This is a genomic window from Methylomonas koyamae (assembly GCF_006483455.1).
Lineage (GTDB): Bacteria > Pseudomonadota > Gammaproteobacteria > Methylococcales > Methylomonadaceae > Methylomonas > Methylomonas koyamae_B.
This window is the reverse complement of the sequence record NZ_PPPU01000025.1, coordinates 1-57,517: the sequence shown is the minus strand read 5'-3', so window position 1 is coordinate 57,517 and position 57,517 is coordinate 1. Positions and strand designations below refer to the sequence as shown.

Here is a 57,517-nt window from a genome sequence, read left to right as displayed (position 1 = left end):
GTCCTTGAGTTTTTGGCGAGCCTGGTAAGCCGCCAATTGTTCAGGGGTAGCTTCAAGCTGGTATTTTTCCTTCCATTCGGCATACGGCATGCCGTAGACGATCTCCCGAGCCTGTTCGTAATCGACGGCGACACCGCGTTCCGCTGCCGCAGCCGCATACCATTTGGCCAGACAGTTGCGGCAGAAATCGGCGAGGATCATCAATTCGATATTTTGTACTTCGGTGTGCTTTTGCAAGTGGGCAAGCAGTTGTCGGAAAGCAGCGGCCTCCAACTCGGTGCTATGGGTATCTGACATGAAATCCTCCTTTAAATTCGGCATTTTAGCAGCAAAGCCGCCCGGCTCATGTACAATTGCAAACAAAGATTCTACAATGAAGCATCGTTACTTCGGCCCCTAACGTCACTCCAGTGAGCACCATACACAGTTCGTCATTGGCCTACTATCCGGTCGGCTATAAATATCCGCAGGCCGGACCGTCAGACGCCAAACGCGAACAACCGCCGATAGCGATTACCGAAGCGGAGCTGACAAACCGGCAACCGCAAAGCCAACGCCAACCTTCGTCCACCGCGCAAATCCAGGCAGCCTTGGCCGAAACCGAATTGATGCTTGAACCCCGTAACGTACCGACCAATTCGCGCACTTTGAAAGCCCTGAACGCTTATACCGAAAACCGCAACCAACTCGTTCAAGAACAGCTCAACCAAACAATTTCCGGTATCGATCTTTACGCCTAACTATTCTGCTTAACCATCCATCATGAAACCGCTTTTAGAGTTCTTTCCTATCGTTTTGTTTTTTGTCGCCTACAAGCTCTACGACATCTACGTTGCCACCGGCGTCGTGATTGCCGCAACCGTCGTTCAGGTCTGCCTGTACTGGCTGCTCTACCGCAAAGTCGAAACGATGCAATGGATTACGCTGGGATTGATCCTGGTCATGGGCGGCGCCACACTGTATTTGCAAGACGAACAATTCATCAAATGGAAACTGACCATCATCGAATGGCTGTTCGGTGGCGCGTTCTTGGCCAGCCAATTCGTCGGCAATAAAACCTTCATCGAACGTATGATGGGCGCCAATCTGGAGTTGCCGGCCCGTATCTGGAAACGACTGAACCTAAGCTGGGCCTTGTTTTTCATCGGCGTCGGCTTTTTGAATTTATACGTGATGCACCATTACAGCACCGACGACTGGGTCAGCTTCAAGACCTTTGGCGTACCGGGCCTGATGGTGTTGTTTATTGGCGTACAAATGGCATTTCTCTATAAACATGTGCCGACTCCGGAAGCGAAGGAATGATGCTTTACGCCATTATTGCTGAAGACGCGGCCGACAGCCTGAGCAAACGCCTGGCGACACGTCCCGCCCACTTGGCGAGACTACAGACTTTGCAAGACCAGGGCCGATTGGTGCTGGCCGGGCCGCATCCGGCAATCGACGCCGAAAACCCCGGCGAAGCCGGCTTTAGCGGCAGCCTGATCGTTGCCGAGTTTCCCGATCTGCAGAGCGCCAAAACCTGGGCCGATGCCGATCCCTATTTTGCCGCCGGCGTTTACGCCGGCGTTACCGTCAAACCATTTAAACAAGTATTTCCCCAATGACTGCCGATATCATCAGACACAAGCTGGAAGACGCTTTCCAGCCGGAATTAATCGAAATTATCGACCATAGCGCCGCGCATGCAGGACATGCCGGAAACCAGGGCGGCGGCCATTACCACGTCACCCTGGTTTCAGCGCAGTTCGAAAACAAATCGTTGGTGCAACGCCACCAATTGGTCTACCAAGCCTTGGGCGATATGATGAAGGCCGAGATTCACGCCTTGAGCATTAACGCTTTAACTCCCTCTGAAAACAGCAAAGGAAATTCTTGATATGAAATTGAAACTTGTCCCTCTGGTTCTGGCCGGCGCAGCTCTGTTGCCGGGCTGCTTCGAAGAAAAAGCCAAAGAGGCTGCCCCCGCAACCCCGACAGTCAGCAAGGAAGATGCGGTCGCTTCGGTCAACGGCACCTACATCAGTAAAAAAACCCTGGAAACGTTGGAAAAAGAGATTTCCGAACGTAGCCAAGGCCAAACCTTTCCGAAGGAACAATTATTGGAAGAGTTGATTCAACGCGAATTGTTGATTCAACAGGCGCTGCAGAAGCAGTTGGATAAAACGCCGGAAGTGATCGAGCGGATGGCAACCGTCAGAAATTCCTTGCTGTCGCAAGCAGCGTTGCAGGATTACCTGAAAGCCAACCCGGTCACCGATGAAGAGATCAAAGCCGAATACGATTCGAAAATGGCCAATATGGGCAGCGAATACAAGGCGCGCCATATTCTGGTCAAAACCGAAGACGAAGCCAAAAAATTGATCGCCGAGCTGGATAAAGGCGGCAACTTTAACGAACTGGCTAAAAAACATTCGATCGACCCGATGGGATCGGAAGGTGGCGATTTAGGCTGGTTTACCGCCGACCGGATGGTGCCGCCATTCTCCGAAGCAGTGGTAGCGCTGGAGAACGGCAAATACAGCAAACAACCGGTGCAAACCCAGTTCGGCTGGCATGTGATTTTGCGCGAAGAATCCAGAGCTTTGACCCCGCCGCCGCTGGACGCCGTCAAAGAACAAATCCGGCCGATGTTGCAACGGCAAAAAGCTCAAGCAATGATCGAAAACCTGCGCAAGAACGCAAAAGTGGAAGTGATGTTGCCGCCGACACCGGCTAAACCAGAAGAAGCGCAACCTGCAGCTCCAGCCGAACAACCTGCCGCGGCACCGGCCGAGCAGCCAGCCGCCGCCCCATCCGAACCGGCTGCCCCGGCAACGGAAACCAAACCCGCGGACCCGGCAGCCGCAAAATAACCAAACAGCCTGCGTGGCAATACAGGGCGGACACCCGCCCTGTTCCTCTAAATCCTATAGCAGCGGACTAAGCTGCCTGCGCCCTCAACGCCTGATTTTGGCACTTCTCATCCAACATCGCCTTGATACTGGCGGAACATTTACCGCAAACGCCGCCAGCCCCGGTACACTCCATGACCTGTCTACGACTGCAAACACCCTGGCTGATCGCTTGAGCAACCTGCTTATCGGTAACCGCTTTGCACACGCACACATACATACAAAAATCTCCAGATCATTTTGAATTAATGATAACAATTATCATTTAAAAGTAAAGTGATGCCGGCGGCATTTTTTTCTGATACCGAACTAAGCCAAACGCTCTTAGTCGAAACGCCGGATTACCTTGCGATGCTTAGGAAATTCGCGGGATTGAGCCATGAATCCCAATTGCGTTGGCGGGTTTTTTCGTGCTTAAATACTCTGATAACCTTTTCGTCATTTACAAGAGCCAATGATGCAAGACTATCAAACCCAACAAGCCACTGTGCTGGAAATACTGGACGCTCACCGAACGATGCCGGGCAGCTTATTACCGATTCTGCACGGCATTCAGGACACCCTGGGCTACATTCCTCCGGCTGCCGTGGCAGACATCGCAAGTTCTCTGAATTTGTCGCAAGCCGAAGTACACGGGGTTATTAGTTTTTATCATTACTTCCGCGACACTCCGCCAGGCAAACACACCGTGCGCATCTGCCGTGCCGAATCCTGCCAATCGATGAACAGCACCGCCCTGGAAAACCACGCCAAACAGGTGCTCGGCATCGATTATCACGAAACTACCGCAGACCAAGCCTTCTCGCTGGAACCGGTCTATTGCCTGGGCAATTGCGCCTGCTCGCCATCCATTACGATAGACGACCAAGTATTCGGCCGCGTCACGCCGGATAAATTCGACAGTCTGCTTGCAAAATTCAAAGGTGCTTAACATGACCCGCCTGTTTATTTCCCGCGACTCCACCGCGCTGTCACTGGGCGCCGAACAAGTCGCCAACGCCTTCGCTCAACATACGGCCGACCGCGGCCAATCGGTACAAATCGTTCGTAACGGCTCGCGCGGCTTGTTCTGGCTGGAACCTCTGGTAGAAGTCGAAACACCGAATGGCCGCATCGCTTACGGCCCGGTGCAGGAAGAAGATGTCGCTTCGCTGCTCGACGCCGGATTACTAGAAGGAAAATCACATCCGCTTTACCTGGGCAATATCGAAGAACTCCCCTATTTCAAAAACCAAAACCGGCTGACTTTCGCCCGTGTCGGCATCACCGACCCGATCAGTCTCGAAGACTATCTGGCCAACGACGGCTACAAAGGCCTGAAAAACGCTTTAGCGCTGCAACCGGCCGAAATCGTCAAACATGTTACCGACTCCGGCCTACGCGGCCGCGGCGGCGCAGCATTCCCCACCGGCATCAAATGGAATACCGTGCTGAACGCCACCGGCGACCAGAAATATATCGTTTGCAACGCCGACGAAGGCGACTCCGGTACCTTTTCCGACCGGATGATCATGGAAGGCGACCCGTTCGTACTGATCGAAGGCATGACCATTGCCGGCGTTGCGGTCGGCGCCACCCAAGGTTACATCTATCTGCGCGTCGAATACCCGCACGCCAAAGTCGCTTTGAACCAAGCCATCGAAGCCGCCTACAAAAACGGCTATCTGGGCGAAAACATTCAGGGCAGCGGCAAGACTTTCCACTTGGAAGTCCGCAGCGGCGCCGGCGCTTACGTCTGCGGCGAAGAGACATCATTGCTGGAAAGCCTGGAGGGCAAGCGCGGCCTGGTGCGATTCAAACCGCCGCTTCCCGCCATCGTCGGCCTGTTCGGCAAACCGACCATCGTCAACAACGTGATTTCGCTGGCGTCCGTGCCGATCATTCTGGACAAGGGCGGCGAGTACTACAAAAATTACGGCATGGGCCGCTCGCGCGGCACGCTGCCGTTGCAACTGGCCGGCAACATCAAACATCCCGGTCTGTTCGAAGCCGCATTCGGTATGACATTACGCGAACTACTCTACGACTACGGCGGCGGTTCCGCCAGCGGTCGACCGATCCGCGCCGTGCAGGTCGGAGGCCCGTTGGGCGCCTACATGCCGGAAAGCCAATTCGATACACCGCTGGATTACGAAGCCTTCGCCGCCATCGGCGCGGTTTTGGGCCACGGCGGTTTGGTCGTTCACGACGACACCACCAATCTGGCAGACATGGCCCGTTACGCGATGGAATTCTGCGTCGAGGAATCCTGCGGCAAATGCACGCCGTGCCGGATCGGCTCGACCCGCGGCGTCGAAGTCATCGACCGCATCGTCGCCAACGTCGACAAGGCCAAAAACACCGAATTGCTGCGCGACCTGTGCGACACGATGTTGTGCGGCTCGCTGTGCGCGATGGGCGGCATGACACCGTATCCGGTGTTGAGCGCATTGAACCATTTCCCCGAAGACTTTGGCTTACACCCCGCCAAAGCCTGATCTATCCTCCCGGAGGTAGCTATGTCATTAAACAACGAAATCGACTACGGCACGCCGGCCAGCGCGTCGGCTGAACAAGTCTCCCTGGAAATCGACGGCCACAAAGTGACCGTCAATGCCGGCACTTCGGTAATGCGTGCGGCCGCCGAGGCCGGCATCAGCATTCCGAAATTGTGCGCCACCGACCGTTTGGACCCGTTCGGCTCTTGCCGAATGTGTCTGGTACAAATCGAAGGCGCGCGCGGCTACCCCGCCTCCTGCACCACACCGGTCGCCGCCGGCATGAAGGTGACCACACAAAATGAAAAGTTGGCGAAGCTGCGCAAAGGCATCGCCGAACTGTATATCTCCGACCATCCGCTGGATTGCTTGACCTGCTCCGCCAACGGCAATTGCGAACTGCAAGATACGGTCGGCGCGGTCGGTCTGCGCGAAGTGCGTTACGGTTTCGAAGGCGAAAACCATCTACAAGCCGAAAAAGACGAAAGCAACCCCTATTTCTCGTTCGACCCTTCGAAATGCATCGTCTGTTCGCGTTGCGTCAGAGCCTGCGAAGAAGTGCAAGGTACTTTTGCGTTGACGATCGATGGCCGCGGCTTCGAGTCGAAAGTCTCTCCGGGCCAAAACCAGCCGTTTATGGAGTCGGAGTGCGTGTCTTGCGGCGCCTGCGTCCAAGCTTGCCCGACGGCAACGCTGATGGAAAAAGCCGTGATCGACCACGGCCAGCCCGAACATAGCGCGATTACCACCTGCGCCTATTGCGGCGTCGGCTGCTCGTTCAAAGCCGAGATGAAAGGCGAACAACTGGTGCGCATGGTTCCGGACAAAAACGGCCAAGCCAACCACGGTCACTCCTGCGTGAAAGGCCGCTTCGCCTTCGGTTACGCCACCCATAAAGACCGCATCACCAAACCAATGGTGCGCGATAAAATCACCGACCCATGGCGCGAAGTGAGCTGGGAAGAAGCGATCGAAACTGCAGCCAGCCGGTTGAAAGGGATTCAAGCCAAATACGGCAAAGACGCGGTCGGTGGCATTACCTCTTCCCGCTGCACCAACGAAGAGACCTATCTGGTACAAAAACTGATCCGCGCCGGTTTCGGCAACAACAACGTCGACACCTGCGCCCGCGTTTGCCACTCGCCGACCGGTTACGGCTTGAAAACCACCTTCGGCGAATCGTCCGGCACCCAAACCTTTGACTCGGTGTTGCAATCCGACGTAATCCTGGTCATCGGCGCCAACCCGACCGACGGCCATCCGGTATTCGGTTCGTTGATGAAACGCCGCCTGCGCCAAGGCGCCAAATTGATCGTGGTCGACCCGCGCGAAATCGACTTGGTGCGCAATAGCCCGCACATCAGAGCCGATTACCACCTGAAACTGCGTCCCGGCACCAACGTCGCCGTGGTCACCGCGCTGGCTCATGTCATCGTCACTGAAGGCTTGGTCGACGAAGCGTTCGTCAACGAACGTTGCGACGTCGAATCCTTCGGCAAATGGCGCACCTTCGTCGCCAAACCGGAAAATTCTCCGGAAGCCATGGCCGAATTGACCGGCGTACCCGCTGAGTTGTTGCGCGGCGCGGCGCGTTTATATGCCACCGGCGGCAACGGCGCGATCTACTACGGCTTGGGCGTGACCGAACACAGCCAAGGCTCGACCACCGTGATCGGCATTGCCAACCTGGCGATGGCCACCGGCAACATCGGTCGCGAAGGCGTCGGCGTCAACCCACTACGCGGCCAAAACAACGTGCAAGGTTCTTGCGACATGGGCTCCTTCCCGCACGAATTCGTCGGCTACCGTCACGTTTCCGATGGCGCCACCCGCGCCCAGTTCGAAGCGGAATGGGGCGTCAACCTGGCTTCCGAACCCGGCCTGCGGATTCCGAACATGTTCGCCGCCGCGATCGAAGGTAGCTTCAAAGGCCTGTACGTACAAGGCGAGGACATCGCCCAATCCGACCCGGACATTAACCATGTTCACCACGCCCTACGTGAACTGGAATGCCTGATCGTGCAAGATATCTTCCTGAACGAAACCGCCAAGTTCGCTCACGTGTTCCTGCCTGGCTCTTCCTTCCTGGAGAAAAACGGTACCTTCACCAATGCCGAACGGCGGATCTCACCGGTGCGTAAAGTCATGAAGCCCCTAGCCGGTAAAGAAGATTGGGAAGTGACCCAAGATCTGTCCAACGCGCTAGGCTATCCGATGAATTATGCACATCCGTCGGAAATCATGGACGAGATCGCTCGGCTGACCCCGCAATTTGCCGGTGTCAGCTACGCGAAAATCGACGAAATGGGCAGCATCCAATGGCCTTGCAACGAGGAACACCCGGACGGCACGCCAATCATGCACGCCGATCAGTTCGTACGCGGCAAGGGCCGTTTCCTGTTGACCGAGTATGTAGCGACCAGTGAACGCACCAACAGCAAATATCCGCTGATTCTGACTACCGGTCGCATTTTGTCGCAATACAACGTCGGCGCCCAAACCCGTCGTACTGAAAACGTGGCATGGCATCAGGAGGATCGTCTGGAAATCCATCCGCACGATGCTGAAGTTCTGGGTATCGCGGACGGCGACTGGTGCGGCGTAAAAAGCCGGTCGGGCGAGACCGTGCTACGGGCACTGGTTACTGACCGGATGCAGCCGGGCGTGGTCTACACCACTTTCCACTTCCCGCATTCCGGCGCGAACGTGATCACCACCGACAACTCGGACTGGGCCACCAATTGCCCGGAATACAAGGTTACGGCGGTACACGTCGCGAAAGTGGCGCAACCGTCCGAATGGCAGAAGGAATACCAGGCCTTCTCCGACGACCAGCAGTCCTTGCTGGATAACCGTATCGTCACCGCCGGCTAAATCCAAGCAAAACCTAGCATGGATCCAGTACCCGCGGAACTAGGCTGGACCAGCTATCGGACCGGAACGTTCGATAGCTGGCGCGGCCCGGAGCATAGCCGCAAACAGGACTACGTCGCCGAAGAGGTGCCGGTAGTCCTGGTCTACAACACGATACCTCACGTGGTCATGCTGACCACACCGCTCAATCTCGAGGATTTCGGCCTTGGCTTCAGCTTGACCGAAGACATCGTCCGTCATCCGTCCGAGATCCAGTCAATCAAGGTCGTACAGCGCTCCAAGGGCATCGAAGTCCGCATGCAAATTCCCGAGGAACGTTTCGACAAACTGCACGGCAAAGGCAAAAACCTGACCGGCCGCACCGGCTGCGGCTTGTGCGGGGCTACGACGTTGGAACAAGCCATCCGTCCGCCACGCACGGTTGGCAAAGGCTTGGTTCTGGACGCACCGCTACTGCGCGACGCTTTTGAAACGATGCGTCAGCAACAAGCGTTGAATTTATTGACCGGGGCCGTACACGCCGCCGCCTGGCTAGATTCCGAAAAAGGCATAACCGCGGTGCGCGAAGACGTCGGCCGCCACAATGCGCTGGACAAGCTGATCGGTGCCCTCGCCAAAAGCGGCTGCGATTTTTCCGCCGGCTGGCTGTTGGTCACCAGCCGCGCCAGTTACGAAATGGTACAAAAAGCCGCCAGCGTCGGCATCACCTTGCTGGCCGCCATTTCGGCGCCGACCGCTCTCGCGATCCGTTTGGCGGACGAGTGCGGATTAACCCTGGTCGGCTTTACCCGCAACGATAACCACACGATTTATACTCATCCTTTTCGCCTACAACATTTACAAACATCCGTCGCATAGCATCATGGACAATCACAGCAATTTGATCAAAATGGCTAACAACATTGGCGCCTTTTTTAAATCCGAACCGGAGCACGATGTGGCCGTAGCCGGCGTCGAACAGCACATCCGCAATTTCTGGGAGCCCAGAATGCGCAAGCAAATCGTCGAATACATCCAGCACGGCGGCAACGAATTGCTCGACATCGTCGCCGAAGCCGTCAAACGCATCGCCCAAAAGCCCTGAGCCAAGGCAACCGTTTTTTCCGATCAAAGGATAGGTCTCGGCTTACGCCCCTATCCTCCAACCTCCAACGACTTCAGAACCTGCCGGAAACGCTAGGCTTATTCCAGCCTACATCGCTTTTGCTGGGCAACCAATTCCAACGCTGTATGGATTCTCCCACGGAGGACCGCTCATCGTTATACACAAGTGCCGTCATGCCCGCAGGACGCGGGCATCCAGTGCCATGGATGGTAGCTTCAAGCTATCCTTGCAGCCTGGATTCCGGCAATCCCTGCCGGAATGACGGTTACAAACAAAGATTTGTAGACGGCTAGCGGTGGACCGAGGGAACCAGGAACACCGGGAAGTCGGGACGGTTTTCCTCCCCTGATGACGCGCCGAGCACCGGAGGATTTGGCGAGAAATTGCCCGTAGGGGAGCAGCAGGGATGCCGCTCGTTTTCGGAGGGCTAGGACAGCCCTTCCGAAAACCCTCGCCAAATCCGCAGGAGCGCAGGACCAACGCGGCATGGGCTGGCTTGCTGACTCACGTCATCCGGACGCTCGCACTTCGTGCGCCGATGGCGGTTGTCGGTCCGCGAACCGACATTCAAAGCGACCGTCGCGTTAGCGACACAAGACACGAAGACCTATTTACCGCGTGGGCACAAAATGCCGTATCTACCCTACTCGGCTGTTGTTAGGGCACCAAAGCCGCAAGGGCCGGAAGATAAGGGGCCACTACCGGACCAAAAACCTGTATATGATCTGCCAGCACTGACATGAACGACTGATAGTGCTGCTTAAAGTGCCCCGTCCCTTGGCTCGCGCGCATTTCTTCAACAGCGTACGTCAACTTCTCAATTACGTATTCGTCAGCGCCAGCATTCGCAAGGGTGTCCAATAGCTCCCGAAATAACTCGTCGCTTGCCCCTGAGCTGACGGCCTTTTGCCTGACGTTCGTACTTCCTGTTGCGACGTTCTGGACGTTGCCAGTTATGTATGTATTGAAGATCTGATGCACTCGTTCTTGGGGCACGGGACTCGAATTCACAGGAGCCTCACCAGCATCAGGCGATTCAGCCTCAATTTCTAGTACAAAGTTCAGAATTCGGTTTCGAATTGCATCAAGTGCCGCCACAATCGCAGGTGCCGGAATGACCTTCCAGGCCTGCATGCAGTTCATATTCTCGTAAATCTCTTGACCCACATATGCAACTATGTCTGGATTCCAAGGTTCTTGAAGAGTACCGGTTTTCGCGCTTTTCACCAGCGATTCCATTGACGCTACCGGCTGACTTAGGCAGGAATATGACAATTTCTCGCGCAGCTCTTTTGGGATGCATGACATCGGAATATCCGCATTTCGCAACCCAGACTGGAATGGCCCGGAGAAATGCCCTTTCGAATTGACGTGAACGACCCTGTAATCGGGCAAGCTGTTTAAGTCATCGTATCCACTAAGTTCCCGCTCAACCCACGCCTTAAACTCGGGATTACCAAGACGGGCGGCCAAAACTTTGCATTTCCTTAGTAACACAGCCAACTCGACATTGGAGTCGATTGCTGCTTCTTGAATCTCTCTCAGCAAGGACATCACTCGCTCCTTCTTGCCCTAACGCCCATCTCAGCCGACCAAAACCGCACAGAGGTTTTTGGTCGGGTGGAGCGCCGTGTTAGGGCTTTAGTGATTGTCAAAGTCATTGTGCGGTGTACCCAAGCTAACTGAGACGTACATTTCTAATAGCGCCTGACGCATTGGGTCTGGCTCAGATACATAACGAACACTCATATTACGAACCCTTGCCCTTTGCTCAATAAATACTGGCCCAAACTCAGGGTGACTTTGCAGGTACTCACGAGAGCCTTTTTCAGTGTATGTTGCAGTTATCTTGCCTGTTATTTGCCGTGCAAGTCTAAATGCAAACGTTGCTGAGTTGTGCCCAGAGCTTGGGCGGCAATGATTTTGTAACCTTTTGCGAATGGTGTTAGTTCTACCTACATATAGATGCTCGTCACCTTCTGAAAAAAGGTAAATACCTGAAGTTGGCATATCTTTTGGTAACGTGGCTACTGTGACGGGTTCCATTTTCATTAGCCTTTGGTACGAAGGTTCTAATGATTCAATGAAGTCTCGGAATATCTTATTCATTTTTTGATAGCCCTAACAAGCTAGTAAGCAGTTAACCGCATATCTATGAGCAACCGCTCCTCGAACATGTATATCATTGATCCAAAAATAACTTTCATTTCCGTATAGCACTACTTTCCTAACATATCCCCGATTAAACTCTAATTGGCAGGAACTTCAAATGCCCGGACTAGGCGGCCACTTTGCGATCAGAAAGCCTGCCACCCGAAGGCCGGATGGCAGGCAATTCCCAAACGGCCAGATAACGCCCCTAATCCGCCAAACTCACCGGCTGCACCTCAGCCGGCAATTGGGTACCCAGATACTTGTTCAACTGGCCTTTGCTCGCCAGAATCCGGTATTGCGAGAACAACTCGTCGTACTTGGCGTTGATTAGCGAACTTTTGGCGATATACATTTCGTTGAAGGTATCGAGCAAGTCCAACAAGGTGCGCTGGCCTATGTTGAATTGCTGCTGGTAGGCGGTAATGGTTTTTTCAGCAGACTCGGCATGCTGTTTGAAAAAATCCATCTGGCTTTTCACGGTCTCGTACGCCACCCACGACAAGCGCATGCTCTCCACCACTTGCCGATGGGTGTTATCGCGGATGTCCTTGGCCTGATTGATTAATTGCGCGGTTTGTTCGCGGCGGGCGATGTCCTTGCCGCCGTTGAAGATGTTGTAGCGCATGCGCAGCATTGCCGTCATGTCGGAGTTGGTACCGCGGATGCCGTCCAGATTGTAGTTATGGCTGACGCCGGTCTCGATATCGAAGCGCGGGAAATACGGCGCCATCGCGGTATTGTGTTGGGCAAACGCCGATTCGATATCGGAGTTGGCCGATTTCAGAATCGGATGTTCGGCCAGGGCTTCGTCGATGGCTTGATCCATCGTCGCCGGCAACGCCGCGGTCGGCGCGGCCACCGGCTCGACCGCATCCGGCAGGATGCCGATCACCCGTTGAAAGCCGGTTTCGGCGTCTCTCAGATTACCGGTTTCGGACCAGACATTCTTTTCGGCCAATGCCACCCGGCCCATGGATTGGTCGACGTCGGCGCGTTTACCGACGCCGCGCTCGCTCCGCAATTTGATCTGCTCGTTGGTGCGCAAATGCAATTGCAGGTTGTCCTTGGCCAGATTCAGTAGTTCCTGGCGGCGCAATACTTTCAAATAAGCTTCGACGCCTTCCAGAGCGGTGATTTCGGATTGGCCGAATACGGTATAAGCACGCGAATCGGTGCGCTTTTCCTGGCGTTCGACTTCGTTCGGCGTCGCCAAGCCGTCGAACAGCATTTGCCTGACTTGAATCGCGCCTTCTTCGCGATGGTAAAACACGGAGCCGTCGCCGCGGCCGCGGGTGGTCGGATTGTTGGACTCCTCCCAGCCGATGCCGGCTGTCACATCGACGGTGGGAAAGTAGCCAGCCCTGGCCTGGTCGATTTCCTCTTCGACCGCACGCCGTTCCGACTTGGCAGCCTGGATTTTCGGGTTATCGTCCAGAACTTTTTGTATCGATTGCTGCAAGCTCAATGCGTGACTCGCAGTTACACAGCCCATCTGCATGGCTACGCCGATGCCAATTCCCAAAGCAAATTTCATGACGTTCCTCTCTGATATTGATCGATCTCTTTCAACAATATGGCCAAGCGCAATCTATCGTCGACTTCCAGTTTCCTAAAAATCGAAGATAAATGGGCTTTCACCGTCCGTTCCGATATATTCAACGCCAACGCGATGCGTTTATTGCTTTCGCCCTGGCGTATCATATTTGCCACTTCCAACTCGCGGGCCGACAACGCGGCCAGCATCTGCAGTTTTCGATCGCAATCCACCGTACTGGCGGGTGCCGACTGCATTCGCCGCGCCCCGGTCAGAGCGCCGATCACTTTCGGTACCAGCGCCCGGCGGATCCAGATGTCGCCAGCCAGGATGCTGGCAACCGCCCGCGCCAACAGAGCAGGCGCCTCCGCCTGCTCGCAATAACCGGCGGCACCGTTGATCAAAATGTTGATTTGCTTCTCTTCCGGCCAATCGGCGCCGATCACCAAGAAGCGGGTCCGTTTATTGGCAAAAACCGTCAGCAGGCTGGCGTCCTCGTCCAGCTTTTTGGCATCGAAGATGACGGCGTCGGCTTGAAAATCGCTGCGAATGCTGTGGAGCATACTGACACTGTACTCAGCCAGTAACGCATGCGTCCATTGCGCGGTCAACTGAGGGTTATTGGAATAAATCAGTATGTTAGCCACAGTGAGTAGTATGAATATCGTCTAAAGTTATCGTTCTCTGAAGGCCCGATCTCTGGCTTTCAATATCGGTTTCAACAGGTAGTCCAGTACGGTTTTCTTGCCGGTCAAAATATCGACTTCCGCCGTCATCCCGGCAATGATATCAAGACGTTGGCCGTTTTTTTCCAGATAATTCCTTGCCGTACGCAAGCGGATCAAGTAATAGTTTTCCTCGTCCTTGCGCTCACCCGGAATACTGTCGGCGCTGATATGCTCCAACGTCGCATCCAGACCGCCGTATATCGAAAAATCGTACGCGCTTAGTTTTACCACAGCTGGTTGTCCGGGGTGAAGAAAAGCAATATCGGCCGGGCGGATTTTGGCTTCGATCAGGAGTTGGTCTTCCACCGGCACGATTTCCAGCAAATCCATGCCGGGCTGGATCACGCCACCGACCGTCGCCACTTTGATGCGCTTGACGGTGCCCTTCACCGGCGACAACACCCGGGTGCGGCTGACGCGGTCTTCCAGCGCCACTGCCGATTCCGACGTGCGATCCAGTTCGGCCTTGACTTCGTTCAACTCCTTCAAGGCTTCGGTGCGGTAGCGGATTTTGATTTCCGCCAGTTTATTGCGCGCTTCGTCCAACGACGAACGCAAGCGCGGTATCGCCAGATTGGCCGAATTCAAATCGCCCTTCAAATCGTTGGCGGCGCGCTGCAGCCTGAGCAATTCCACTTGCGACATGGCGCCGTCGGCCACTAACGGCTCCGACATTTTTACCTCGTCCTGCAATAAGTGGTAGCTGCGAGCCAATTGCTCGCTCTTCGATTGCAGCTCGACAATTTCCTGTTCTTTTTGCCGGACTTGTTCGGCAAGGATATCGCTGTTGGATTTGAGTTCGTTCTGCCGCGACAGCAGCAATTGCTTGGCGTTCTCGACAATCTGCGGCGCATGCTTTGCCACGTCGGCCGGAATCTGCAGCGGCGTGCCGTTGATTTCGGCATTCAGCCGCGCGGTGGCGGCCAGCAGCTCGTAATATTTCAGTTTGGTTTCCTTGAACGACGAGGCGAATCTGACTTCGTCCAATTGCAGCAGCACCTGGTCTTTTTCCACCAGTTGTCCTTCCTGCACCAGAATGTCGGAAACGATGCCGCCCTCCAGATTCTGCACCACCTGAACCTGGCTGGAAGGAATGGTTTTTCCCTGGCCGCGGGTCACTTCGTCGATAGGAGCAAACCCGGCCCAGATTAAGGCGATGGTCACAAAAGCCAGCGTCAGCCACAGAATCAGGTGACCTTGCAGCGGCACTTCGTACAGATTGGCCGCGTTGACGTCGTTCAGAAAATTCTGATCTTCGGCGCGGTAACGCTTGGCAGCCCGCCATGCGGCGATCTTCTGCAACAGCGTCATGCCGCAACCTTGATCTGGCCCTGGCGCAAGGCTTCCAGCACATGATCTTTCGGACCGTCAGCCACGATATGGCCGCCATCCATTACGATCAGCCGGTCGACCAAGCTCAACAGCGACATGCGATGGGTGACCAAAATCAGCGTCTGGCCTTGGAGCTCGGCGGCAAAACGCTGTTTGAAACCTTCCTCGCTACTGTTGTCCATCGCATTGGTCGGTTCGTCCAATACGAAAATCGGCGGAGACAACACCAGCGCTCTGGCCAATGCGATGCTCTGGCGCTGGCCGCCGGATAAATTGGCGCCGCCTTCGCCGACCTGCAAATCGAAACCGGCCGGATGTTTGTTCACGAACGCGTCGACGCCGGCAATCCGCGCCGCTCGCAACACTTGTTGGTCGTCGGCGAAACCGGAACCGAGCGTGATATTGTCTTTGACGCTGCCGTAGAGTAACGAAATATCCTGCGGCACATAACCGATCTGGCGGCGCAAGTCGGCCGGATCGAGTTGGCGAATATCGGTGCCGTCGATCAATACCGCCCCCTGCCGGACCTGGTAAAGGCCTAGGATCAGGCGCTCCAGCGTACTCTTGCCGGAGCCGATGCGGCCGATGACGCCGACCCGTTCGCCGGCTTTAATTTTGAACGAGACGCCTTCCAGTGCGTTGACCGGCTGCTGCGGATAATTGAACACCACGTTTTTGAATTCGATATCGCCGGCAAAGCGCGGCCGATGCAAATAGTCGCGCCCGGCTTCACGTTCGACCGGCAAGGCCATCATCCGGGTCAAGGAATCCAGCGCCGCACGCGCCTGATGATAGCGGGTCAATAGTGCCGCGACCTGGCCGACCGGCGCCAAAGCGCGCGAGGTCAACATCGTGCAAGCCACCAGCCCGCCGGTGGTCAAATCGCCGTCGGCAATCAGGTAAACGCCGGCCACAACCATCATCACCGAGGCCAATTGCTGAAAGAATGCGGTTAAGTTGACCGCCAATCCGGAGTAGAACCGCGACTTCAAACCCAAGCGTGCGATCTCGCCGATGCCTTTTTCCCAACGCGCCTGCAACTGACCTTCGGCGCCGGCGGCTTTGATCGTCTCCAGATTGGTAAGCGCTTCGACCAGCGTGGCGTTTTTCTCGGCGCCGGCTTTAAACAGGGCTTGAATCGTAGCCTTCAACGGTGCTTGCAAGCTGACGCCGATCAACACCGCCAGCGGCAATATGCCGAACGGAATCCAAGCCAGATGGCCGCCGATGCTGGAGATAATCAACAAAAACAGTACCAGAAACGGCAGATCGATCAGGGTTGCGAGGGTCGCCGAGGTTAAAAATTCGCGAAACGACTCGAATTCGCTCAGATTATTGGCAAAACCGCCGACCGAGGCCGGCTTGGCCTCCATCCGTAACCCCATCAGTTTCTCGAAAATAGTCGCGGACAGGATGATATCGGCCCGCTTGCCGGCCGAATCTATAAAGTAGCTGCGGAGCAATTTCATCGCCAATTCGAAGCCGAATACAATCAAAATACCGATCGCCAGCACCCACAGAGTCTCCAAGGCGCGATTCGGTACCACCCGATCGTAAACGTTCATAAAAAACAGCGGCGTCGCTAACGCGAACAGATTCACCAATAACGACGCAGCCACCACTTCAGCGTAAATCGGCCAGGACTTGGCGATAACATCCCAAAACCAATGCGTGGCCTTTGGCAGCGCGGATTCCTCGCTTCTGGCATCGAAGCGGTGGTTAAGTTGCACGAAGAACGCCATACCGCTGTACAAGGCCTCCAGTTCGCCGGCATCGACGATTTTTTCGCCGCTTTCGGTTTCCGGCACGACGACGCTACAGCGATCGCCTTCCCTGCCAACCAGAACGCAGGTGTTGCCGTCCTTCAGCAACAGTACGACCGGCAATACCAGATTGGAAATCCGCGCCAAAGGTCTACGCAGCAGGCTGCTGCGCAAGCCGGCGCGCTCGGCGGCACGTTGGAACAATTCCGGAGTGAGTTTATGATTCTGCAACGGCAAACCCGCCACCAGCGCAGTCTCGGTTTGCGGAATATGCAGAATTTTGCAGACCGAGAGCAGTGCCAGCAATAGCGGATCGTCAAACTTGGGATTGGCAGGTCCTACACTCTGCAGGCTATCGGGCATCGGGTTATTGGGTCGGTAGTGATTATTTTTATAGTGGAACCGGTCCGGCTTCGGCTCCAGATTATAAATTGATTAAGATCACATTCCTACCAACACTTGTACCCAAGTCCAATTTACTTTGAAATTTACAGATCTCCAGCGTTGTCGCAGCCGATCAACTCCCTCACTAACGCCGTAGCATAACTGCCGGCCGGCAGCGAAAAAACTAACCGCAGGCCCTGGCTTTCCCAGTTCCAGCGCAGTTCGCCCGGTATCGCCCGCAATGCCCGACGGTCGGCGGCATCCGCATGATCTCGCAAGCCCTCGACCAATAGCGGATTATTGTTTAAAACCGATTGTTCTATTTCGCCGGCATCGGCCACGGCAAACAGGCCGGATTTGCCGTACATAACGGCGGTCGGATGAATCTCGCCGGCCACCACCCGCGCTGACAGGCCGGCATCCGCCGCTTCGTCGGCAAACACGCTATTGCTTGCCGCCAGCTTGAACACATCACCGGCTAAAGCGCGGTTCCAGCAGCCTTGGCGGACGCGCTCGGCCAGGATCAGATTGAACAAATAGGAACGGGCAGCAGACAGATAAATCGATGCTTGCTCGCGTTTAATTTTGGCGCCGCCGAACAGCGCCAGAGCTTTCTCGAGGTTGCGCCCTTGGTGGCCGAAGCGTTGCGGGCCGAAGTAATTGGGGAAGCCATGCGCTTGGATTTGCCGCAGTTGGGAATCGGTTTGCGTGCGGTCGCCCTGCCAGTTGCGGAGCAGAATTTCGAAACGGTTGCCGACCAACACACCGCGCTTCAGTTTGCGCGGATGGCGAACCGCTTGCAGGACTTTTAGCGTTTCCGATTCGACCGCCGACCAATCGGGATCGTCTTTGCCCGGCAGCCAGACGCTGAACCATTGCCGGGTGCGGCCATGGCGGTCTTTCAGGCCGGCATAGCCGATATCGCGCTGACGGACGCCGGCATGGCGGGCCAGCAAGCGCGCGACATATTCGGTGTTTTCGCCGATTTTTTCGATGAATAGAAAGACATGTTCGCCGTAGCCTTCCGGTTCGAAGCCAAGGATTTCTTCGACGATGAAGTCGTCGGGAGTGGTTTTGATTTCGCCAATGCCGGATGGGCCGCCGTGGGCGTATGGCCCGCAAATTAAATCAAAACCGCTTGATTCCAAATTTAACGGCAAGCGGCTCAGAAAAAACGTTCCTTATAGTCAAAAAGAGGCTGGACGGGATGACCGATAATTTGGTCAGCAAGAGAATGATTGTTATCCGACGGTGCCAACAATACGCGCAGTGACGCCGCATCGATAATGCCAAAGTTGTCCAAATCATGGCATCCGGAACCGCCGCAATAATTTTGGAAAACGATGTACGAACGTTGATCTTTTCCTTTTAGACAAGCGGCAAAAAAGTACTCGGCTGCTTTTGGACCGTCGACCGTGTTGTCAAAAACCAAACGAATTGATTCTTTCCCGGAGCTGGCGGAGAGGACTATTTTAGATAAGGCTAACTTGGCATCCGGAAATCTCTCTGCGCTTACTTCGACAGAAGCCCCACCACATAACGTTTTGGCGAATTTTTCGTCTGCCAACGCTGAATATGAGAGGCAGATTGCCGTCAATCCAACAAAAGCCAATTTCAAATTAGGGAGACAAATCCGGTTCCGCATCAAATTCCGCCAAGCTTATTTCTCAATCAACACCACCGCCTGCACCGCGATGCCTTCCTTACGGCCCTCGAAGCCCAGTTTCTCGGTGGTGGTGGCTTTGACGTTGATGAAGTCGATGTCGGTTTCCAAGTCAGCGGCGATGTTGGCGCGCATGGCCGGCACGTGCGGCAGCATTTTCGGCGCCTGGGCGATGATGGTGACGTCGGCGTTGACCAGCTGATAGCCTTTTTCCTTGACGATGTTGTAGACGTGACGCAACAACACTCGACTGTCGGCACCTTTGAAGTTGGGGTCGGTATCCGGAAAATGCTTGCCGATGTCGCCCAGCGCCGCCGCGCCCAGGATCGCATCCGCCAGCGCGTGCAATACCACGTCGCCGTCGGAATGGGCTTCCAGGCCTTTTTCATAAGGAATGGTGACGCCGCCGAGAATGATGTGGTCGCCGTCGTTGAAGCGGTGGACGTCGTAGCCCATGCCGACTCGAATCATGCTTGTTGCTCCATATAGAATTGCGCCAGCGCCAGGTCTTCCGGGCGGGTGATTTTGATGTTGTCCGGGCGGCCTTCGACGATCTTGGGCTGGAAGCCCAGGATTTCCAGCGCACTGGCCTCGTCGGTCACGGCCGGATTGCCTTCGGTCTGTTGCAGCGCGTCGCGCAGCATGCCGTATTTGAACATCTGCGGCGTCAGTGCCCGCCAGACGTGCTTTCTGTCGATGGTCGCAGTGATGGTATCGCCGTCGACGTGTTTCAGTGTGTCGTGCGAACTCAAGGCCAGGATGCCACCTACGGCGTCATCTTTCAGGCTGTCGATTTGCAGATGAATATCGGCGGCGGTCAAACACGGCCTCGCGGCATCGTGGACCAACACCCAATCGCCTTCCTCAGCTAAGCCTTGCAACGCTTTCAAAGCCGACAACACCGAATCGGCGCGTTCCTTGCCGCCGGGAGCGGTAATCACGTCCGGATGTTTGGAGATTTCCAGCTCCGGCCAGTACGGATCTTCAATCGAAATCGCCACCGCGACTTTTTGAAACGCGCCGGATGCCAGCAAGCGACTCAAGGTGTGCTCGATGACGGTCTTGCCGGCCAGCGGCAGATATTGTTTGGGGCGATCGGCTTGCATGCGTTTGCCGACGCCGGCTGCAGGCACCACGGCCCAACATTGGGGAATTTGGTTCATGCGCTATTCCAGCACTTGAAAGAAAGTTTCGTTTTCCTTGATCATGCCCAGTTCGTAGCGGGCGCGTTCTTCGATGGTTTCCAGACCCTTGCGCAAGTCTTTAACCTCGGCATACAAAGTATCGTTACGCTCTTTTTTCTCTTGAGCTTCCTTGGTCAATTCCTCCAGCCGCGCACGGTACTCGCGAATCTGCGCCAGACTGGCATCGCCGAACCACAACCGGTACTGGAAGTGCAGCGTCAGGACAATGATGACAAGGATCAGAGTTTTGATGGCGTTATCTCGAAAATGTAGGTTGGGTTAACCCTGAGCGGTAGCGAAGGGTGTAACCCAACTTAAAAGCCGACGTGTTGGGTTACGGCTAGCGCGTTATATGCCCTTTGGTAAACCCAACCTACGCTTTTATTTCAGCATTTTAAATGCGCTACGGCCGGCATAGCGGGCTTTCGCACCCAACTCGTCTTCGATTTTCATCAGACGGTTGTACTTGGCGACGCGGTCGGAGCGGCTCAAGGAACCGGTTTTGATTTGGCCGGTGCCGGTGGCGACGACCAAGTCGGCAATGGTGGTGTCTTCGGTTTCGCCGGAGCGATGAGAAACCACGGCGCTGTAGCCAGCCGCGCCAGCCATGTTGATTGCTTCCAGGGTCTCGGTCAGGGTGCCGATTTGGTTGACTTTGATCAAAATCGAGTTGGCGATACCTTTTTCGATGCCTTCTTTCAAAATGGCCGGGTTGGTCACAAACAAGTCGTCACCGACCAATTGAATGCGATTGCCCAGTTTTTCGGTTTGATATTTCCAACCGTCCCAGTCGTTTTCGTCCAGACCGTCTTCAATCGAAATAATCGGATATTTATCAACCCAGGCGGCTAGGAAATCGACCATCTCGGTGGAAGTGAAGCTGCGGTTTTCGGCGGACAGGAAGTATTTGTCGTTTTCGAAATACTCGGAAGCGGCCGCGTCCATACCCAGGTAGATGTCTTGGCCCGCTTTGTAACCGGCTTTTTCGATCGCTTCCAGGATGACTTCGATGGCTTCTTCGTTGGAACGCAGATTAGGTGCGAAACCGCCTTCGTCGCCGACGGTGGTGGCCAAGCCTTTGCCTTTCAACACTTTGGCCAGGTTATGAAACACTTCGGCGCCGTAACGGATCGCTTCGCGGAAAGTTGGCGCGCCGACCGGCAGAATCATGAATTCTTGCAGGTCGACACTGTTGTCGGCGTGCGAACCGCCGTTGATGATGTTCATCATCGGCACCGGCAGGATGAATTCGCCGGATTTGTTCATGAACTGGTACAACGGTTTGCCGGCTTCTTGCGCAGCGGCACGGGCAGCGGCCATCGATACGCCCAAGATGGCGTTGGCACCCAGGTTGCTTTTCGCATTGGTGCCGTCCAGATCGATCATTTTTTGATCCAGCGCCGCTTGATCGTCGGCTTGCATGCCCACGACAGCGTCCTTTAATGCCGTATTAACGTTATTGACGGCTTTCAACACGCCTTTGCCCAGGTAGCGGTTTTTGTCGCCGTCGCGCAATTCGATGGCTTCGCGTTCGCCGGTGGAGGCGCCTGACGGCACCATCGCGCTGCCGACGACGCCGGAATCCAAATACACTTCGGCTTCGACGCTGGGGTTGCCGCGCGAGTCCAGAACTTCTCTAGCTTTTACATCAACGATTCTCATGATCTTTGCTTGCTCCGTGGTAAGGATGGATTAGTTATTAATTATTTCAGCCTAAGGTGGTTTCGATGAAGGCCTGAGCTTTAACGGCGCGGTCTATGGTCATCAAGGTTTCCAGCAATTCTTGCATCCGGTGCAGCGGCCAGGAGTTGGGGCCGTCGCTCAGGGCTTCTTCCGGCTTCGGATGGGTCTCCATGAACAGGCCGGCAACGCCGACCGCCACTGCCGCCCGCGCCAATACCGGCACATGCTCGCGCTGGCCGCCGGAACAACTGCCCTGCCCACCCGGTAACTGCACCGAGTGGGTGGCGTCGAACACGACCGGACAATCAGTGTCGCGCATCACTGCCAGCGAACGCATATCGGACACCAGATTGTTGTAACCGAACGAGACACCGCGCTCGCAGACCATGATCTTGTCGTTACCGGTAGCCTTGGCCTTGGCAACCACATTGCCCATGTCCCAGGGCGCCATGAACTGGCCTTTCTTGATATTGACCGGTATGCCTTGGGCGGCGACACTTTGGATGAAATTGGTTTGCCGGCACAGGAAAGCCGGAGTTTGCATCACGTCGACGACGGCGGCAACTTCGGCCAGCGGCGTGTCCTCATGCACGTCGGTCAATACCGGCACATTCAGTTGTTGCTTGACCTTTTCCAGAATCTGCAAGCCGGTTTCCAGGCCCAGGCCGCGGAAACTGCTCATCGACGAGCGATTGGCTTTGTCGAACGAGGATTTGTAAATAAACGGGATGCCGAGCTCGTCGGTGATTTCCTTGAGTTTACCGGCGGTATCCAGCGTCATTTGTTCGCTTTCGATGACGCAAGTGCCGGCGATCAGAAATAACGGTTTGTCGAGTCCGGCTTCGAAATTGCAAAGTTGCATGCTTGACCTTGATTACTTGGATGCGGATGAATGCTGTTTGTGCTTGGCGGCCGCTTCGACGAAACCGGAAAACAACGGATGGCCGTTGCGCGGCGTCGAGGTGAATTCGGGATGGAACTGGCAAGCCAGGAACCAAGGGTGGTCGGCCAATTCGACGATCTCGACCAAACGGCCGTCCAGCGATTTGCCGGAAAAACGCATGCCGGCTGCTTCCAGTTGCTTCAAATACTGGTTGTTGAATTCGTAACGGTGGCGATGGCGCTCGGTGATCACATCCTTCTGATACACATCGAAGGCCAACGAATCGGACTTCAACCGGCATTTCTGCGCGCCCAGGCGCATGGTGCCGCCGATGTCGGAATCTTCGTCGCGGGTCACCAGTTCGCCGGCTTCGTCCATCCATTCGGTAATCAAACCAATCACCGGATGCGGGCTTTTCGGCAAAAATTCGGTACTGTGCGCGCCTTCCAAACCAACCACGTTTCTGGCGAACTCGATCACCGCCGATTGCATGCCCAGGCAGATGCCGAGGTAAGGGATTTTGTGCTCGCGGGCGAAACGCACGGTGGAAATTTTGCCTTCGACGCCACGCTCGCCAAAACCGCCCGGCACCAGAATCGCGTCGACGTCTTTCAATTGCGCCGTGCCTTCCTGCTCGATGGTTTCCGAGTCGATGTATTTGATTTCGACCTTATGCCGGGTATGGATACCGGCGTGGAGCAAGGCTTCGTTCAGCGATTTATAGGCGTCGGTGTGGTCGACGTATTTACCGACGATGGCGATTTGCACCTCGTCGGTCGGATGGGTCAGGCCGTCGACGACTTTTTCCCAAGCGGTCAAATCGGCCGGCGGCACATCGAGACGCAACTGATGCACCACCAGGTCGTCCAGGCCTTGTTCGCGCAATAACAGCGGGATGCGATAAATAGTGTCGGCGTCGATCGCCGAAATCACGGCTTTTTCGCTGACGTTGGTGAACAGAGCGATCTTGCGGCGCTCGCTGGCCGGAATCGGCTGCTCGGAGCGGCAGATCAGAATGTCGGGCTGAATCCCGATGGTGCGTAATTCCTTGACCGAGTGCTGCGTCGGCTTGGTTTTCAGCTCGCCGGCCGACTTGATGTAGGGCACCAGCGTCAAATGGATGAATACCGCGCGGTCGCGGCCCAATTCGACGCCCATTTGGCGGATGGTTTCCAGAAACGGCAGCGACTCAATGTCGCCGACCGTGCCGCCGACCTCAATGATGCCGATGTCCATGCCTTCGGCACTGGCGAACACCCGGCGTTTGATTTCGTCGGTGATGTGCGGAATGACCTGCACCGTGGCACCAAGGTATTCACCTTTACGTTCGTTACGTAGAACCTGCTCGTAAACCTGGCCGGTGGTGAAGTTGTTTTTCTTGGCCATCGTGGTTTTCAAAAACCGCTCGTAATGGCCCAGGTCGAGGTCGGTTTCGGCGCCGTCCTCGGTAACGAACACTTCGCCGTGCTGGAACGGGCTCATCGTGCCGGGATCGACGTTGATGTAAGGATCGAGTTTGGTGATGGTGACTTTCAGGCCGCGATCTTCCAGAATCGCCGCCAGCGATGAAGCGGCAATGCCTTTTCCCAAGGAAGACACCACGCCGCCGGTGATAAAGATGAATTTTGTCATTAAGGATTTGCGCCCTGTTTAGCGAATAGCAGGATCAAAACAAACGACGATTTTAGCAGCTTTGGCCGCAGCTTGCCGCTAAATTAGACCGATCAATCCAAACAGCACCACAGTGGAACCCGAAGGCCGACTTTGCTTAACAGGCCGGCAACTCCCGATCATTCCAACTTTGCGTCCGACCGCAAATTCGGCCAGGAGCTGAATGCGAACACCCAAATCATGATGATGTTCACCACCGGCACTAGCAACACTAGCACCCAACGCCCGTCGAACCCGGCTTTTTGCAAAATGCGATTGCCCAGCCAAAGACAGAAGAGAATGTAGGCCGGCAAAAGGATAAAAAACAATTCCATGGTCACCGCTCCTGTTTCAGGCTAGGCCATCCTTGGAACGCCAACTGCAAGAATACCAACAACAAGCCGAACACCGGCAAAAATACCAACGCAGCCCAAGCCGGATGCAAACCGGCCTTTTTATAAACCACGATGGTCGGGATCGCCACCATCATCCCGACAATCGCACTCTGCAGAACATCCGGAAACATCTCCACCCCCTGGTCAAAAAACGGAATCATCAAGCCAGCGACTGGCCTTCCAATCCACTCGATAACAAGCCGCCTCACCGCTGGCCCAAGCCCATTCCGCGACCCATAAGCCCGCTACCGCCGCCAGACGCCCGTCTATATAGAGCAACGGCCGCTGATTACGTTCCCAGGGCGGAATAGCCGCCTCCTGGTACAACTTCTTCAGGCAATGATGCCCAGCACGTCCGGGTAACTTGAGCTTTTCGCCGCCAACTCGAGCCTTTACCGACACTTCGGCTCCGTCCCAATGAGCCTTGGCGATTCCGGAACAGGCTTCCGCCCTGACCAAGCCATAGCCGTTTCCCAAATCTAACCGGGCATCCGGTTTCGGCCACAACAAATTACCTGCGAATTTATCCAACGCGGCCGCCGGGATGCAAAACAATTTTTGCCGATAACCGAGGACATGATACCCCTGAATTTGGAGCTGCGGCGCCGATGTTTTACCCTGGCGGTTGGCGAATTGTGCCGTCAGCGCATCTATCACTGTGGCACTCGGCGGCTTCAACCCGAAGGAGGTCAGCCACTTCCGCAACACAACGCGGCGCTGCGACTCGCTGAGCCGGCTTAAACCGGCAAGACAGATACTTTTGCTTTCAGGGTCGAGCATTTCCGCCAAAACCGGTCCTACCCAATCCTCTAACATCCGTGAGGCTTCGCCGCAATGCGCGGCCGAACGCGCCACTGTTTTATCCAGCGCCGGCCAGCGCTGCTTCAACAACGGCAGGATTTGATTGCGCAGAAAGTTGCGATCGAAATCGCTGCTTTGGTTACTCGGATCATCCACCCATTGCAGATGATTGGCGCGCGCATAGTCGCAGATATCTTTTTTGGACGTATCCAAAAAAGGCCGCAGCATACGCCCGCGGCCAAATGCCGCATCGACAGGCATGCCAGCCAAGCCGGCCACCCCCGCCCCCCTGAACAATTGCAGCAACAACGTCTCCGCTTGGTCCTCGCGATGTTGCGCCAGCAACAACACGTCGCCCTCCTCCAACAATGGACGCAAAGCCCGGTACCTTGCTTCGCGCGCCGCAGCCTCGGGGCCTTCACCGTTTCGGGCAACGGCATCGACCTTGACAATTTGAAACGCCACCCGCAATTCCAGGCACTGGCGGCGGCAATGCTCGCCCCACGCATCGGCGCTGGCTTGCAAACCGTGGTTGACGTATACGGCGACAATGCGCTCTTGTAGTCCGGCTCCGACTGCGGCCAAATGGAGCAACACATGCGAATCCACACCGCCGCTATAGGCCACGTAAACCGTTCGACAATCCGGCGGCAATAGCGCAGTGATCAGACGCGGGTCGAGACTAGAGATTTTCGGGTTCATAAAAAAAGGCCGAACGCAGCCGGCCTTTTGTCTAAACGGACGAACGTGGCCGGACTATTTAACCGGCTCTTCAATGTAGGAGCCAAAGCGCATGATCCGCTGGTAGCGTTTTTCCAACATTTGATCCATGTTAGCAGCCGCCTCCTGGTTCAATTCCGCCAAGTGCCGCAATAACGCCTCCTGCAAATTTTCGGCAATCTTCTGAAAATTACGGTGACCGCCGCCGACCGGCTCACGCACCACCTCGTCCAAAAAGCCTTGCTCGCGCACCCGGTCGGAGGTAATGCCCATGGCTTCCGCCGCCAACTGGGCTTTGTCGGCGCTTTTCCATAAAATCGAGGCACAACCTTCCGGCGAAATGACCGCGTAGGTGCTGTATTCCAGCATCAACAAGCGGTCGCCAACGCCAATCGCCAGCGCGCCGCCGGAGCCGCCTTCGCCGATGACCGTGCAGATGATCGGCGTGCGCAATTTGGACATTTCGAACAGATTGCGTGCAATCGCCTCGCTTTGGCCGCGTTCCTCAGCGCCAATGCCGGGATAGGCGCCCGGAGTGTCGATCAGGCAGATAATCGGCAGCTTGAAACGCTCGGCCATCTTCATGACCCGCAAGGCTTTGCGATAACCCTCCGGACGCGGCATGCCGAAGTTGCGATGGATTTTTTCCTTGGTGTCGCGACCTTTTTGGTGACCGATCACCACCACCGGCTGACCTTCCAGCCGCGCCAAGCCGCAGACGATGGCCTGATCGTCGGCAAACGCCCGGTCACCGTGCAGTTCGTGGAAGTCGGTGAACATCAGATTGACGTAATCTAATGTGTAGGGACGGCCAGGATGGCGGGACAATTGCGAAATCTGCCAGTCGGACAGGTTGCTGAAAATGCTCTCGGTCAGCATTTCGCATTTTTGCTCGAGCTGTTTCAGTGTCTCGGAAATGTCGAAATTGTTGTCCAGCTCCACCTTGCGCAGCTCTTCGATTTTGGCTTGCAATTCGGCGATGGGCTGTTCGAAATCTAAGAATTTTAAATCCATGTCAATCCGGCCAGAGAATCAATAAAATGGCCGGCGATTTTAAAGAAAAATGCTGCCATTGCCTATCAGTTTTACCGGATCATGAACCAGACCGCCTTCGACATCAATCCGCACGCGCCCTTGGCCGCCCGCATGCGTCCGACCAATCTGGACCAATACATCGGCCAGCAGCATTTGCTGGCGAAGGGCAAGTCGCTCCGCGCCGCGATTGACCAGGGCGTGCCGCATTCGCTGGTGTTTTGGGGGCCGCCGGGCGTTGGCAAGACCACGCTGGCGAAAATTATCGCCGCCAGCGCGCATTGCCATTTCATCGAACTGTCGGCGGTGATGGCCGGGGTCAAGGAAATCCGCGCCGCGGTGGCGGAGGCCGAGGAGGTCAAGCTCAGCCGGAATCTGAACACCGTGGTGTTTATCGACGAGATCCACCGCTTCTCGAAAAGCCAGCAGGATTCCTTGCTGGCGCCGATCGAGAGCGGTGCGATCATCCTATTCGGCGCCACCACCGAAAATCCGTCGTTCGAACTCAACAACGCGCTGCTATCAAGGCTACGGGTTTACGTGATGCGCAGCATCGAAGCCGAGGATTTGGTGGACCTTCTGCACCAAGCGTTGACCGATCCAACCCGCGGTTTGGGTAAGCGCAAACTGGCAATCAGCGACGACGTGCTGACAATGATCGCCAAGGCGGCCGACGGCGACGCCCGCCGCTGCCTTAACATTCTGCAAATCGCCGCCGACCTGGCGGAAACCGTGGACGACCGGGAAGTCGTCGACCGCGGGGTGATCGGCGAAGTTTTGCAAGGCCATGCGGCTCGTTTCGACAAGGGCGGGGATATTTTCTACGACCAGATTTCCGCGCTGCACAAATCGGTGCGCGGCACCGACCCGGACGCGGCATTGTACTGGTTCTGCCGGATGATAGAGGGCGGTTGCGACCCGTTATACATCGCCCGCCGGGTGGTGCGGATGGCGTCGGAAGACATCGGCAACGCCGACCCGCGCGGGCTGGAACTGGCGCTGAATGCCGCTCACGCCTACGAGCGCCTGGGCAGCCCGGAAGGCGAGTTGTCGCTGGCGCAAGCCATCGTCTATCTGGCCTGTGCGCCGAAAAGCAATGCCGTATACGTCGCTTATAAGGCGGCAATGGCCGATGCTCGAACCAGCGGCTCGCTGGAGGTGCCGATCCATTTGCGCAATGCGCCAACCAAACTCATGAAAGAACTGGGACACGGCGCCGAGTATCGTTACGCTCACGACGAGAAAAACGCCTATGCCGCCGGCGAAAACTATTTACCGGAACCTTTAAAAGGCAAACGTTATTATTTTCCGGTAGAACGCGGCCTGGAAGTAAAGATAAAAGATAAACTGGAGTTTTTACGGAAGCAATAAAAAACCGGCAGCGCGAACCGGTGATTGCAATACTATCTTCGCAATTGTCTGTACCAGGGTATTTGGCATAAAAAAACTCCCGTACCGGAGGGCCGATACGGGAGCAAAAGCAAGCAAATATTTAGAATATCTACCTGCGAATCTCCGCCAAATGGAGAAACTTTTAAAACCTTTCAAGCTTGGCGCGACTTTCCAGTACCATGTTGCTGGAAAGCGCGGCGATACCGAACAGCATGGTTGAAATTATAAATTGCCCGAAAATAAAACTCAGTATGCCGGAGAAAGAAACCAAGCCAACAAACACGTCTTTTTTAAATTCATTCATTGCGACCACCCTACGATAAATTAATATGCAAACACGTCCGACCCAAAACGCTGTTAAATCCATTCTCGCCACCTCAAGCGGCAACGTGAGTTAAGTAAAATCCAAAACTTCAGTTACTGCCAGCACCGATCTTCCGTTATTTAATACATTTCGCATATTTCAACCAAAAAACCATAGGCTTCCGCACAAAAAACCGGATTTCCGAGACATAGGCCGAATAATAAAAAACCGACTTCAAATTGAATTTAAATATGTGGCGCTCATCACGAAAGCCACATAGCGCGGCGGCACTTGGATATTGCAGCTGAGAGCGGATCGGTCAGTCTTGAGACTGGCGCCCAGGCGCAATAGGCGCAGCAAAACCAACGCCATCCGAAACTTTATTTGGGGGAAGAAGAGCGGGATTTGAAAGGTAAAGAGATCTCCCGCCTGCGCCGTCTGATACTTTCGTCCTTGAACCGGAGGTTCAAGTGGAAACCGATTCCCGCCAATCAGGCTTCCTGAGCGAACAGGCATGCACACCATGACGGGTAAAAAGCTTCCGGGGCAAATGCAGGTTCAGGAAACACCCAGTACTGCTCGAACGCTGCAGGAGATTGGACTTGTAGTTTACCGGATTTACGGGTTTTCCAAAACGTTTTCTATTTTGATGCGCAAATCTGCCAAGCGATTCGCCATATCGCTGTCGCCGGTGGGCTTATGGGCTTCCGCAGCCCAATCGTGAGCCAGATTCAACGCCGCCAGCACGGCAATACGGTCGGCCCCGCTGACTTTACCGGTGTCGCGGATCTTGCGCATTTGCTTGTCGAGCTCGCGAGCGGAACTAATCAACGAATCTCTCTCGTCCGGCGCACAGGCGATCTTGTATTCCTTGTCCAGAATATTCAACGAGACGGGGTGAACGGCTTTACTCATGAGTCGTGTTCCATCGCTTTCAGGCGAGCGATCATCGCTTCGACTCGGGCTTTGGCCAGCGTGGTTTTTTCCAGCAATTTGGCTTTCTCCTTAACCAAGGCATCCTGTTTGACTTTCAACGACTTGTTCTCATTTTTGACTTGATTGAACTGAGCGATCAGCACATCCAGTTTATTTTCCAGCGCTTCGAGTTCGGTAGACGGATCTTTTTCGAGTTGAGACATAGTCAGAAGTATGGGCTGATATGACGTTATAATCCTCACGTTCGGCTAGGAATGTTAGCATAAGCCAGGTATTTGAACAGCTCCTTGACAGGAAACACGTATCCAATGACATACAGCGCGATCAGCGAAATTCTGCAACAACACGACGCGGACGTCGGCGCCGCGGAGGCACACGGCGTCGCTACCGGCATGCTCTGCGTCGAAATTAAAGCCGACGTGGAAAACTGGCTCCGGGAATTGTTTGCCGAGATTGAACAATTGATTGAGGGAGACAAAAACCTGCTGTGCGGCGTCTTCGAACAAACCCGCACTTTACTGGAAAATCAAAACGACGAATTCGCGTTCGACTTGCTGCTGCCGGACGAGGACGAGGCATTGGCGGAACAGGTCGAAGCCCTGCGCTGTTGGTGCCAGGGATTTCTGTTCGGCGTAGGCTACGCCCAAACCGACGCCGACTGGCCGGGCGACACGGCCGAGGTGATGCGGGACATGATCGAACTGACTAAAATCGACAGCGACCTTGGCGAAGAAGACGACGAAAACGCGCTGATCGAAATCCGCGAATACGTGCGCGCTGCCGTATTTACCGTACGCGACCAGTTCGCCGAACAACACCCGCTACAAACTCACTAAGCCGCCGCCCCGATGAAACAGAGCGAATTCAAAAAGCGCCGCGCCAGCCTGATGAAACAAATCGGCAAAGGCAATATCGCCATCATTGCCAGCGCCCCGCACCGCACCCGCAACCGCGACGTGCATTACCCATTCCGCCAGGATAGCGACTTTTACTACCTGACCGGATTTAATGAAGCCGAATCGATGGCCGTGTTTATTCCCGGCCGCGAACAAGGCGAATACATCCTGTTCTGCCGCGAATTCGACGAGAAAAAGGCCTTGTGGGAAGGCGCCCATGCCGGCCTGGAAGGTGCCACCAAACATTACGAAGCCGACGATTCGTTTCCGATCGACGATCTGGACGACATCCTGCCCGGCATGCTGGAAAACAAGAGCAAGGTGTTCTACCCGATGGGCAAGGACAGCGATCTCGACCACAAACTGATGGAATGGATCAACAACATCCGCAAGCAATCCCGTTCCGGTATCACGGCACCGGGCGAATTGGTGTCGCTGGAACACATCCTGCACGAGATGCGGCTGTTCAAAAGCGCCGAGGAATTGAAATTGATGCGCCGCGCCGCCGAAGTCTCGGCCAAGGCACATGTTCGGGCCATGCGGGCCTGCAAGCCGGGTTTATACGAATACCAGATCGAAGCAGAACTGATGCACGAATTTGTGCAAGATGGCTTGCGCGCAGTGGCCTACCCGTCCATCGTCGCCGGCGGCAGAAACGCCTGCGTGCTGCATTACACCGAAAATAACGACAAACTCAACAAAGGCGACCTGTTGCTGATCGACGCCGGCGTCGAATGCGACCATTACGCCGCCGACATCACCCGCACCTTCCCGGTGTCCGGCAAATTCAGCGAGCCGCAACGCTTGTTGTACCAACTGGTGCTGGACGCCCAAGCCGCGGCTTTGGCCGAGATCAAACCCGGCAATCCGTGGAACAAGGCCCACGACGCTTCGGTGGAAACCTTGACCAGGGGCTTGGTGGAACTGGGCCTGCTCAAAGGCAGGGTGAAAAAACTGATCAAAGACGAAAAGTACAAACAGTTCTACATGCACCGCATCGGCCACTGGCTGGGGATGGACGTGCATGACGTCGGCGATTATAAAATCAAAGACGAATGGCGCCTGCTGGAACCCGGCATGGTGTTGACCGTCGAGCCGGGACTCTACGTCGCCGCCGACTGCGAGACAGTGGATAAGCAATGGCGCGGCATCGGCATCCGCATTGAGGACGACGTGCTGGTCACCAAGGACGGCCATGAGATACTGACCGGCGGAGTACCGAAGTCGATAGACGCCATCGAAGCGCTAATGACGGGCTAGACAATGCAACACGACTTCGATCTGATCATCGTCGGCGCCGGTTTGGCCGGCAACTGCCTGGCTCTGGCCCTGAAGCGCAGCGGATTGAAGATCGCGTTGGTCGAAGCCGCCAGCCGCGAGCAGTTGCGAAATTCGCCGGCCGGCGACCGCGCCTTGGCCCTCGCGGCCGGCACCGTGGAATTATTGAATGCCTTGGGTGCCTGGCGCGGCGTAGCCGACAAAGCCACTCCGATCAAACACATCCACGTTTCCGACCGCGGTCATTTCGGCAAAACCCGGCTATCGGCCGAAACCGAGGGCGTCGATGCCCTGGGTTATGTGATCGTCGCCCGCGACATCGAACAGCACATGGCCGACTTGGCCGAGAAAACCGATACCGTTTGCCTGCACCAGACCCGGGTCGCCGGATTGATGTCGGGCCGCGATGCAGTCAACGTCAGCTTGAAGCAGCACGACGGCAGTTCGCTGAACGTCAGCGCGCAATTACTGGTCGGCGCCGACGGTGGCAATTCCACGGTACGCAAACTGTTGGAAATTCCGCAGCACGTCACCGAATACGGCCAGACCGCGCTGGTCACCACCGTGCATTCGGCGCTGCCACACCGCAACACCGCCTTCGAACGTTTCACCGAGTTCGGCCCGCTGGCCTTGTTGCCGGTAGCCGGCAAGCAATCGGCCGTCGTCTGGACCCGCAGCCACGAGCAAGCCGAAACTCTGCTCAATGCCAACGACCGCGAATTTCTCGCTGAACTGCAGGATTGCTTCGGCTATCGGCTGGGCGAACTGAAATTGGCCGCGCCGCGCCGGGCGTTTCCGCTCAGCCTGATTCGGGCCGAGAGCATGGCCTCCGGCCGTACCGTGATCATCGGCAACGCCGTTCACCAACTGCATCCGGTGGCCGGACAAGGGTTTAACCTGGGCATCCGCGATGTGGCTTTGCTGGCGGAAATGCTGACCGAGCAACACCAGCATAACGGCGATATCGGCGATGCCCGCATGCTGAAAAACTACAGCCGGCAGCGCCAGCAAGACCACGGCAGAACCATCGGCTTCACCGACAACTTGGTCAAGATCTTCTCCAACGGCAACCTGCCGCTGGCCGCAGTCCGCAACGCCGGCCTGACCTTATTGGACCACCTGCCCTTCGCCAAGCAAATGCTGGCCCGCCACGCGATGGGCTTGGCCGACCGGCTGCCGAAAATCGGCGACCGCGAGTAAGCCGCCAACCGCCGGCATCAGCCGGTAACGCTCAACCAGATCGATGTCGCGAGACACACGCCAGTCAACAGCGCGGCAAAAACCCGTGCGCGCGGCCGCGGACTGGCGGCGGTCCAAACCAGCAAAGTCCAATACGCCGCGGCCGGCAACAGGAAACTCAACAAAATCATCGCCAGTGCTCGTTCCGCGGCACAGGCCTCGTTACAAATTCCGGTCCAATAGCGCCACAAACCAACGCCCAAGCCGACCGCCAAACCGGCACCGGCCAAGCGAGATAGAAAGCGCAAACTCACGGCACCTCCCAAAACAGAATCTTTTGCGACTTACTCAAATCGGAAAAACCCGGTCCGGACGCCACCCCCAAACCGAAGCGCAACACGGTCACCACCGTCCCTTGAAACCCGGACGCCGTCAGCCGGCTACCGTTCCACAGATCGATATGGTCGCCGGAAGGCGTTTTTTCGCCGGGGCGCAACCAATAATTCTGAAAATAGACGATACCGGTCTTACCCTTGATTTTGCTTTGCCAATCCTGACCGGTGACATCGGCAACCCGGCTTTGCAGCACCTTAACCGAAGCCGTCTGCAGCCAGTCCGCCATTTCCTGCGCCCGAATCGCCAACCGGTTACCGCCAACGCTGACCGTAGCCCCGGTAAAGCCATCCAGCTTGGCACCGGCCGCATACAATGCCGCGCTGACTTTAATCGCGCATTGGTTTTCATACCCCACAGGCACGTTGCCGTTGCCGTCGCGGTAAGGCGCTTCGTCCGGATAGCCGGCCCACAACCGGCCAAAACTGATGGGCTTCGGCGCCATGCCGACCGCCCCCGAGAAGGCACCGACCGGCCCCGGCCGCGGCGATACCGCCCGACAACTGGTACCTTGGTCTATGGTTTCGTTTCCTCTGCTGTTACAGACAGGGCCAGGGCGTTGTCCGGGCATGACGGCTTCCTCCAAACGACGAGAAGTTTATCCTGAGAACGGCCGGCGAATCGCTTGGCCGGCCAGAGTCCGGATTACAGCACGTCTGCTGCGCCGCGTCATCCGCTAAAACTAGGCCGGCATTTGGCCGCCGCCACGCCTGTCAAGCAAACCCCACAATTACCGGTATAATGAATCTTCCGTTGTAATCCTTTAGCTGTATATGAGTAATGTTTTTCTGGTCGCCTGCGCCTTGCTGCTGGTGTTGTTGAACGGCTTTTTCGTGGCCGTGGAATTCAGTCTGGTAAAGTTGCGGCAGACCCGAATCAAAGCCATCGAACAAAACGAAGGCTGGCGCGGCCGGATTCTGGCCAAAGTTCACAAACAACTCGACGCCTATTTATCGGCCTGCCAGCTCGGCATCACGCTGGCCTCTCTGGGCCTGGGCTGGATCGGCGAACCGGCCTTCGCCGATTTACTGATACCCTTGTTCGATCAGTTGCAAATCACCTCGCCCGAATTAATCCACAATATTTCTTTCGCCTTTGCCTTCTGCACCATCTCGTTCCTGCATATCGTGGTCGGCGAACAAGCCCCCAAATCGCTGGCAATTCGCAATCCGGAAGGCATTGGCCTATGGAGCGCGGGGCCCCTATATGCGCTGTACTGGTTGATGTATCCGGCCATCTGGCTGCTGAACGGTAGCGCCACCCTGGTCTTGCGCTTGAGCGGGCTGTGCGAGGGCCACCACCACGACAGCCATTACTCCACCGACGAACTGAAACTGATCCTGCGTTCCACCCGCTCGGCCGAGAACTTTACCGGCGAAGAATATAAGGTGTTAGCCAAAACCCTGGATTTCGGCAAACTGGAAGTCTCTGACTTGATGCGGCCGATCCACGAAATCACCGCACTGCAACGCGGCCAGTCGCCGCAGGAAATGCTGGAAATCGTTTCCAGCAGTTGCTACAGCCGCTTTCCGTACTTCGACAGCAACGGAATGGATGCGTTAGGCATCATCCACCTGAAGGATTTGTTTCTGGCCCAGCAAAAAGGCGATCCGCTGCACGACCTGGAAGCCTACCTGCGCCCGATTCTACATATTTCCGCGCACATGCCGGCATTGGAACTATTCCGCCGCTTTACCCAAGGCTCCCCCCACTTTGCGGTCATCGGCCAGAAAGGCCAAAAACCGTTGGGCTTCATCACCCTGGACAATCTGCTGTCGGCGATAGTCGGTGAGATCCGCGACGAATTCTGCCAATCGGAAAGCGACTGGACCCGGCAGGATGACGGCAGCCTATTAGGCAAGGGCAGCCTGCCGATCTTCTCCTTGGAGCGCATTCTCGGCGTCGACATCGAAAACGAAGAATTGGACCTGGACGACGTCGATTCCGTCGGCGGCATGATTCTGGCGCAGTTGCGCGACATACCCGATGTCGGCGAACGCATCGCTTTCAACGATTTCGAAATCGTGGTCAAGGAAATGCAAGGCCCGCGTATCGAATGGGTGGAAGTGCATCCGAAACCGTAATCCCCTGTCCAGCGCCTAAATTCCTCCAAGTTAAAGCGCGCGTCCGGCACTACTCGCCGGAACCAGGCCAATTCGCCGTTGCTGTCCCTGGTCAACACCGGCAACTAGAGGTTGCAATATGGACTGGACACAAATTCTCGATATTCTGAACGCAATCACACCGGCCGAACGCCGCCAATGGGTAGTGGCGACGGCCGGCGTGGCGGCAACGGTGGTCATCCTGCTCTGGCTGGAAAGCCGGGTTTTTGGCCGCCGCGGCCGAGCCGGCAGCTGGCTGGCAGTGCGGATCGCGTCGCTGATTGCCGCACCGCTCACCTTTGCCGTTCTGGTATTGCCGGCCAAAGCGGTCAGCGGCATGGAAGGCCTTGCCGTATTCTATCTCTCGCTGTTCACGGCGGCGCCGTTGCTCTGGTTCGGTTGCCATATCGTTTGCGGCAGCCTGGTAAGCCCCGGTTTTTCCCGAAACGAAAGTATCGCGCTGGGTTTCAGCGGCTTGGCGATTCTAGCCGTGCCGTTGACGGCCTATTTCGCGGCGCAAAATCCATTGCACGCCGCCGCCCGGCAGATCGGTTTGCGCCGGGAATTGCCGCCGGACAACCCACCGCTGCCATATCGCGTAGAGCCGGTCACGCCTTATACGATGCCCGGTGCCGGCCTGATATACACCCAATCGCTACGGGCAGAACCCGGCATCCGCTTGCAACGCGTCGAGCAACGTCTCGGCGGATACTGGCCCGCATACGATATCGAGCACCCCAATTACTGCACACAGGGCAACGACGTTCATCTGATGTGGTCGGCGCAAGAGCCGCCGCCGTATTTGCGGCTATCGTGGCTGCAGTCCGACGCTAGGACGGCCGCAACCGAATTCACGCCCGACATGGCGAGCGCGGATAAATCCACTCCTCAGATCTTCAGCGCAAATTTTCGCGAGGCCGGCTTGGACCCGGTCGCACCGATTCCGCGCGTGCGCATGCACTTGATTCTGCTGCAAGAAGGCTTGCCGGACTATACCGAGATGCTTGGCAATCCGCCCGAAGCCGGCGAACAAAGGACAACAGATTGTGTGGCAGCCGGTTTCGAGCGTTGGCGCCACAGCGACGGCCGGCGGATTCGAGCCGCTGGCATAGCGTTCTACCTGCCGTCCGGCGGCTTACCATTACGAGGCTTATTGGTGCCTGGCGACTCGCAGCCGGCGCAGTAACGCACTTCCGCAAATACGCATTTGCGCCAACCGCGCCGGCTATTCAGCCGGCCGCAAACTGGACTCGAGCACTGCTGCGGAATTGCTCGGCATTTTCGGCGAATCGGAGTAGGATGCCAGACAGCCCCGGACTGCACGTCGGGCCTTTCCAGGCTGACCGCCGCTACCGGAGTGGATCCCGATGATGAAGTACTACGATCGCAGCCGGAGCATCTGCGAATGGGAACGGCTGGACGAATGGCGGGACAAAATCCGCAGCAGCCTGGCCGGCGGCGAAACCAGCCGGATTTCGCCGTTTCATTTGTTATCCTTGACCGGATTCACTGCCGCCGAACAGCGCCAATGTGCCGATGTCTGGATGTCCGATCGCTTGGCCGCCAGCTCGGCGGAACGGGCAAATTTAGAGTTCATTTTCGACCGCTTGCCGCGCGCCAAAATTCGCCTGGGTTACCTATCCGCCGACTTTCAGGAACACGCCACCGCCTACCTGCTGGCCGAAACGCTGGAAGCCCACGATCGCGACCGTTTCGAACTTTACGCCTATTCCTACGGCGCCGCCGACGACGGCACCATGCGCCAGCGCCTGGAACGCTGTTTCGACCGTTTCATCGATCTCGGGGAATCGTCCATCGCCGCCTGCGCCAAAGCGATTTACGCGGACCGGATCGACATTCTGATCGACTTAAAAGGTTATACCCGCGGCACCCGCACCGAAATTCTGACCTACCGTCCAGCGCCGATTCAGGTGAATTATTTGGGTTATCCGGGCACGATGGGCGGCGATTTCTGCGATTACATCATTACCGATAATTATGTAACGCCACCTGCCAGCGCCGGCGATTACAGCGAAGCGTTCGCTTGCATGCCCGGCAGCTATCAACCGCACGGCTGCGATGTGGCGATCGGCCGACCGAGCAGCCGAGCCGAACAGGGTTTACCCGCCGACGGTTTCGTGTTTTGTTGCTTTAACCAGGCTTACAAAATCATGCCCGAGACCTTCGATATTTGGTGCCGGCTGCTATACAACACCCCCGGCAGCGTGCTGTGGCTGCTGAAAAACTCGCAGGCTAAAGGCCGGCTACGCAACGAAGCCTATCAGCGCGGCATATCGCCGGAGCGGCTGATTTTTGCCGACGAGGCGCCGCAGCCCGAGCATTTGGCGCGCTTGAGTCTGGCCGATCTGGTGTTGGATACGGCGCCTTACAACGCCCATACCACGGCCAGCGACGCCTTGTGGGTCGGCGTACCGCTGGTGACGTTTACCGGCGACACTTTCGCGTCTCGGGTGGCGGGCAGTCTGCTGCGGGCGGTGGATCTGGAAGAGTTGATCGCCGAAGATGCGGATGCCTATTATGCGCTGGCACTGGCACTCAGCAGCGATCCGCAACGCCTGGCCGAAATCAGACAGCAACTGCAGCAAAACCGTTTATCGGTCGCCTTATTCGACAATGCGGCGTACACACTGGACCTGGAAGCGTTGTATCAAGCCATGTGGGACAGGCATTTGGCCGGCCAATTGCCGGCGGCGATAGGTCGGACTGATTGACCGCACACAATCGAGGCTGCAGTACCAGCCGACACGCGCCGCATTCGCGGAGCGACGGTATTCCCCGCTACCCTTGCCAGAGCCGGCTTTGACCTCCGGATATAGCAAATTCAGATATTTTCCCGACGTTTGCAGTAAAATTGCCGGCTGCCTTGCTGGGCTAAAAATTCGGAGAATCGAGTTAAGCGCGTCCGATTAAAACGACATAGCGAACCAGAGTCGTTATTCGCTTCCAGACCAGACCCGGCCAGGCAATTGGCTCAGTTGTGTTTCGTAAGTTATCCACCACTCCGCATCAACGCTACCAGCGCGTTCAGGGCATTCAACCCCGATTACGTTTTGGCACCGGCGCTGGGACAGTGTCGACGGCGAATCTGATCACTGGGATTTTCCGCCGCTAGTGTACCCACGAGGTTCTTTTGAGTTTATCCAGCTACCGCAACGTCGACCGCGACCAGCTTGCGCACGATATCAAACAACTTTACCGACAAGCCCAGGCCGATCTGGGGCCTGAAGATTACCGCCACATGCAGCGGATGGAGCGCTGGGGCCAAGCCTGTTCGCTGCTCGGCTACGCTACGGCCTGGATCGCACCGAACCCGCTGTCGGCACTGTTGATCAGCCAGGGCAGTTTTGCCCGCTGGACCCAGGTGGCGCATCCGATCCAGCATCGCGGCTACGACAAAATCAAGCAGGCTAAGCCGCGCTACCAAAGCAAAGGCTTTGCCAAAGGTTGGCGCCGGTTTCTGGATTGGCCGGACTGGATGACGCCGGCCGGCTGGCACCACGAACACGACGTGCTGCACCATTACCGTTTGGGCGAGACTGCCGACCCCAATAACGCCCAGCACAATATGCAATGGTTACGCCAATCCGGCTTGCCGATGTGGTTGCGTTACGTGATTGTGGCGCTGTTCTCCGGCGTCTGGAAGCTGAGCTATTACACGCCGCGTACCCACAAGGAATTGCGCCTGGAACAGGCCCGCCATCAGCACCAACCGGCACCGCAAATGACCCGGCTCGGCGCCTGGAGCCTGTTCACCCCGCAAGGCCGCGGCCTGTGGCTACAAAGCATTTTGCCTTACGCGGCATATCGTTTCCTGTTGCTGCCGGCGCTGTTCCTGCCGCTCGGCACGGTGGCCGCCACCAGCGTATTGTTGAATTCCATCCTGGCGGAAATTTTCACCAACATGCATACCTTTCTGGTGATGATCCCCAACCACGCCGGCGACGACGTGATGGGCTTCGACGAAAAAGCACACAGCAAAGGCGAATTTTATCTGCGGCAAATCCTGGGTTCGGTCAACTACCCGACCGGGTCCAACGCCAACGACTTTTTATACGGCTGGCTGAACTACCAGATCGAGCACCACCTGTGGCCGGATTTGCCGTTGAGTCAATACCAAAAGCTGCAACCCCAGGTCAAAGCCCTCTGCGCCCACCACGGCATCCCTTATTGCCAGGATTCAGTATTCAAACGCCTGTTAAAGGCGGTGGACATCATGGTCGGCAAGACTTCGATGCTGAAGCCGGCGCTGGCACAGGCTTGACCTGAGCCCAGAACAAACCCGCAGTACGTGCCATCTAAGTTTTCATCCGCGGATCGTGGGCGAGAAACTCCAGGAATGCGCGCACTTTGAAAGACAGATTTTTTCGTGAGGGGTAGACACCATAGATGCTAACTTGGCGATCCATACTGGAGGAAAGTACCGTCGTTAAGCGGCCAGCGCGAATATCCTCTTCGGCGAGCCAGGTGGGCAACACCGAGATGCCCATTCCCTGGAGAGTCGCGTAGCGCAACAAGGACTCATCGGTACTGGATAAAACCGGAGTTATTTTAACGGAGGGAAACCCCAAATTACCCAAATCGGTTGGGAGAAGGGAATACCATAACATGTCATGAGCGACCAATTCCACCGCTGTTGTCGGGGTTCCCGCACGTCGCAGATAATCTGGACTCGCCAGCATGTTGAAGGTTACCGAGCCGACCGGTCTGGCGATCAGGGTGTCGCCTAGTGATTGCGAAACCCGCAATGCAAGGTCGACACCTTCTTCCACCAGATTAACGAACCGCCCCGATATATCCAGATCGAAGCGCACCTCCGGATATTGCTTACGAAAATCGGCCAGAATGCCGACGAAAGTGGCGTTGGCAAACCACACCGGTGCGCTGAGGTGAAGTAAGCCTTTCGGAACAAATTTCGATTGAGTGATACTGGCCTCCACCTCTTCTAGCCCATCCAGCAGGTGACGACATTGCTCAAAATAAAGCCTGCCATCATCGGTAAGACTTAAGCTACGACTCGTCCGATTTAACAATCGGGTACCTAAATGACGCTCCAAAGCCATTACGTGCTTGCTCGCCATTGCCGGGGAAATCTGCATTCGATCCGCCGCTGCGACGAAGCTCCGGCATTCGACGACGTTTAGAAACACTTGAATGCTGGTAAGTCTGTCCATTAATTGTTTCCTCAGGAGAAAGACAAGATCAATTATATGGGGAATGATCCAATGAAAGGAAAGCCTTAGACTACGACCTCCCAATTTTTGCAGAGAACATTGCTATGAATACAACCGTCATTCCCCAACCCGCCGGCAAACTGATGAACGTAACGCTATGGGGTGCGCAAGTTCTGCTGGCACTGGTGTATATCGCTGCCGGATCAATGAAAGTTACCCAACCGATTGCCGAACTCGCAGTGTCCATTCCGTGGACAGGCGTTACCCCGGAAAGCTTTGTGCGTGTGATTGGGCTGATAGACTTGGCGGGCGGGATCGGCATCCTTGTCCCGGCGCTGACCCGTATAAAGCCCGGCTTAACCGTCTGGGCCGCTACCGGCTGTTCCACTTTACAGATTTGCGCGATGTTATTTCACTTGTCGCGTGGTGAGTTTGCCGTGTTGCCGATCAACCTGGTTTTATTAAGTCTGTCGCTGTTCGTGCTGTGGGGGCGGAAAAACGAGTACACGATTCGGGGCCGAATCTAACACCGAGACATCCAAGCCAAACGAAATGCCCAATGGGCTGGTGCGATAAACGAAGCTCTATCCCGCGGTAACGCGTGGCACCGATACCCAAAAGCACCATCGGCAAGGATCATTCCTGCTCCCGGCCTGCGCCGAATGAGCGAATGCCGCCAATCCCTTGTATAACGGGTAGCAGCCAACTGTAAGACTTGTCGCCAGCAGTTGGTGCGCGCCGGCGGCGCTGCCACTGGGATTGGCCACGCATTCAAAGCGATTGCCCAGTTGTTCGAGTGCGAAGGCCGTAAGTCGCAATTGCTAGGTTGACAATAGGCGTAGCCATATTGCCCAATATGTTTTAACAAATCGCACCCGGCGACCGTATGCCTACCATTTTGGCGGAAGTCGCCCCGTTTTATATTACTGCTCGCGCAGAATCTCGTCAGGTTGTAAATCGCGGCGCTTATGAATCACCGCGAGCACTTCGATATGGGTAGTTTTGATCTCGTAAAGAATGCGGTAAGAATAGAGCGAAAGTTCACGCACAGCTTCGTTGCTTAGTTCTGGCACCGTACGTCCAAGACGGGGCAGTTTATCCAAGCCAATCGTTTTACTAACCAGCGCAGCCACCCGCTTGGCATAAAGCGGCGAATCCTGCGCAATATAGTCGTGAATATGACGAAGCTGGGCCGATGCGTGATCGGTCCACTTTACCAGGCCTGAATATCTCTTAGTACCTGTTCGGCGGGTAGGGCTCTGCCCTGTTCAGCGTCCATTTGGCCGCGCCGAATGCTTTCCAGCACATAGAGCCGGTACATAATTTCCTCCATGTCGGCGGTATCAGGTAAACGCTGAATGATGGCAAGGGCTTCTTGTTTAGCGGTGTTTAGCTGCATGCTGAACGTCTTTTTTAGTCGCTGATGGCATTCTAGGCTTGACTGACATTGGTTAGCGTCAAGCTAGTAGTTTCACCTTGGAGCACTATTTTACAGGCAGGACGCGGTGACCACCATTGTTGAAAACCGGTCTCGTTATACTTGCTCTACAACACCGCCAATCCGCTGGATAAAGTGGTGGTCGCCACCATCTGTAGCGCCGCCGACACCGAGAAAGCCTCGGCGACCAAGGGCTTCAGCCATACAATGGCCTGTAACAGATGATCTGTTGACTTGGATTCCAACCGGGTTTTGCCTGTGCCAATTAATATTTCGGCTCAGGCAAATTCAATCCCAAAAGCGAAGGGCGCTTATTTTCCGGTGGAATTCGGCCGAACGGGCTTCGCTTCCGCAGGAGCAGCGGGGGCAGCAGCGGCAATCGAGCCGAAGGCGATTTTATTACCGATCAGCTTTTCCACTTGCCGTAAGGCACTGCGTTCGTCGGCGGCAACCAGAGACACGGCAAGCCCGCTCCGCCCGGCCCGGCCGGTGCGGCCGATGCGGTGCACATAGTCGGCCGAGGAACGCGGCAGCTCGAAATTGACCACATGCGGCAGTTTGGCGATGTCGATGCCGCGTGCGGCGACATCGGTCGCGACCAACACCCGGATGTCGCCGGTTTTGAAGTCGGCCAAGGCGCTGGTACGGGCGCCCTGGCTTTTATTGCCGTGGATCGCCTTGGCGCTGATTTGGGCCGCGTTCAATTTCTCGGTCAGCCGGTTGGCATTGTGTTTGGTGCTGGTAAAAACCAACACTTGCCGCCAATCGTTGCTTTTAATCAAATGCGCCAGCACCCCGGCTTTAGCCGGTTTTTCCACGGCATAGGCAATTTGTTCGACGCTGTCGGCCGCGGCGTTTTCGGCGGCGATTTCGACTTGGGCCGGATTGCGCAGCAGCGTTTGCGCCAATCGGCGAATGTCGGCGGAAAAGGTGGCGGAGAACAGCAGGTTCTGCCGGGTTTTCGGCAGCAAGGCCAAAATTTTGTTGATGTCGCGGATGAAGCCCATGTCCAGCATGCGGTCCGCTTCGTCCAGCACCAGCATTTCAACTTGATTCAGTTTGACGGCATTCTGGCCGACCAAATCGAGCAGGCGTCCCGGCGTCGCGGTCAGGATATCAACGCCGCCGCGCAAACGCAGCATCTGCGGATTGATTTTGACGCCACCGAACACGACATCGGATTTCAAGCGCGGCTGTTGATGAACGCCGTACTTGGCGACCGATTCGGCCACTTGCGCCGCTAATTCGCGGGTTGGCGTCAGTATCAGCGCCCTGACCGGCCGATTGCGGCTGGCGCCGGGATTGGTCGCCAAACGCTGCAGAATCGGCAAGGTGAAGCTGGCGGTTTTGCCGGTGCCGGTTTGGGCGGCGGCGAGCAAGTCGCGGCCCGAAAGCACCAGCGGGATTGCTTGTTGTTGAATCGGCGTCGCCGCGCTGTAACCGGCTTCGCGGACGGCGCGGATTAAAGGCTCGGCCAAGCCGAGATTGGAAAATGGCATGAATAATTCTCGATGTGCGGGAGTGAAATCCCGTGAAAAAAAGGAATCCCTAACCGGAGCATCCGGTTAGGCAAAAGGGTAAGACACCGAGGCATCGGTGTCTGCTTGAAGTCGTGTGTCAGGATAGGGTCGCGGTTAACGGCGTCTACCCTGTTTGCCGCCGCCACTTTCGAAGCCGACTCTGAGCATATTGCCGCCGAATTGGACGCCGCTGAGTTTGGCAATCGCCGCTCTGGCTTCATGGCCTTCCATTCCTATGTAACCGAAGCCGCGGCATTTACCGCTGAACATATCGATGACGAGTTCGATGGAATGCACCTTGCCGAATTCGGAGAACAGGGCCGTGACAGTGGATTCGGTCGCGTCGCTAGGCAGATTGCCGACAAATATTCTTTTCAAAATGAGTCCTGAGTTGGGGGATCAGTATGCGGCTGCTGCTTTGGGCAGAGCGCGTAACGGAGGCGGGATTGGCGAACTTTCCAGACCATTGGCGCGGCACTGGAAAATCAAAACGTTGAGGCAACAAAGCCAGCGATATCGCTTTAACTCGGTTGATTCGTTGTCCGTGCGGATTGGTTCGGTATTGAATACAGGTTGCCGCGTAAGCTACCGGCAACCTGCAGAGCCATCGATTAAATGACTTTTACGTTTTCAGCTTGCAGGCCTTTAGGGCCACGGCCGATGCTGAATTCGACCTTTTGGTTTTCTTCCAGAGTTTTGTAACCGCCGGAGTTGATGATGTTTTTGAAATGAACGAAAACGTCGGGGCCGGATTGTTGCTCGATAAAGCCGAAGCCTTTATCGGAATTGAACCATTTTACGGTGCCAGTCGTGATTGTAGACATGAGTAAGTCCTTGATAAATGTGAAATACTGCCTAGAGGGCAGGTGTAGCCGGTAAAATTGGAACTTACTTTATGAAATCAGAGCGAGTTGCGACTTCGGTGGAAGCGGCATCGAAATGGTAATCAGCAGGGTAAATCTTAATTTTGGAGCTGGCGGGAGTATGGATGCCTAACCGGCGCGAGTCAAGCAGTATTTTCCCGATCGGCCGAATACCCCGCCCCTTATCGCGCGCGGCCTCTCAGATCGAAACCTTCGAACGATGGGGCTTGCCAACCAAGCCCGCGTCGAATCGAGCGCTAGTCAACGGCTGCGCAGACCCGATTGCGCCCACTTTCCTTGGCTCGGTAAAGCGCCTGATCGGCCCGATTCAGCAGCGCATCGACGCTGTCGTCTCCGCCGGTTAAGGCGGCCGCACCGATCGAAACGGTAAAACTCAGCGGCTTGCCGCCATCGTGCGGGACTTGCGCAGTGCCGAGCGCCTCTTTCAGCCGCTCAGCCGCCTCGACCGCGCTTCCCTTATCGGTTTGCGGCAACAGGATCGCGAACTCCTCGCCGCCCAGCCGGCCGATGATGTCCGCTTCGCGCAAGGTCTCCCGGCAAACGTCCGCCAATTTTTTCAATACTGCGTCTCCGGCGCGGTGGCCGTGAATGTCGTTGACTTGTTTGAAGAAATCCACGTCCATCATCAACATCGTCAACGGATTGCCGTAACGCAACGCGCTGGCGAGTTCCTGCTCGGCCTGTTCCAAGAAATACCCGCGGCTGCTGATACCGGTCAAATAGTCGGTACGCGCCTGCCGGGTCAGCTCCGCCTCCAGCCGTTTGCGTTCGGTGATATCGGAATGGGTGCCGCTCATCCGAACCGGTTTGCCGGCCACATCGCGCTGCATGACTTTGGCTTGGTCCAAAACCCAACGAATACTGCCGTCCTTGTGCAGCATACGGTATTCCAGCTTGTGCGACGGCGACCGGCCTTCGATCACATCGCGAATCGACTGCCACGCCGCCGCCCGGTCGTCCGGATGCACGAAATCGCTCCATTGTTGCGTGGTATGCCGGATTTCCTCGTGAGTGTATCCCAACATTTCCGCCCAGCGGGGATTACGGATTACTTCGCCGGTGCTGATATTCCAATCCCAATAGCCCAATTCGGCGCCTTCCAGCACAAATCTGAGCTGCTCCTCGCTGCTGCGCAAACTGTCCTCGTCGCCCTTCCGCTGAGTAACGTCACGAATAATGCTGAGTGCATGCCAGTTATTCTGCAATTTGATCGCCGACACCGACAGCTCTATCGGAAACTCGTCCCCGTTTTTTCTGAGCGACATGGTTTGCAGGGTTTTACCGATCATGATGCCCTGGCCGGTGCTTTCGAAGGTCCGGTAACCGGCATGCGCGAGCTCGCGCATCGGTAACGGCACGATCAACTCATGCAGATTTCGGCCCAGCGCTTCGGTTTCGGTGTAACCGAAAATTCTTTCCGCCGCCAGATTCCAGTGCACCACCTCGGCGTTCCTGCCGATGATGACAATCGCATCCTGCGCCGCCGAACTAATCAAGCGGAACTTTTCCATGCTTTCCGCCAGTTCCGCGCTTTTGTTCTGCAACTCCGTGGTACGTTGCCGCACCAATTCTTCGAGATGGTCCCGGTGGTGTTGTAATTCGTCGGCAAGCAATTGCAGTTTGCCGACCACGCGTTTGATATGGCTGGCAAACGGTTGAAAAATCAACCCGGCTTCGAGCACGAGCAAGACTAAAGTCAGCAGCCAAACCGCCGTTTCGGTGGCTTCGATGCGCCTGACATTGGCCTCGCCCTCGGCCTGATACTGCTTGACCATTACGTCCAGCGCCGACACCAGCGTGGTTGGCGCGGTACGCGTGATCTGTAACAGCAACGGGTGGTCTGTCGTCAACGCGTCGTCGCTTAGTTCCAGCAACTGCCGAACCGCGGCGACGTAACGGTTCACCTGAGCGTCGACGCCGTCGGCACCGGCAAAATACATGGCCTCTACCGTCGGCGAATGCTTGGCGGGCAACCCCATGGCGGGATCGCCAAGCGTCAGCGCCCGGTGCGAACGCTCCATCAAATCCACAGCGTCCTGCAAACTGGCCCGGATGGCCGGCCGGCCGGCCGGCGGCGTCATTACCAACAAATTGGCAAACAGTGCAGTACGCTGACTGAGCATACGCTGGCGGCCGCTGACATTAACGATCGCGGCCGTGCTTTGCTGCTCTGCAATCACCAAGCGCAAACTGAACCAGGCGGCGGTAGACGACGCAGCAACCAACAGCAACGCCACGGCGTAGCGCCTGATCAAGGCGCGGGCAATGGCACGATTTTGGGCGATGTTAGCTTCCTTAAACGGCTCTCCGGTCATCAGTACGGTCTCCGCTACTTAGATCTCCAGTTTAGCGAATTTAAGCATGTACCGGTTGGTTTAAAAGACATTCCGGCAACGAAAAACGAGGCCAATACCGAACGTCATGCAGCACCAGACGCCGGCATTCTTCCGATCCTTAAGAGCCGCGGCTGGTTGCCATGAAACTTTTATGAATAGCGGGAAGCCGGCAGCGGAAACGCCAATAATTCCTCGGCCGGCATGGGCTTGGCATACAGATAGCCTTGCACGAAGTCGCAACCGGCCGCCGCCAGAAGATCGCGCTGCCCCGCTGTCTCCACCCCTTCGGCAATGGTTTTTAAACCCAACTTGTGGGCCATCACGACAATCGCTTCGGCGATCGCACGATCGTTGGAATCGCTTTCCAGGTCGCGCACAAACGAACGATCGATCTTCAGGTAGTCGATGGGGAATCTTTTTAAGTAAGCCATCGCAGAATAGCCGGTGCCGAAGTCGTCTAACGCCACCTGCATACCGACCTGACCCAGATGTTTGATGATTTGCAGGATGTCGGGACGATCGTCCAGCAATAAGCCCTCGGTGATTTCGATGACGATGTGTGCCGGCGTGAGCCCGGTTTGCGCCAAATCAGCCAGCCAAGACACGTAAAAGTCACCCTTGATAAATTGGCGCGGCGACAAATTGACGCTAATTTGCCGGATGAGCCGACTGTCGGCGTTCCAACGCCGGGCGGTTTCCACGGCCTGACGAAAGACCCAATCGCCGATGTCGTGGATCAGCCCGTTTTCTTCGGCAATCGAGATGAATTGGTCGGGCGGCACCATGCCGCGTTGCGGATGCCGCCAGCGCAGAAGCGCTTCGGCCTTAACGATTTGGCCGCTGGCAATGTCGACAATCGGTTGATAGTGAACTTGCAATTGGCTTTTGACCCAGGCCTCGCGCAAATCACTGGCAAGTTGCAAGCGGTTTTGCGCTTGTTGCTGCATGGCGGGCGTGAAAAAGCTAAAACCGTTGCGCCCCTGTTGTTTCACGGCATACATGGCCTGGTCGGCGCAACCGACCAAGCTGTCGGCATTGACTGTATCGAAAGGATAAGCGGCAATCCCGATGCTGGCGGAAATATACACGGTGTGTATATCCAAGCTGAATGGCTTGCTAATGTCGCCGACGATGTTTTGCGCGATTCGACCGAGGTGCGACATGTCATCCACCCGCGGCAAGATGACAATGAATTCGTCCCCGCCCAGCCGAGCGACAGTATCGGTTTCGCGAACAGAGGCACGAATCCGCTGGGCGGCTTCGACTAATAACAGATCGCCGATTTCGTGACCCAGCGTATCGTTGACTTCCTTGAAACGATCCAAATCGATAAATAGCAGAGCCAGACTCTCGCCGCCGCGGGCAGCTTTGCCGATTTCTTCGTGCAAGCGGTCGCGAAACATGCGCCGGTTGGGCAATCCGGTCAAAGTGTCGTAGCTGGCCTGATGTTGCATCTGTTCTTCGATGCGCTTGCGCTCGATAGCGATAGCGCTCAAATGACTGGCATAGCGCAGTCGTCCCAGGTTCAATTCATTCGGCTCGCCGGGTTGGCCGCGATACAGGGTGATGACGCCCAATTGCTGGCCGGAAGAGCCGATAATCGGATCCGACCAACTGGAGACCATTCCGGTTGCCGCGGCAAACGCGCGACACTTTTCGGAAGCCGTGGCCAAGCGCATATCCTCTATGATCAAAGGCTCGGCCCGATCGAATACCATGGCACAGCCGCAACCCGGCTCGCCCACTGCCACGCCTTGCCCATGCACGGGGCAGGGAATGGAAAACGACGGCGCCACCCCCTGAATCAAACGCTTGCCGGTTTGATCCAGCAATTGAATCCGACAACGACAACCGGGACAGGCAGACTCGACATAGAGTGCGATTTGGGTGAGTATCTCGCACAGGTCCCCGCTTTGAGCCATGCGCTCGAACACCCGTCGACGTTCAATATCCAACAGTTGCTCTCGTCGATGTTTGGTCATGTCGAAACCCAACACCAGCAAACCGCGAATTTCCCCGTTTGCATTACACTCCGGCGAGATACGCACCAGATGGCTGTACAAGACCTCCTGCTTATTGCGCCATTCCAACGTCACATCTTCACGTTTGCCGGACGACAACACCCGCCGCAACAAGGCGATGTAATCATCGACCGTCACATTGGTCGCCCGCCAGAATGCGGTCACATGCGAACCCAGGATGTCTGCTTCCGGTAGATCGACAGCTTCCACGAAAGCCGGGTTGACGTAGGTGTGGTGCAAGCTCCAGTCCAGACGCAGCACGTAGGTCGGCAAGTTTTCGATCAGTGTGCGAAATTCTTGTTGGCGTTCGGCCAGTGCAGACTCCATCTGCTTGCGTTCGCTGATGTTACGGACCATCGCCATGTTGTAGCCTTGGCCGTCGGCTTCGAAATAGTTGGCGACCACCTCGACCGGAAACATCCGCCCGTCCTTGGTCTGGTGGCAGGACTCAAAGGTCAAGGAGCCGTTCTCCCGCAGCTCGCGCCAATGTTCGGGCCAGATCGCATGCTGGTAATTGGGGTCGATATCCGGGACGCTCAAGCCCAACATTTCGTCTTTGCTATAACCCAGTGCTTGGCAGGCGTGCGCATTGACGTATCGGATGCGGGCATGGGCGTCGATCAGACAAACCGATTCCTCGACCCGATCGATGGCATAGTGCAGGCGAGCCAGCTCTTGCTCGTGTCGTTTGCGCTCGGTGATGTCCAGTATGGTACCCACCAGGAACTGTTGGCCACGCTCGTCGTTGCAGCGGGTTTTCTTGATGATGATGGTATGGGCGTTGCCTGCGCGGTCGGTAAACGTCACCTCGCTGACATTCTCCTCGCCGCTGGCGAACACCGCATCGTCATTAATCCGGAATACGGCGGCCTCTTGCGCGGAAAAAAAATCGCAATCGCGCTGCCCCAATAAGGTGTCCATCGGCTGGCCGATGAACTCGCAAAAAGCCTGGTTGAGCCTGACCCAGCGATGCTCACGGTCTTTGACAAACACCGGGTCGGCGATCGTTTCGATCACCCTGTCGAGAAATTGGTGGGACTCATTGAGCAGGCGTTCCGACTGCTCGCGTTCCAGCTCGGCTGCCGCACGGGTCGCCACCAGTTGCAACAAGGCGGTCACACCGGCAAGGTCGTGCATCGGCTTGCCGTCCATCGCGGCAATCAAACCGACCACCTGGCCCGAGGAATCCAGCAGCGGTAGACCGACATAGCTCTCGACATCCATTTCAACCAGCAATCCATCTTCCGGGAACAGGCGCCGTATCTGCTCCGTGTAACAACACAACGCGCCGCCCTCGATCACGTTGGCGCAAGGCGTCCCTTTTAAGTCGTATTGGGTATTGGGCAACATAGCCCCCTTAGCGTATAGTGCTACGGTTTCGGCAATCCCCGAGCCTTTCAGCAAACGGTTGACGACCACATAATCCATTGCCAGCGTCTCGCCCAAGTAACGGGCAAGTGCAGACAAAAACGATTCGCCGTCGGCCTGCCAACGCCGTTGCACAATGAATTGCAGGGTGTTCTCGATGTGCTTGCGTTCAGTGATATCGAGCGATGTGCCGATAAAGCGCACCGGCTTGCCGTCGGCATCGTAGTAAGGCTGACCGCGTTCGAGGATGTATTTGACGCGACCATCCGGGAACAACAAACGATGTTCGACTTCATAGTGCGTCCGTTGCGCAATCGATGCGTTATACACCTGCACCACTCGCGCTCTGTCGTCGGGATGAACCGTGTCGACGAAGGATTCAAACGTTGCAGCGAACCGGGTCTTGTCGATTTCCCAGATGCGAAAGGTCTCGTCCGACCAGGTCAACACATCATTGACGATATCGACATCCCAACTGCCAATATGACCGATGCGTTGGGCTTCTTCCAGCGCCACTCGACTGGACTGCAAGGCTTGTTCGATCTGCTTGCGCTCGGTGATATCCAGCATGATGCCATGCCACTCGATCTCACCCTCGGGGCCCAGATCTGGGGCTGGCGCGGACTTGGCTTCGAGCCAGCGGATTCCCTTCCCGGGGTGAATGATACGAAACTCGATATGAAACAGCCCCCGCTGTTTCACCGAGTTGGCCAACGCGGCCTCGATCATTTCCCTGTCATCCGGATGGGCCATAGCATGCAACGGAGCCATGTCCTCGGCCACCTGCTCCGCTTGCAAACCATATAAATCGCATATGCCGCTACTCGCATAGGGAAAGCTGAAACGGCCATCCCGCGATAAGCGAAAGGTAAACACAAAGCCCGGCAGATGGGCCGCCATCCGCGAAAAACGCTGTTCCAATTCTAAGGCCAACGGCATCGATATTGCCTCTTCAACTCAGGTAACTCGGAACACCCGGCGCCCCGTCCGGCCCATCCGAATGTCGTCGAATCTGTTTGGGCTTAGAGCCCTGACCCGGTCCAGCAATCGCACCCCCAATACCAACAAACTCTATTCAAAACCTACGCAACTTGGACGTGGCGTCAGAGGAAGTCAAGTCGGTCGGAAAATACAGACTCCATGGGACTGGTTCTCCGACAACCACGCGTCAGTTCGTAAAAAAACGGCAGGCAATTCCGGCGTCCGTCTTGCGCTTTGGTTTGAGGCAAACCGCTTTGTGTAATTCAGCTGAAGGCGGTTATCACAACCGACGAAAAACATCCTAAACCATTGACTTAAACGCAATGTCACTGACCTGACGCTAACTCGGCGCCGAATACGGTCGAGAAAATTATAGAGTATGAAATCGCAGGATGAGGAATCGAAAGCCACTTGAATTAAGCAGGACTCCGGTCTGATCAGCAGGAGCGCAATCATGCTGCCCTGCTGATCAAAATAAGGCCAATCACGGATTTGCCGCCAGATGGGGCAGAGCCATCTATGGATGGCACTCCGGCAACAGCGAACTGCGCCAGTATTGGCCTTCTTTCTCGAACAAACGCCGGCTTTCTTCCGGCCCCCAGGAACCGGCCGGATAGGTAGGGATATAGTCGCGTTCGATCGCCCAGTTTTGCAGGATCGGATCGACGATACGCCAGGCGTACTCCACTTCGTCGAAGCGCAGGAACAGAGAGCGATCGCCTTTCATGACGTCCAGCAACAGATCCTCGTAAGCGTCGACCCGACGCTCGTCGGGTTGGCGGAAACTGGCGTCCAGGCTGGTAGTGCGGGTGCGCATCTCCAGCCCGGCTTCTTTGACGGTCATTTCCATCCGGATGCATTCGTCGGGCTGAATCCCCATCAATACCCAGTTCGGCGTCATGCATTGCACCTGGGTGTCGCGGAAAAACTGCAAGGGCGGATGGCGAAAACAAATCGAAATCGACGACTGGCCCTTGGCCATACGCTTACCGGTGCGCAAATAAAACGGTACGCCGCGCCAACGCCAGTTGTCGATCAGCAATTTCACAGCGGCGTAGGTCTCGGTCGTGCTTTCGGCCGGGATATTGGGTTCTTCCAGGTAGGCCGGGACTTTTTGGCCGCCGATGTTGCCCTTGGCATATTGGCCGCGGAAGGCGTGGGCATGCACGGCCGACTTCGGAATCGGCCGGATCGATTTCAGGACTTTGACTTTCTCGTCGCGTAGCGATTCGGCGTCCATCGATACCGGCGGCTCCATCGCCACCAAGGTCAATAATTGCAGCAAATGGCTTTGCACCATATCGCGCAACGCGCCGGCGCTGTCGTAATAGTCGCCGCGACTGCCGATGCCCAGTTCTTCGGCATGGGTAATCTGGACGTGATCGATGTAATTGCGATTCCACAACGGCTCCAGCATCACGTTGGCGAAACGGAACACCAGCACGTTCTGCACCATGCCCTTGCCCAGGTAGTGGTCGATCCGGTAAATCTGGTCCTCGCTCAGATAGCGGTTCAGGCGTTTTTGCAGCGCTTGCGCGCTCTCCAGATCGTAACCGAACGGCTTTTCGATCACGACCCGGCGCCAGCCGTACTCTTCGTTGAGCAGGCCGACGTTACTCAGCGATTCGATCACGTTGCCGAAATCGCTGGGGCCGATCGCCAAATAAAACGCGATATTGCGGGAAAATTGCGGGCGACCGCCCAGGGTTTCCGCCAGCGCTTGGTAGCATTCGGCCTGGTCCAGGTCACCGCGGTGGTAATCCAGGCGTTCGGCGAAACGGGCGAATTCGGCTTCGTCCAGCGGCGTTTTCGACTGCTCCTGCAACAAGGTTTTCACTTCGGCCAGCCAGGTCGCCCGATCCCACGGCCGCCGGCCGACGGCCAGGATGCGGGTGTCGTCCGGCAGTTTTTTTTCCAGTTGCAAATGATAAAACCCGGGCATCAATTTCAGCCGGGCGAGATTGCCGGTGGCGCCGAAAATCACGTAGGTACAGGGATCGGTATTCATGGCTCTGACTCCTTGCCGAAATGGCGCTGCTTAAAACAGTCTCAGCCAGTTTGCATGATTTATCGAGAGCCGTCGATCTTGGCGTGACCACTAGCGCCAGGAAGTGCGGCCAGACAGGTCGCATCGGTCCCGGCAAAGCTGCGGATTACCGGTTGCCAGGTACTAGCAGCTTGATTTTTCGGGGAGGTTTGCCGGACCGATGCAATCGGCTCCCGCGCTGACGGGAGCCGTGGTTGGAACCGCTACTGCGGACAACGCGGTTCGCGCGAAGCAAAAGTCATCAGGTATTGGCCAGCATCGCCAACGCCGTCAGACTGGGCAGGAAGAAATAAGCCCCGCCGCGGGTGGTGACGAACTGCTGGAAACCGCAGACCCGGCGCCGTAACGGTTGGTCCTGAATGGTGAATTTGCGGTCGGTTTCCACTGCGCTGCCGATCAACGGATCGTCTTCGTCGTACAAGCCGGCGAATTTGACGTTGTTGATCCAGGTATGTTGTACGAACTCGAACTGGCGTTCGATATTGGCGTTAAGGCAGATGAACAGCAGCCCGCGCTCGTCTTTGCCGTTATCCTGGCTCGGGTCTTCCAGAAAGCTGCCGTAACTGCGGCCGCGGCGCAAGATGCGGTGCCGGTTGGCGACTTTCAGAGATTCGGCCTCGTTTTCGCCCAGCCCCACTCCGCGCGGATTGGCGCGGCGAATGTGCGAGCCGAACGGGCAGCCGGTGCCGTCCTTGTCGTTAGCGAAGGTAAAGCTGTTGTCGATTTTATTGGAATCGGTCTTTTCCCCCGGCTCCACTACCGCTCCGCTTTTCCAGCGGCCGACGAACTTGGCGGCCAGATATTCCGGATCGATGCCCTGCCGTGCCGCCTCGTCGTTGATAAACTGCCAGAATTCGCCGACGTTCTGTTTCAATTGGCGGAACACCAGGTAGGTACCGTTGGCGCCGAATTGTTCGCTGACCGGCATTTGGGTCTTCTTGCCGTCGTACTGGTTCGGGTAACCCAATAGAAACTCCCCGGTCGCGATTTCGCCGCTGCCGGACACGGTCGGAAAGCCGTCGACCAGCGGATCGGAAATACCGTCGGCAAAACCGAAATGCTCCCGCACGAAACCGTGCTGGTTTTGCACCTTGGCGCCGGCATCCAGACGGTCGATTTTACTCAAGCCGGCCGCTTTTAAGCCTTTTTCGAAACTGCTGCAACTGGCGGCGTGAATCGCATCATCCTTGGAAAACAGAATCAGCAGAATATCGACTTCCTTATTGCCGTTGCCCCAACTCCATTGCGCCGGGTCGTTGGGGCCGCGGTCGCCGAGCAAGGCCGAACGGTGTTCGGAATTCATTCCTTCCCGGAACGACAGTTCGAAACTGTAGCGTTTGGCCTCGTCCGCCTCCAGTTTGCAGTAGCCGGGATAGCTGATCGCCAAGTTCAGACGGTTTTCGGTGGTGTCGTCCGGCTTTTCGGCGCCGTGGCTGATCTGGCCGCTGGCGACCAGATTTTTCAACCAGGCTTTGGTTTTGGCGGCATCTTCGATCCAGAGCAGATAATAGCTGGCATTGGCCATGTATTTGTTGTAGCCGCTGAATACGATGCCTTGTACTTCGTCTAGTTTTATCGTTGTCATGGTTCAGTTCCTTATAAGCATTTCAGCCAGGCGGCCAGATCGGCGGTGGAGAACAAACCGCCATGGATGCGGCGGTTGTTATCGATGTTTTTCACCGACAAATCGGTATAGGCGCTGTACCAGACCAATTCCGGCAACTGGCTGTTACGGGCGAAGTTTTTGAAACGCTGTTCGTCGCGGGAACCGCCGCGCAAGGCCAACCATTGCGTATCCGGAAAACCTCTGTCCTTGGCTTGCTGGGTGTTACTCCAGACCGCGGTCAAACCGACGCTGGCATGGTCGATGAATTCGCCCAGGTAGTTTTCCCAGCTGCCGTCGTAATTGCTCATGAACAGCAGGCGTCGGCGGCCGCCGGCATTGCCGGGCAGAATCACCCAACGCGCAAAATGGATGGTGACGATGCCGCTCAAATTGCCTTTGGTCGCCACCAATTTGGCGACCAGATTGATGCCGGCCAACACCACCTTCAACGTGTAAAACCGGAAATTACCGGGCTTGATTTCGATCACGCTGGTCAAATGGTTTTGCAACTGGCGGTCTTCGACCCGCTGAATCGCCCGCATTTGCTCGGACACCACCCAAGGTTTGTCGTCCTGTTTGTCGCGCATTTCATGCCAGCGCAGCACGACGCCGAACGCGACTGCACCCAGCACCGCCGCGGTCGCCAAAAATTCGGTAAACGGCCCGAACCAACCGAAAAAGCCGCCGACCAGGACGATGCCGACCACCGCCAACAGCGCATTGAAGACTTTATCGCCATAGAGCGTAAAGAACGGCTGAGCCTCGATCTTGGGAATACCGCCCGGATACACCGTATTCAAATGCTGCACCACCGCGGCGTGGATTTGCGATTCGCTCTGGCCGACCAGTTCGCTGCGGTTTTCGTCGATGAATTTTTGGATATGGCCGCGGATTTCGCGCTGCCGGTAAATCGTATTGCGGTTCTGGCCGGGATGGGCGACGTAAAACGCATTGGCGCCCTGGTCGTTGGCCAGCAAGTAAGCCGCCAACTGGCCGGCATCGCTGCCGGGATAACCGGCGCAACAGCTATAGACCTTGTTGACGAACTGCGGATTCTTCGCGATCAGTTCGTTGACGAAAGCCTTGACCTCGCCGTCGATATTGGCCTCGAACGCCAGCAAGGCCGGTGCCGGCGAACTGCCCGGCGACGGATGATCGCCGGGTATGACGAAAAAAGTGCAGTAATGCAGATGCTCGTAGGCGGCGAAGGATATCTCCTGGCCTTTCTTGTTTTTGATATCCAGCCCGATCGGCTCCAGATAGCTTTTCAGCTCCTCCAGCTTGTCCGGCAAAATTTCCGTGATAACGGTCATCGGATTCTGTTGCATAGCAAAGTCCTCTTGAAATTATTATGGTCTGGTCGAAATTACCGATCGAACGCCAGCACGAACTGATCGGGGAACGGACCGTCGTACAACAGGCACCCGCATTTCCTGAGATTGTTCAGTCTCAGCAAACTGCCTACTATCAACGGAATCTGGATGCGGTTGACGTACTCGCCGAAACAGCGGTGCATGCCGTCGCCGAAATGCAGGTATTTGTCCAGCGGCCGGTCGTCGCGGACGCTGAACGGTTCCGGCCAGGCGCTTTCGTCGAACATCGCCGAGGCGGTGAAGGCAAACACTTCGGTTCCTTGCGAAATCTTGACGCCGCCGATTACCGCACCGTGTTTACAGTGGCGGCGCATCGCCGCAGCCATGGTATTGAAGCGGAACACGTCGAAGCACAGATGCAGTAATTTGTCCTCGTCATCGACCGCTTGCTTGGCCCGGGCCAAGACCTCCGGCTGGGCCAGCAATTGTTCGACGATCAAGCTACTGGCCATCGACGTGGTGTCCAACGCGCCGACGATCAGGCCGGAAATATTGCGGCGCATACCGTCGTCGTCCAGGTCGTGTTGGCCGTCCAGGCCCATTTTGATCAGACGGGACAAAAAGTCTTCGAAGACCTCGCCGTTTTGCAAACGCTGCCGGCGCTCGGCAATCAGATTCAGCAGATAGGGCCCCATTTCCCGGAAGGATTGCTCGGCGGTTTGCTGAATCGCGCGGTTGTTGCTCAAGTTCAGGAACAGATCGTGAAACAGCGAGCGCATCCAGCGCATCATCGTCACTTCGTCCGGCCCCGGCACGCCCAGGTAATCGCTGATGAAGCGCCGTGCCGCCGGCCGCGCCAGTTGCGACACCATATCGATCCGGCCCACCGGCAGCGCGGCTTGCACCAGCTCGTCGCAGTGTTTGCGGACGATACGGCGGATCAACTCGGCTTCGTTGGGCTGGATCACCCGCCGCAATGCGCCCTGCTCGCGGCTGTATTGTTCGGACCGGTCCATGCCCAGGAAGAACGGCCCGTTCAGGCGTTGCATGTTCGGCGCGTTGATTTCGGCGATGG

56 protein-coding genes and 1 other RNA gene (1 of these 57 cut by a window edge) are annotated in these 57,517 nt (G+C 56.3%); 19 read left to right on the top strand and 38 right to left on the bottom strand.

What is annotated here, in order from left to right; genetic code table 11:
• A protein-coding gene (locus C2U68_RS13775) for a DUF1244 domain-containing protein (protein ID WP_140913045.1) crosses the window boundary here: on the bottom strand, positions 1 to 297 show its 5' portion. The gene continues 9 nt to the left of window position 1, outside the view; only the first 297 of its 306 coding nucleotides appear in the window; the start codon lies at positions 295 to 297; its stop codon lies off the left edge, out of view.
• 113 nt (positions 298 to 410) lie between these two features.
• On the opposite strand from C2U68_RS13775, the gene C2U68_RS13770 reads away from it, so the two are divergent.
• The 5 genes from C2U68_RS13770 to C2U68_RS13750 are packed head-to-tail and all read left to right on the top strand — an operon-like array spanning position 411 to position 2,855.
• Positions 411 to 740, top strand: coding sequence for a hypothetical protein (locus tag C2U68_RS13770; RefSeq protein WP_140913044.1), 330 nt, complete (start codon positions 411 to 413; stop codon positions 738 to 740).
• A gap of 22 nt (positions 741 to 762) precedes the next feature.
• A complete protein-coding gene (locus C2U68_RS13765; protein ID WP_140913043.1) occupies positions 763 to 1,305 on the top strand; it encodes a septation protein A in 543 nt (180 codons plus the stop codon).
• The gene (locus C2U68_RS13760; RefSeq protein WP_140913156.1) at positions 1,305 to 1,607 is read left to right on the top strand and encodes a YciI family protein; all 303 of its coding nucleotides are present in this window, start codon (positions 1,305 to 1,307) and stop codon (positions 1,605 to 1,607) included. The genes C2U68_RS13765 and C2U68_RS13760 overlap by 1 nt, the downstream gene beginning before the upstream one ends.
• Positions 1,604 to 1,879 (top strand): BolA family protein, encoded by a 276-nt coding sequence (locus tag C2U68_RS13755; RefSeq protein ID WP_140913042.1) that lies wholly within the window; start codon positions 1,604 to 1,606, stop codon positions 1,877 to 1,879. Before C2U68_RS13760 ends, C2U68_RS13755 begins: the two co-directional genes overlap by 4 nt.
• A 1-nt stretch (position 1,880) precedes the next feature.
• Positions 1,881 to 2,855, top strand: a complete 975-nt coding sequence (locus C2U68_RS13750; protein ID WP_140913041.1) for a peptidylprolyl isomerase — start codon at positions 1,881 to 1,883, stop codon at positions 2,853 to 2,855.
• 67 nt (positions 2,856 to 2,922) lie between these two features.
• On the opposite strand, the gene C2U68_RS13745 is transcribed toward C2U68_RS13750, so the two are convergent.
• Complete coding sequence (locus tag C2U68_RS13745; protein WP_140913040.1) at positions 2,923 to 3,114, bottom strand: bacterioferritin-associated ferredoxin; 192 nt, start codon at positions 3,112 to 3,114, stop codon at positions 2,923 to 2,925.
• A 237-nt stretch (positions 3,115 to 3,351) separates the two neighbouring features.
• Here C2U68_RS13745 and C2U68_RS13740 point away from each other — a divergent pair, with 237 nt between their 5' ends.
• Genes C2U68_RS13740 through C2U68_RS13720 form a run of 5 tightly spaced genes read left to right on the top strand, consistent with a single transcriptional unit; the run spans position 3,352 to position 9,329 of the window.
• Positions 3,352 to 3,825 carry a formate dehydrogenase subunit gamma gene (locus C2U68_RS13740; RefSeq protein ID WP_140913155.1) on the top strand — a complete coding sequence of 158 codons (474 nt, stop codon included), beginning with the start codon at positions 3,352 to 3,354 and terminating at the stop codon, positions 3,823 to 3,825.
• Position 3,826: 1 nt separating this feature from the next.
• Positions 3,827 to 5,371, top strand: coding sequence for a formate dehydrogenase beta subunit (locus C2U68_RS13735; protein ID WP_140913039.1), 1,545 nt, complete (start codon positions 3,827 to 3,829; stop codon positions 5,369 to 5,371).
• Positions 5,372 to 5,392: 21 nt separating this feature from the next.
• A complete protein-coding gene (gene fdhF / locus C2U68_RS13730; RefSeq protein ID WP_140913038.1) occupies positions 5,393 to 8,245 on the top strand; it encodes a formate dehydrogenase subunit alpha in 2,853 nt (950 codons plus the stop codon).
• An 18-nt stretch (positions 8,246 to 8,263) separates the two neighbouring features.
• Complete coding sequence (fdhD, locus tag C2U68_RS13725; protein WP_140913037.1) at positions 8,264 to 9,103, top strand: formate dehydrogenase accessory sulfurtransferase FdhD; 840 nt, start codon at positions 8,264 to 8,266, stop codon at positions 9,101 to 9,103.
• 4 nt (positions 9,104 to 9,107) lie between these two features.
• A complete protein-coding gene (locus C2U68_RS13720; RefSeq protein WP_140913036.1) occupies positions 9,108 to 9,329 on the top strand; it encodes a formate dehydrogenase subunit delta in 222 nt (73 codons plus the stop codon).
• 678 nt (positions 9,330 to 10,007) lie between these two features.
• On the opposite strand, the gene C2U68_RS13715 is transcribed toward C2U68_RS13720, so the two are convergent.
• The 17 genes from C2U68_RS13715 to accA all read right to left on the bottom strand — a co-directional run bounded on the left by C2U68_RS13715 (position 10,008) and on the right by accA (position 27,238).
• Positions 10,008 to 10,904, bottom strand: coding sequence for a hypothetical protein (locus tag C2U68_RS13715; protein WP_140913035.1), 897 nt, complete (start codon positions 10,902 to 10,904; stop codon positions 10,008 to 10,010).
• An 87-nt stretch (positions 10,905 to 10,991) separates the two neighbouring features.
• Positions 10,992 to 11,402, bottom strand: a complete 411-nt coding sequence (locus C2U68_RS13710; protein ID WP_186289609.1) for a GIY-YIG nuclease family protein — start codon at positions 11,400 to 11,402, stop codon at positions 10,992 to 10,994.
• A gap of 307 nt (positions 11,403 to 11,709) precedes the next feature.
• Complete coding sequence (locus C2U68_RS13705; protein WP_260839358.1) at positions 11,710 to 13,038, bottom strand: TolC family outer membrane protein; 1,329 nt, start codon at positions 13,036 to 13,038, stop codon at positions 11,710 to 11,712.
• A complete protein-coding gene (locus C2U68_RS13700; protein WP_140913033.1) occupies positions 13,035 to 13,685 on the bottom strand; it encodes a response regulator transcription factor in 651 nt (216 codons plus the stop codon). The genes C2U68_RS13705 and C2U68_RS13700 overlap by 4 nt, the downstream gene beginning before the upstream one ends.
• A 27-nt stretch (positions 13,686 to 13,712) precedes the next feature.
• A complete protein-coding gene (locus tag C2U68_RS13695; RefSeq protein ID WP_140913032.1) occupies positions 13,713 to 15,077 on the bottom strand; it encodes an HlyD family type I secretion periplasmic adaptor subunit in 1,365 nt (454 codons plus the stop codon).
• The gene (locus C2U68_RS13690) at positions 15,074 to 17,224 is read right to left on the bottom strand and encodes a type I secretion system permease/ATPase (RefSeq protein ID WP_140913031.1); all 2,151 of its coding nucleotides are present in this window, start codon (positions 17,222 to 17,224) and stop codon (positions 15,074 to 15,076) included. Before C2U68_RS13690 ends, C2U68_RS13695 begins: the two co-directional genes overlap by 4 nt.
• A gap of 125 nt (positions 17,225 to 17,349) precedes the next feature.
• Positions 17,350 to 18,393 (bottom strand): tRNA pseudouridine(13) synthase TruD, encoded by a 1,044-nt coding sequence (truD, locus tag C2U68_RS13685; RefSeq protein ID WP_222101910.1) that lies wholly within the window; start codon positions 18,391 to 18,393, stop codon positions 17,350 to 17,352.
• A gap of 17 nt (positions 18,394 to 18,410) precedes the next feature.
• Complete coding sequence (locus tag C2U68_RS13680) at positions 18,411 to 18,890, bottom strand: hypothetical protein (protein WP_186289608.1); 480 nt, start codon at positions 18,888 to 18,890, stop codon at positions 18,411 to 18,413.
• A gap of 15 nt (positions 18,891 to 18,905) precedes the next feature.
• Positions 18,906 to 19,379: a 2-C-methyl-D-erythritol 2,4-cyclodiphosphate synthase gene (ispF, locus tag C2U68_RS13675; RefSeq protein WP_140913029.1), complete on the bottom strand. Its 474-nt coding sequence runs from the start codon at positions 19,377 to 19,379 to the stop codon at positions 18,906 to 18,908.
• A complete protein-coding gene (gene ispD / locus C2U68_RS13670; RefSeq protein ID WP_140913028.1) occupies positions 19,376 to 20,071 on the bottom strand; it encodes a 2-C-methyl-D-erythritol 4-phosphate cytidylyltransferase in 696 nt (231 codons plus the stop codon). The genes ispF and ispD overlap by 4 nt, the downstream gene beginning before the upstream one ends.
• Before the next feature lie 3 nt (positions 20,072 to 20,074).
• A complete protein-coding gene (locus C2U68_RS13665) occupies positions 20,075 to 20,308 on the bottom strand; it encodes a septum formation initiator family protein (protein WP_409563858.1) in 234 nt (77 codons plus the stop codon).
• Between the two features lie 165 nt (positions 20,309 to 20,473).
• Positions 20,474 to 21,757, bottom strand: a complete 1,284-nt coding sequence (eno, locus tag C2U68_RS13660; RefSeq protein ID WP_140913026.1) for a phosphopyruvate hydratase — start codon at positions 21,755 to 21,757, stop codon at positions 20,474 to 20,476.
• Positions 21,758 to 21,800: 43 nt separating this feature from the next.
• Positions 21,801 to 22,637: a 3-deoxy-8-phosphooctulonate synthase gene (kdsA, locus tag C2U68_RS13655; RefSeq protein ID WP_140913025.1), complete on the bottom strand. Its 837-nt coding sequence runs from the start codon at positions 22,635 to 22,637 to the stop codon at positions 21,801 to 21,803.
• Between the two features lie 12 nt (positions 22,638 to 22,649).
• A complete protein-coding gene (locus C2U68_RS13650) occupies positions 22,650 to 24,290 on the bottom strand; it encodes a CTP synthase (RefSeq protein ID WP_140913024.1) in 1,641 nt (546 codons plus the stop codon).
• Positions 24,291 to 24,645: 355 nt separating this feature from the next.
• Positions 24,646 to 24,864 carry a hypothetical protein gene (locus C2U68_RS13640; protein WP_260839357.1) on the bottom strand — a complete coding sequence of 73 codons (219 nt, stop codon included), beginning with the start codon at positions 24,862 to 24,864 and terminating at the stop codon, positions 24,646 to 24,648.
• The gene (gene tilS / locus C2U68_RS13635) at positions 24,848 to 26,206 is read right to left on the bottom strand and encodes a tRNA lysidine(34) synthetase TilS (protein WP_260839356.1); all 1,359 of its coding nucleotides are present in this window, start codon (positions 26,204 to 26,206) and stop codon (positions 24,848 to 24,850) included. Before tilS ends, C2U68_RS13640 begins: the two co-directional genes overlap by 17 nt.
• Before the next feature lie 54 nt (positions 26,207 to 26,260).
• Positions 26,261 to 27,238, bottom strand: coding sequence for an acetyl-CoA carboxylase carboxyl transferase subunit alpha (gene accA, locus C2U68_RS13630; RefSeq protein ID WP_140913022.1), 978 nt, complete (start codon positions 27,236 to 27,238; stop codon positions 26,261 to 26,263).
• 81 nt (positions 27,239 to 27,319) lie between these two features.
• Between accA and C2U68_RS13625 the strand changes: the two genes are divergently transcribed.
• Positions 27,320 to 28,627 (top strand): replication-associated recombination protein A, encoded by a 1,308-nt coding sequence (locus C2U68_RS13625; protein WP_140913021.1) that lies wholly within the window; start codon positions 27,320 to 27,322, stop codon positions 28,625 to 28,627.
• A gap of 163 nt (positions 28,628 to 28,790) precedes the next feature.
• Here C2U68_RS13625 and C2U68_RS21235 read toward each other — a convergent pair whose 3' ends face one another.
• The 4 genes from C2U68_RS21235 to C2U68_RS13610 form a co-directional block, all read right to left on the bottom strand.
• On the bottom strand, positions 28,791 to 28,952 hold the full coding sequence (locus C2U68_RS21235; RefSeq protein WP_186289607.1) for a hypothetical protein: 162 nt from the start codon (positions 28,950 to 28,952) through the stop codon (positions 28,791 to 28,793).
• 418 nt (positions 28,953 to 29,370) lie between these two features.
• Positions 29,371 to 29,550, bottom strand: a non-coding RNA gene (ssrS, locus tag C2U68_RS13620) — 6S RNA.
• 20 nt (positions 29,551 to 29,570) lie between these two features.
• Entirely contained in the window at positions 29,571 to 29,867 is a 297-nt protein-coding gene (locus C2U68_RS13615; protein ID WP_140913020.1) for a cell division protein ZapA, read from the bottom strand.
• The gene (locus C2U68_RS13610) at positions 29,864 to 30,091 is read right to left on the bottom strand and encodes a TIGR02449 family protein (protein ID WP_140913019.1); all 228 of its coding nucleotides are present in this window, start codon (positions 30,089 to 30,091) and stop codon (positions 29,864 to 29,866) included. Before C2U68_RS13610 ends, C2U68_RS13615 begins: the two co-directional genes overlap by 4 nt.
• A 105-nt stretch (positions 30,092 to 30,196) precedes the next feature.
• Here C2U68_RS13610 and C2U68_RS13605 point away from each other — a divergent pair, with 105 nt between their 5' ends.
• The 3 genes from C2U68_RS13605 to ubiH are packed head-to-tail and all read left to right on the top strand — an operon-like array spanning position 30,197 to position 33,262.
• Positions 30,197 to 30,724 carry a UPF0149 family protein gene (locus C2U68_RS13605; protein WP_140913018.1) on the top strand — a complete coding sequence of 176 codons (528 nt, stop codon included), beginning with the start codon at positions 30,197 to 30,199 and terminating at the stop codon, positions 30,722 to 30,724.
• 12 nt (positions 30,725 to 30,736) lie between these two features.
• A complete protein-coding gene (gene pepP, locus C2U68_RS13600; protein ID WP_140913017.1) occupies positions 30,737 to 32,044 on the top strand; it encodes a Xaa-Pro aminopeptidase in 1,308 nt (435 codons plus the stop codon).
• 3 nt (positions 32,045 to 32,047) lie between these two features.
• Positions 32,048 to 33,262 carry a 2-octaprenyl-6-methoxyphenyl hydroxylase gene (ubiH, locus tag C2U68_RS13595; protein ID WP_140913016.1) on the top strand — a complete coding sequence of 405 codons (1,215 nt, stop codon included), beginning with the start codon at positions 32,048 to 32,050 and terminating at the stop codon, positions 33,260 to 33,262.
• A gap of 17 nt (positions 33,263 to 33,279) precedes the next feature.
• On the opposite strand, the gene C2U68_RS13590 is transcribed toward ubiH, so the two are convergent.
• The gene (locus C2U68_RS13590; RefSeq protein ID WP_140913015.1) at positions 33,280 to 33,555 is read right to left on the bottom strand and encodes a hypothetical protein; all 276 of its coding nucleotides are present in this window, start codon (positions 33,553 to 33,555) and stop codon (positions 33,280 to 33,282) included.
• A complete protein-coding gene (locus C2U68_RS13585) occupies positions 33,552 to 34,205 on the bottom strand; it encodes a type VI secretion system amidase effector protein Tae4 (RefSeq protein ID WP_140913014.1) in 654 nt (217 codons plus the stop codon). Before C2U68_RS13585 ends, C2U68_RS13590 begins: the two co-directional genes overlap by 4 nt.
• A gap of 202 nt (positions 34,206 to 34,407) precedes the next feature.
• Here C2U68_RS13585 and C2U68_RS13580 point away from each other — a divergent pair, with 202 nt between their 5' ends.
• The 4 genes from C2U68_RS13580 (at position 34,408) to C2U68_RS13565 (ending at position 40,018) form a co-directional block, all read left to right on the top strand.
• Complete coding sequence (locus C2U68_RS13580) at positions 34,408 to 35,718, top strand: hemolysin family protein (protein ID WP_140913013.1); 1,311 nt, start codon at positions 34,408 to 34,410, stop codon at positions 35,716 to 35,718.
• A 118-nt stretch (positions 35,719 to 35,836) separates the two neighbouring features.
• Positions 35,837 to 36,922 (top strand): hypothetical protein, encoded by a 1,086-nt coding sequence (locus C2U68_RS13575; RefSeq protein WP_140913012.1) that lies wholly within the window; start codon positions 35,837 to 35,839, stop codon positions 36,920 to 36,922.
• A gap of 181 nt (positions 36,923 to 37,103) precedes the next feature.
• Positions 37,104 to 38,468, top strand: a complete 1,365-nt coding sequence (locus C2U68_RS13570; protein ID WP_260839355.1) for a UDP-N-acetylglucosamine-peptide N-acetylglucosaminyltransferase — start codon at positions 37,104 to 37,106, stop codon at positions 38,466 to 38,468.
• A gap of 419 nt (positions 38,469 to 38,887) precedes the next feature.
• Positions 38,888 to 40,018, top strand: a complete 1,131-nt coding sequence (locus C2U68_RS13565) for a fatty acid desaturase family protein (RefSeq protein ID WP_140913011.1) — start codon at positions 38,888 to 38,890, stop codon at positions 40,016 to 40,018.
• A gap of 34 nt (positions 40,019 to 40,052) precedes the next feature.
• Here C2U68_RS13565 and C2U68_RS13560 read toward each other — a convergent pair whose 3' ends face one another.
• Positions 40,053 to 40,928, bottom strand: a complete 876-nt coding sequence (locus tag C2U68_RS13560) for a LysR family transcriptional regulator (RefSeq protein WP_140913010.1) — start codon at positions 40,926 to 40,928, stop codon at positions 40,053 to 40,055.
• A 104-nt stretch (positions 40,929 to 41,032) separates the two neighbouring features.
• Between C2U68_RS13560 and C2U68_RS13555 the strand changes: the two genes are divergently transcribed.
• Positions 41,033 to 41,455 carry a DoxX family protein gene (locus C2U68_RS13555; protein ID WP_140913009.1) on the top strand — a complete coding sequence of 141 codons (423 nt, stop codon included), beginning with the start codon at positions 41,033 to 41,035 and terminating at the stop codon, positions 41,453 to 41,455.
• 396 nt (positions 41,456 to 41,851) lie between these two features.
• Here C2U68_RS13555 and C2U68_RS13550 read toward each other — a convergent pair whose 3' ends face one another.
• The 12 genes from C2U68_RS13550 to C2U68_RS13500 all read right to left on the bottom strand — a co-directional run.
• The gene (locus C2U68_RS13550; protein ID WP_260839364.1) at positions 41,852 to 42,094 is read right to left on the bottom strand and encodes a type II toxin-antitoxin system RelE/ParE family toxin; all 243 of its coding nucleotides are present in this window, start codon (positions 42,092 to 42,094) and stop codon (positions 41,852 to 41,854) included.
• A 47-nt stretch (positions 42,095 to 42,141) separates the two neighbouring features.
• The gene (locus tag C2U68_RS13545) at positions 42,142 to 42,327 is read right to left on the bottom strand and encodes a hypothetical protein (RefSeq protein WP_140913007.1); all 186 of its coding nucleotides are present in this window, start codon (positions 42,325 to 42,327) and stop codon (positions 42,142 to 42,144) included.
• Between the two features lie 146 nt (positions 42,328 to 42,473).
• Positions 42,474 to 42,611 carry a hypothetical protein gene (locus C2U68_RS21230; protein ID WP_186289606.1) on the bottom strand — a complete coding sequence of 46 codons (138 nt, stop codon included), beginning with the start codon at positions 42,609 to 42,611 and terminating at the stop codon, positions 42,474 to 42,476.
• A gap of 66 nt (positions 42,612 to 42,677) precedes the next feature.
• Positions 42,678 to 43,865: a DEAD/DEAH box helicase gene (locus tag C2U68_RS13540; protein WP_140913006.1), complete on the bottom strand. Its 1,188-nt coding sequence runs from the start codon at positions 43,863 to 43,865 to the stop codon at positions 42,678 to 42,680.
• A 135-nt stretch (positions 43,866 to 44,000) separates the two neighbouring features.
• Entirely contained in the window at positions 44,001 to 44,264 is a 264-nt protein-coding gene (locus C2U68_RS13535) for an RNA recognition motif domain-containing protein (RefSeq protein WP_140913005.1), read from the bottom strand.
• A gap of 233 nt (positions 44,265 to 44,497) precedes the next feature.
• Complete coding sequence (locus C2U68_RS13530; protein ID WP_064022702.1) at positions 44,498 to 44,710, bottom strand: cold-shock protein; 213 nt, start codon at positions 44,708 to 44,710, stop codon at positions 44,498 to 44,500.
• Between the two features lie 296 nt (positions 44,711 to 45,006).
• Positions 45,007 to 47,085 carry a diguanylate cyclase gene (locus C2U68_RS13525; protein ID WP_140913004.1) on the bottom strand — a complete coding sequence of 693 codons (2,079 nt, stop codon included), beginning with the start codon at positions 47,083 to 47,085 and terminating at the stop codon, positions 45,007 to 45,009.
• 170 nt (positions 47,086 to 47,255) lie between these two features.
• Complete coding sequence (locus C2U68_RS13520; protein WP_140913003.1) at positions 47,256 to 51,434, bottom strand: EAL domain-containing protein; 4,179 nt, start codon at positions 51,432 to 51,434, stop codon at positions 47,256 to 47,258.
• Positions 51,435 to 51,993: 559 nt separating this feature from the next.
• A complete protein-coding gene (gene zwf, locus C2U68_RS13515) occupies positions 51,994 to 53,484 on the bottom strand; it encodes a glucose-6-phosphate dehydrogenase (RefSeq protein WP_140913002.1) in 1,491 nt (496 codons plus the stop codon).
• 280 nt (positions 53,485 to 53,764) lie between these two features.
• Entirely contained in the window at positions 53,765 to 55,108 is a 1,344-nt protein-coding gene (locus C2U68_RS13510) for a Dyp-type peroxidase (protein ID WP_140913001.1), read from the bottom strand.
• 11 nt (positions 55,109 to 55,119) lie between these two features.
• Positions 55,120 to 56,442 (bottom strand): hypothetical protein, encoded by a 1,323-nt coding sequence (locus C2U68_RS13505; protein ID WP_140913000.1) that lies wholly within the window; start codon positions 56,440 to 56,442, stop codon positions 55,120 to 55,122.
• A 53-nt stretch (positions 56,443 to 56,495) separates the two neighbouring features.
• A partial coding sequence (locus C2U68_RS13500; protein WP_140912999.1) for a cytochrome P450 occupies positions 56,496 to 57,517 on the bottom strand: 1,022 nt, incomplete at its 5' end.

Coding starts and splice junctions, on each gene's coding strand:
- C2U68_RS13765 (WP_140913043.1), top strand. CDS start 763: ATGAAACCGCTTTTAGAGTTCTTTCCTATCGTTTTGTTTTTTGTCGCC.
- C2U68_RS13760 (WP_140913156.1), top strand. CDS start 1,305: ATGCTTTACGCCATTATTGCTGAAGACGCGGCCGACAGCCTGAGCAAA.
- C2U68_RS13755 (WP_140913042.1), top strand. CDS start 1,604: ATGACTGCCGATATCATCAGACACAAGCTGGAAGACGCTTTCCAGCCG.
- C2U68_RS13750 (WP_140913041.1), top strand. CDS start 1,881: ATGAAATTGAAACTTGTCCCTCTGGTTCTGGCCGGCGCAGCTCTGTTG.
- C2U68_RS13745 (WP_140913040.1), bottom strand. CDS start 3,114: ATGTATGTGTGCGTGTGCAAAGCGGTTACCGATAAGCAGGTTGCTCAA.
- C2U68_RS13740 (WP_140913155.1), top strand. CDS start 3,352: ATGCAAGACTATCAAACCCAACAAGCCACTGTGCTGGAAATACTGGAC.
- C2U68_RS13735 (WP_140913039.1), top strand. CDS start 3,827: ATGACCCGCCTGTTTATTTCCCGCGACTCCACCGCGCTGTCACTGGGC.
- fdhF (WP_140913038.1), top strand. CDS start 5,393: ATGTCATTAAACAACGAAATCGACTACGGCACGCCGGCCAGCGCGTCG.
- fdhD (WP_140913037.1), top strand. CDS start 8,264: ATGGATCCAGTACCCGCGGAACTAGGCTGGACCAGCTATCGGACCGGA.
- C2U68_RS13720 (WP_140913036.1), top strand. CDS start 9,108: ATGGACAATCACAGCAATTTGATCAAAATGGCTAACAACATTGGCGCC.
- C2U68_RS13715 (WP_140913035.1), bottom strand. CDS start 10,904: ATGTCCTTGCTGAGAGAGATTCAAGAAGCAGCAATCGACTCCAATGTC.
- C2U68_RS13710 (WP_186289609.1), bottom strand. CDS start 11,402: ATGAAAATGGAACCCGTCACAGTAGCCACGTTACCAAAAGATATGCCA.
- C2U68_RS13705 (WP_260839358.1), bottom strand. CDS start 13,038: ATGAAATTTGCTTTGGGAATTGGCATCGGCGTAGCCATGCAGATGGGC.
- C2U68_RS13695 (WP_140913032.1), bottom strand. CDS start 15,077: ATGACGCTGTTGCAGAAGATCGCCGCATGGCGGGCTGCCAAGCGTTAC.
- C2U68_RS13690 (WP_140913031.1), bottom strand. CDS start 17,224: ATGCCCGATAGCCTGCAGAGTGTAGGACCTGCCAATCCCAAGTTTGAC.
- C2U68_RS13680 (WP_186289608.1), bottom strand. CDS start 18,890: ATGCGGAACCGGATTTGTCTCCCTAATTTGAAATTGGCTTTTGTTGGA.
- ispF (WP_140913029.1), bottom strand. CDS start 19,379: ATGATTCGAGTCGGCATGGGCTACGACGTCCACCGCTTCAACGACGGC.
- ispD (WP_140913028.1), bottom strand. CDS start 20,071: ATGAACCAAATTCCCCAATGTTGGGCCGTGGTGCCTGCAGCCGGCGTC.
- kdsA (WP_140913025.1), bottom strand. CDS start 22,637: ATGCAACTTTGCAATTTCGAAGCCGGACTCGACAAACCGTTATTTCTG.
- C2U68_RS13650 (WP_140913024.1), bottom strand. CDS start 24,290: ATGACAAAATTCATCTTTATCACCGGCGGCGTGGTGTCTTCCTTGGGA.
- C2U68_RS13640 (WP_260839357.1), bottom strand. CDS start 24,864: ATGATTCCGTTTTTTGACCAGGGGGTGGAGATGTTTCCGGATGTTCTG.
- tilS (WP_260839356.1), bottom strand. CDS start 26,206: ATGAACCCGAAAATCTCTAGTCTCGACCCGCGTCTGATCACTGCGCTA.
- accA (WP_140913022.1), bottom strand. CDS start 27,238: ATGGATTTAAAATTCTTAGATTTCGAACAGCCCATCGCCGAATTGCAA.
- C2U68_RS13625 (WP_140913021.1), top strand. CDS start 27,320: ATGAACCAGACCGCCTTCGACATCAATCCGCACGCGCCCTTGGCCGCC.
- C2U68_RS21235 (WP_186289607.1), bottom strand. CDS start 28,952: ATGAATGAATTTAAAAAAGACGTGTTTGTTGGCTTGGTTTCTTTCTCC.
- C2U68_RS13615 (WP_140913020.1), bottom strand. CDS start 29,867: ATGAGTAAAGCCGTTCACCCCGTCTCGTTGAATATTCTGGACAAGGAA.
- C2U68_RS13610 (WP_140913019.1), bottom strand. CDS start 30,091: ATGTCTCAACTCGAAAAAGATCCGTCTACCGAACTCGAAGCGCTGGAA.
- C2U68_RS13605 (WP_140913018.1), top strand. CDS start 30,197: ATGACATACAGCGCGATCAGCGAAATTCTGCAACAACACGACGCGGAC.
- pepP (WP_140913017.1), top strand. CDS start 30,737: ATGAAACAGAGCGAATTCAAAAAGCGCCGCGCCAGCCTGATGAAACAA.
- ubiH (WP_140913016.1), top strand. CDS start 32,048: ATGCAACACGACTTCGATCTGATCATCGTCGGCGCCGGTTTGGCCGGC.
- C2U68_RS13585 (WP_140913014.1), bottom strand. CDS start 34,205: ATGCCCGGACAACGCCCTGGCCCTGTCTGTAACAGCAGAGGAAACGAA.
- C2U68_RS13580 (WP_140913013.1), top strand. CDS start 34,408: ATGAGTAATGTTTTTCTGGTCGCCTGCGCCTTGCTGCTGGTGTTGTTG.
- C2U68_RS13575 (WP_140913012.1), top strand. CDS start 35,837: ATGGACTGGACACAAATTCTCGATATTCTGAACGCAATCACACCGGCC.
- C2U68_RS13570 (WP_260839355.1), top strand. CDS start 37,104: ATGATGAAGTACTACGATCGCAGCCGGAGCATCTGCGAATGGGAACGG.
- C2U68_RS13560 (WP_140913010.1), bottom strand. CDS start 40,928: ATGGACAGACTTACCAGCATTCAAGTGTTTCTAAACGTCGTCGAATGC.
- C2U68_RS13555 (WP_140913009.1), top strand. CDS start 41,033: ATGAATACAACCGTCATTCCCCAACCCGCCGGCAAACTGATGAACGTA.
- C2U68_RS13545 (WP_140913007.1), bottom strand. CDS start 42,327: ATGCAGCTAAACACCGCTAAACAAGAAGCCCTTGCCATCATTCAGCGT.
- C2U68_RS13540 (WP_140913006.1), bottom strand. CDS start 43,865: ATGCCATTTTCCAATCTCGGCTTGGCCGAGCCTTTAATCCGCGCCGTC.
- C2U68_RS13530 (WP_064022702.1), bottom strand. CDS start 44,710: ATGTCTACAATCACGACTGGCACCGTAAAATGGTTCAATTCCGATAAA.
- C2U68_RS13525 (WP_140913004.1), bottom strand. CDS start 47,085: ATGACCGGAGAGCCGTTTAAGGAAGCTAACATCGCCCAAAATCGTGCC.
- C2U68_RS13520 (WP_140913003.1), bottom strand. CDS start 51,434: ATGCCGTTGGCCTTAGAATTGGAACAGCGTTTTTCGCGGATGGCGGCC.
- zwf (WP_140913002.1), bottom strand. CDS start 53,484: ATGAATACCGATCCCTGTACCTACGTGATTTTCGGCGCCACCGGCAAT.
- C2U68_RS13510 (WP_140913001.1), bottom strand. CDS start 55,108: ATGACAACGATAAAACTAGACGAAGTACAAGGCATCGTATTCAGCGGC.
- C2U68_RS13505 (WP_140913000.1), bottom strand. CDS start 56,442: ATGACCGTTATCACGGAAATTTTGCCGGACAAGCTGGAGGAGCTGAAA.